The following is a 54,380-nucleotide window of genomic DNA, read 5'->3' on the forward strand; positions in this document are numbered from 1 at the left end:
AAAGGAAAGCAATGCCGATCACGCCGGCATTTTGCCTGGCCCATGCGCGGCGGGGATTCTTCGAGCTGGCTGACATCGCGAAAGCCGCCCGGGAAGGCAAGGGCAAGCCGGCCTCCCCGATCGCGCTGGAGGCGGTCAGGCGTCTTGACGCCCTGTTCGAGATCGAGCGCGCCATCAACGGCCGTAGTGCCGACGAGCGGCGTGCCGTGCGCCAGGAGCGGAGCAAGCCGCTGCTCGACGACATGTACGACTGGCTGCTCCGCGAGCGAGAAAGCCTCTCGCGCTCCGCCGAGGTCCTGAAGCCCATGAACTACATGCTCAAGCGCTGGGACGACTTCGTCCGCTTCCTCGACGATGGCAGGATCTGCTTGACCAACAATTGCGCTGAGCGTGCATTGAGAGGCATTGCCCTGGGAAGGCGCAATTGGACCTTCGCCGGCAGCCAACGTGGCGCCGACCGTGCCGCTATCATGCTGACGATGATCACGACCTGCCGCCTCAACGACATCGATCCCAAGGCCTGGCTCGCCGACGTCCTCGCCCGGGTCGCCGATCTTCCTACGTCGCGGCTGCACGAACTGCTGCCCTGGGAATGGAAGCTCCTGCACCAAGCCGGCAAGTCCGCCGATCAGCAAGCCGCCTGACCTTCACGCAACGCCATCGTAGAACTCGCCGTACTCGCGCGCATGCGTCAATCAGGCGGCCTTCGTCGTCTTTCAATTACCCACATTTCCAGCAGCTGCGATTTCGGCGCCAAGTTCGATATCTGTGAGTCTCGAGAGGCCGCGCCAGATGACAACATTTCCAGGCGGCGGATCGCCCGCCCTGGCCAGGTAGCCACCCAATCGTGCAAGTTTGGTAAGATAAAATGCAAGGGTTCCAGGACGACATCGTCGATGGCTCGCGCCGCTGATGAGTCGATCGAGCAATGCGATCTCGGTGTCCGTCAATGCGAGCTTCGGTGACGCGTCTGGGGCGATGCGATTGAGCATGGTGAGCCAGAGGACGCGCCAACTGAGAATGCAGAAGACCGCCATTAGATTGGCAAGTCGCTCCGCGGTCCGGAGTTTTGAATCTTCGGCCTTGCAGCCCGATTTCAGGATCTTGTGGAACACCTCGATTTTCCACCGCATGGCGTACCAGTTAATCTTCTCGATTGCTTCGGAGCGACTGCGGACGGCTAGGTCTGTGATGAGCTTCCACTCAATCGGTTTACGGCCCTTTGGCGTACCGCGCTCGGTCGCATGGATTATCGTCAGGTCGAGGGCTGGATAATGTTTCTGCTTGCCGATGGGAGGCAAAACCGCGATCCGCTTGAACTTGATTTCCAGCGCGACCTTCGTCGTCTCACCCTTGTCGTTGCGCACGTCGATGTAATGCAAGCCTTTGACGCTGGTCTCTTCCATCTCGGTTGCAATCGTATGACCGCCATCGCCTGCCAGCCGATCGACGCAGGCGCGGACAAGGAAGTGAGCGCCAAGCTCCTGCGTCAGGCAATACAATTCGTAGATGTCGCTTTCGCGGTCACCAATATGAATGCAACGCTCCGGTTGTCCGAGCCGCTCGATTGATTGCCTGAGATTGTCGAGCCAGCGAACGCTTTCCTTCTTCTCAATCGGAACGCGGGTCGGGTTAATCTTCTTCTTGAGCTGCGCCGTGCCTTTGAACTTTTTCCGTGTCCAGAACTTCACCGCCGCCAATCCCAGCGGCAGGCCCTCGACAGTCACGGCGAGACTGGAATGCATCAGCATTCCGCAGACCGTGTGATGGCGCCAACGGCCGTCCTTGTCCCGGCCGCTGTTGACGCTCTTGGTCAGGCCAATAGCGCTCGTGTTCGCGCGCTGGTAGGAGAATTCCGTCGTGTCCTGAATAAGGAGGATCGGGCCTCTACAATCATCGTAACGCGCGCGCGTGGCGGCGAAGTGACCGCTGAGGATGTCGGCCTCCTCCACGCGCTCGTTGGCGAAGAAGCGGTAGGCCGCCTTCGTGTTCGCCCAGTCCTGGCACGCGAACGGTATGCTCCCGCCCATGCCGTCACCAATTTGCTTCAACAGCTCGCTAAATCGTTGACCGAGACGGGCATCCTTGAACGCTGTCCTGTCGATCTCGCGCTCCGTCCAATGTTCGACGGCACTTTCATCACCATCATCCGGGCCGGCCGAGCAACGACACGCCGTTCCGCTTGAACACATCAAGGCACCTCGCCGTCGCGATTCAGGTGCCCGACAATGAATCACAAGCGATTCATCCGATTCAAGATTTTTCGATCAGGGCTATCGCCATCGAATCAAGCATTTGTGGGTAATTGAAAGCTTCGTCGTATGCGTACGGCTCATTCGCCACATCGCGGAATGATCCGTGCGAGCAGCGGCTTTCAAAGGCGCGAATTGCCGATATCGGGACATTCGACAGCATTCCATAAGTGAGCCAGAATCGATCAGTGACAACTGTGCGTTTGTCGGCTGCGCGCCCGCGGGGCATTTTTAGCCTTGCCAAGGAAAAATAATTTGCGGAAGGAACTGATGCTGCTCAGCGGCAAGACAGCGTTCATCTCGGGTGCGGCCTCACCGCGCGGCATCGGGCTTGCCACGGCGCGCCGGTTCGCTAGCGAGGGCGCGCGAGTTGCCATTCTCGATATAGATGCCGCAGAGGCCGCGGGTGCAGCGACCGCTCTGGGTGCAGAGCATATTGGGGTGTCGTGCGATGTCGCCGACAAGTCATCATGCGAACGGGCGGTCGCTCGCGTAATCGAAGCATTCGGCGGCATCAATATCCTGATCAATAAGGCCGGCATCACCCAGCCGGAAGCTTCTCGACCAGCGGCTCGAATGCCATCACCTGTGTCGAACGACCGTCGTCATGCTGATTGTTGACGTCGACAATGCCGCCCAGATTGTCGAGCTTGCAATGGCCCGCCGACTGGATGGCCTTCCCAGACCGAGCCTTCGCCCAGCTCGCCGTCGGAGAACAACGTGTACACCCGCGCGTCGGATTTCTTGCGCTTGAGCCCGAGGCCCATGCCGACGGCCATGCCGAGCCCAAGTCCGAGCGAGCCGCCCGACATCTCCATTCCAGGCGTGTAGGAGGCCATGCCCGACATCGGCAGGGGGCCCTCGTCGCTGCCGTAGGTTTCGAGTTCTTGCTCGGGGACAATCCTCGCCTCGATCAAAGCCGCGTAGAGCGCAATGGCATAGTGACTATTGGAGAGCAGGAAGCGATCGCGCTCTTCCCATGACGGATCTTCCGCCCGGTACCGCATCGCAACGCGGTGACGCACGGAGCAACCGACAAACCCATCGTCGTTCACGCCGAGACGCGAAGGGATCGTTCGAACTCTGGGTCGCCAGTGCGGGTGAGGCGATTCCGGAAACGGTGATGGATAAGTTGTTCGAACCTTTCTTCCGCGGCAAAGCTCGTGCGAGCAAGCAGGGGCTTGGACTGGGACTCTACATCGCCTCTCAGATCGCAAAGGCCCATGGGGGCGCTTTGACCGTCGCATCGAACTCCGCTGGAACCCGCTTCACCTTCTCTATGCCTCTTGCGTAGCCTGCCAGCACTGGCCGTGCCCCGCCGGCGGCACGTCCTCAATCCATCACCGAGACGCGATACTGCGATTATCCTTCGATGACGTGCCCCAAAGCCCTTAGCGGACGGACGCGATCGCTGACGATCTTCAGGATGGCCAGCATTGGAACGGCCAGGATCGCGCCGGGCACCCCCCACATCCAGAACCAGAACACCAGCGACAGGATGATCAGCACGGGATTCAGGGTGAAGCGTCGCGCAAGAAGCATGGGAGTCAGGGTCTCGCCCTCGGCGAGGTGGATGCAGAAGTAAAGAATCGCGGGCAGCAAGGCCCACCACAAGCTGTCGAAACTCAACATTCCGGCGAGCAGGAAGATGACGGTTCCCAACAACGGCCCCAGAATTGGAACGTAGTTGAGCAGGAAAGCAGCGGCTCCCCACAACAAGGGATCTCCAAGCCCGCAGAGGTACATCGCAGCCGCCGTCGCAATTCCCACCGCAGCATTCATGGCCGTGATCGTGAGCAGATAGGCCGATATGTCCGCTTCGATCTGCTGGAAGATATCCACGGCCTGCCTCTTGTCGCCAAAATTCGGCAGCACCTCGACGATGCGTCGTAGAAAAATGTCGCCTGCGACCAAGAGGAAATAGAGCACCAGAACTGTCGTGAACAAGCCGTCGAGCACGGCGCGCGTTCCGGCAAAGAGCACGCCGGTCAGACCGAGATTACGGCGAACCGAAACGGTGGGCTCCTTGGTTCCGGGAGAATCCGCGACGTGCTCAGCCTGCTGGACAGCCTTTTGCAGCGCTTCAATCGGGCGCTTCAGGACGACCAGATGAGTTTCCAGGCGCGGTAAGCCCTCCGGCAATTTCCCCGCCCACGTCGCGGCGGGTAATGACAGGGCCGCCACAAAGCCGACGAGCGCTCCGACGACGAGCAAAATCGCCAGGAGTGCCCCGACGGCGCGGGGTAGGCCGATACGTTCGAGCAGATCCACGGCAGGTTGCAGAATGAGCTGCAACACGAAGGCGAGCACCACGGGCAGTATGATCGGGCTTGCCACGTATACCGCAGCCAGTACGGCCAGTGTCAGCAGGCTACCGAGAAAGAACGTCTGCGGACTGGACGGCAGCGGCATCTCGACATTGTCGACCGCCTGCGTTGGCAAGGCCCCCGATTCCGACGTGTCGGCGTCCTGCCCTGGCGACGAGGGGGCCTCCTGCGGCAACATCGAAAGCGAAACCAAGGGTTCCTCCATCCGCCACGCAAATCTGTCCTGCCGGAGCCCGGACCCAGCCAGGTATCCCTGCGCGGTCATGGCGGCGGTACGCGCCACCGCATACGACGGACTAGTGCAGGGTCTCGGCAGCGGCTTCGTCGATAGCCGCCATCAGATCTCGCGTGGCAGACTGTTGGATCATATGCCCGGCTCCACGAATGCGGTGCAGCTTGCTCTGCTTGACCTCGTCGTGCAGCCTGGCCGATTGCTCATCGATATCGATCAGACGATCATCCTCGCCCGCGAGTATGATCGTCGGCATGTCGAGTTCGCCGTAGGTCTTCGAAGAAGCAAATGCAGCGGGAACCATCAACGTCGATTCCGCCGCACTGGCGCGGAGCTGTGATGGCCGGACGGCCATTTCCTTCGGAAAGCCGGCGAATTTTCCGGGGACTGGTTGCGGGCCGAACACCTTGCGCAACATTGCCGGCCACATCAATCGACCCAGGATCGGTGAGACCGTGTAGCTGATGATATCGCCAAGCGCGGGTGTAGCGGATAAAGATGAGGCCACTGCGTCGGCTCGCGCGGTCGGAAAATAGTATCCCGATGCCAGCACCAGCGCTTCGACGAAGGAAGGATGCCTTATCGCCAGCGCAACCGCGACCGACGTCCCCCACGAATGCCCGAGTACGATGGCTCGCTGAACGCCCAGCCCATCAAATGCCTTCCTGAACAGGTCCGCCTGTGCCTCCGGCGTCCAAACCACGTTTCGCGGCCGCAGGCTATGCCCAAATCCCGGTCGGTCGAAGACGATGACCCGGTAATTCTCGGCTGCCAGATCGATCAGGCCGCTCGACTCGAAATCCTGGATCATGCTGCCATTGCCGTGGAAGAGAACCAGCGGCCGGCCATTGCCGCGCTCCACATAGTGCAGCCGAACCCCGTCGACGTCGATGAACCGACCCTGTGGCGGGTTATCACGCTGCGCTTTCTCGGCAAGATGCCGGTTCGCGATCGCCGTCGCCGCCACAAGGGTAGCGGCCCCAGCAAAGGTGGCGATGGCGGGATATCGCCTGAAGGCGGCCAGACAGTCGGACAGGAATGCGGAAGAACGTGTTTGCGAAAAAGCCATGTGCAACACCTCAAGTGGTCTGCACGACGCCTCACGCCAATGAGAAATGTTGCAGGTGATGCTCAACGGGGACGAGCGAGCTTTCGTTCCACGCGGTAAATCGCAGCTTTGGGAACATAGAGACCTCGGTCCCGTTCAACATTGTTACTCTTCCCAAGGAGTGACTGATCCAATGACTAACAACAAGAACTCGAATGAGAAGCAGCCCGGCGAGAACCCCGATGGCAAGTACCACTTCAATCCCGGAAATATGGCAGGGAAAACGCCGGAGGATGCGGAGCAGAGCGACAAAAATCGCGGCACTCCGCATGATCACAAGGAAGAGCCCGCCGGTTAGAACTTGTCGATGAGGCCGCCGCTTGGCGGTCTCGCTTTCTCTCGCTGTGGCCGGTGAAGGGCACGGCCGCTGTGATGTTGCCCAGACTCTTACTGATGACCGTTCTATGCAAACAGAGACATCCATGGAGCCGGAACGAAAAGCCCCGGCCACGAGCGCCGGGCCGATCAGAAGCATGAGTCCAAGTCGGGCAATAAAGAACAGAGTACGCGTAGACAGCTCTGGCTGTCCAAAAAGGAACAGAATGCGGTCCGCTGGCACTCGCCGCCCAACTGTGGGAATATATAGCTAGGGTCATACAGGTCTGAGCATCGCAGGGCGTCCGATCCAGCCGATTTGTGGAAGGCTTCGTCTAGGGTGACGTCGTGCGGCAATGAGTCCATCCAGATTGCCCGAATGGTCTCCACGCAGGCTGATTGAGCAATTTGGTACAGCGTCTATCGATCGACATGCTTGGCTTCCTCCTCGATCCTCCAAGTCAAAGGCGACACCATGGACATCGCCCAGGAGACAAAGGCGACCGCGCGCTCCGTGCGGGCAATGGCCCCTTGACTTCAGCTGGGGCGGCTGGGTAACCGGTGGGTCCGCAGAGACTCTCGCTGCAAACCGCGCTGCGACCGCCGTCATCGCAACTCTCACACCCATCTGCGTTGAAAAGTTTCGACAGGCCGCTGATGCCTCGGCGACCCTGACCGAAATGATGAAGGCGACCTATGTATCGGAACAAGGCAAGTTCGTCGAAAGGGAAGGTTGGCCGCGAAAAAGCGGCGGAGCAACGCGGATACACTTGTCTCGAAGGAGGAGTTTCGCAGCCGTTCGACTCGAAGAAAAGCCCTGATAGCGCCCCCGCGGAAGCCAACTCATTTCCGCAACTCGTTGAATCGGAGAGACAAGGTGCAGATCGAGATCCTGCGCAAGCGGCTCAAGCTGACGGATGAGCGGTTTACCAGCGTCCTTCGCAAACTGGGCATTTCGATCTCGGCTATCGCCAAGGAAGCCTCTACTTTGAAGCAACGAACATCAGCCCATGAAGATCGTACTTGTCTTGCGATGCAATTGAGTGTTGTGTCGATAGTCCGGCCGATTGTCCCAGTAGCTCAATTGCGACAGATGCTTCCAGACTCGTCGGCGTATCGCCAACGATATAGCGCCCGGGCAACCGGATCACGCGGCGCGAACATGGCTGGGTTACTGACTGCCGGCCGGTCATCACTCATTGAACACCAGCCGTCCGCCTTAATGCAGATCTCGACTCGAGCGTCCCTTTGCGCTCGATACGGGTTATTTGTCCCTCCGTTGTGAGCTTCCGTCCATTTTGCCGCATCGGAGGCCGTTAACTTGTCTGCATCATTCTCGCACTGCTTTGCGATCTGAATCAGACGGTCGCGGGGAAAAGCATAGTATCTCACGGCATGGGGTATCAGCGCGAGCGCAATGGCTGCTACCAACGTGAGCTTGATCAATCTCAGCAAATGGCGCCCCAACCGGCAAACAAAACAGTAGAAGAATGCTCGACAGGCTTCACCTCGGGGCCGCACGCTGCGCTGAGGTATTTCACCGCCTCACAGGCTCAGTCGGTTTCGCGGTATCCCATGGGCGTTTGCCGGACGCGTCACGATCCCATGGGCGCGCAACCGATGCTGATTTCTCTTCCAATACATCTTTAGCGCGTGCGGCCTTGATCTGGTCGCGAATTGACATTTCTGTTGCAGCAGGCGCTTGCTCGGCCGCTCGAACATTGGCACTGGATGACAAGAAGAGGATCGCGCCGACCACCAAGATCTTTTCCATCAATGCCGATAGCACGATCACCCGTTGTTGTCCGATCTATCTTCGACCCCAGCGCGGAGCTAACAACAACGATCGCCTTCCACGCAACGCAGTCGACGCAGTGATAGTCAGCCGAAGGCTGCCGTGCAGCTTACGCAGGTGTGCCAGGCTAGACAGCGGACTTTGAGATCCTCGTGCAGGCCGTCGGACCAGCAACCATTTTCTGCCACATCTCTTGTCCTCCATCCCCGATCGAGGCTGCACAAGGGGCATCGGTCGCTGGCACATGGAACTCCCGTCTGTCTCCGGAGTGCGTCATGACCCGGTACTATTTCGATCTCGTCGACGATGACGGCCTGTTCCTTGACGAGGAAGGTCTGGAACTTGCTGACTTTCAGGCGGCGCAGGTCGAGGCGGCGAAGTCATTGGCCGACATGGCACGGGATGCGACGTATGGATCTGGCAGTTCTTCAAGGCGCCATATGGCAATTGCGGTACGGGACGACGCCGGTCCCGTGATGCATGTGGGGTTCGAATTTGGCGACGGAGGGCGGCAACAGTGACAGGGCCTATGGGTGCCGGCGTTGCTCCTCGATCCACCTTCGAGCATCCATGAGGTGGCCCCTCGTCGCGCCGCAATAGCGGTCAAGCGTCCGCCTCACGCTTGACTGCGCCGCCTACCTCTTTTTTGCCGACCCGAAATCCGGCTGCCAGGCCACCTCTTTCCGGCTGGGCTGTGCTGCGATCACCTTGGCTTTTTCCTTCTTCGGCTTCTTGGCTTCGCGATTGCCGCGTTGCTGTCCCTTGGCCATGACGTCCATCTCCTGTTGGGATTCAAGTTCTTTCAGTTCGTCCGACTGCAGGATGCGCCCGCGAGGCGTGCAGACGCGGACATCCATGTAACCGTCGCGCAGCAGCTTTCGCGCGAGCCGCAGTGCAACGATCGCGCTGCCACGGCCGAGATTGGCGCTGCCATATTCGTTGGTCCCCATGACCAGGTAAGGCACGCGCGTTGCCTTAGCCATTGAGGATGGCCGCAGCACACACCAGAAGCAAAAGGAATAACGGAACGATCATCGGCGGGACCATCCATTCCGAGGCGCGAAAACGCGACATCGAGCGCTCCTGCAACTCTGTCGGCGGGAGCGCACGTGACCCTCAGTCACCGGTCGATGCCGTTGAGAAGTGCGGTGATGCGACAACCCTACGCCTGCGAGGCGCCAATAGCGAGCGCTAAAACGCAGTTCGGGCAAGGCTGCACTGCGACGTCAGCGCGCGGCAATGGCGAATGTGCTGGCTATTGCTCAATGACGGGCGCATGGTCGTCGCTGTCGGTCGGTTGGGGCCCCTCTTGCAGAAAGGCAGGCGTGCATGACCATCCGCTCACGGCGAGAGACCGTCACGTTCAGACATCCGTTCCGAATCCGCGGCATCGAGCGGCTGCTGCCCGCCGGCGCCTACGAGATCATCACTGATGAAGAAACGATCGAGGGTCTCACCTTCTCGGCCTATCGCCGCATCGCGACGATGATTATGGTGCCGGCGGAAGGCGTTCGCGACTCAATGGAGATGCTCTCGATCGGCTCAGTCGATCTCGCCAATGCGCAGGCTGCGGATGCGAGCGCCGCGCATGACTGACCATCCCGTAGATCTCGACAAGCATCGCGGCATGGCTGCGCAGAAGGCTACCGATCTGCGCCGCGCGCTGGTAGACGTCGAGGCCCATGTGAGGGAATTGCGTGAGCGGGAGGCCGAACTTGAACACTGCATGATGACGGTGCCCGCCGCTTCCTGGCCGGAGGCTGCGGTCAAGGCGCGGCACCTGCTCAACCTCTATGCCGCGAGCCTGCCCGCCGAGGATACGAGGCACCGGGCGCTGGTCGCGTCGTTGCTCGACGACTTCGTCCGGCTCTCGGGCGAGGACTGACGGCAGAGCAACTCTCCGCACACGCGATCATGCCAGCAACGGTCACTTAAAGGAGGAAGCCATGACGCTCACGAGCGGTCGCTACATCGGCCACGAATATGACCGGATGATCGTGCTGTTCTCGATGCAGGACGGCGGTAAGGAAATTCCCTGCGCGATCGCGACCACCGCGATGGACTATCTTGAGCGCGGCCCGCAGGTCCGCCCCGAGCAGCGCGAAGCCCAATTCGTCCGCCTACGCGACCGCATCGAGGCCCGCGCGGCCAGCAAGTATCGAGCGACGGAACTTGAAGGAGATCCTCGGGGTATCGTGCTGCGCGGCATCGATTTCAGAACCTAACAACTTGCCATGTCGTGATCTGGGAAACGCTTAGGCGAATTCTTCACAAGTTGGCCCCGGCGCCCGATAACTCGCCCAGCAGAGACGGACAGGCCGATGCTCAAGACAACGTCAATGCGTTCTGGACGTCGCAAGGAACCCGTAGGCGACTGAAGGCCAGTTAACGATCAATAGTTTTTCTTGAACGATCGACGCGGACGGCCCTGAACTCCGATGGTCCCTCGATCAAACGCTGCCTTCGCATCGCTTGATCATCGCCCTTCGCAGAATTGTCCGCCCTCTCGTCTATAACTTTGCCAGCCAGGTGAGCGGCACGCGCGCGTTGGGTCAGAATGCGATGATCACTCGTGCCCGTCTTCGTCATCTCGATCCCCTGGATTACAGACCGCGACTGAAATCTGGCAGCTACGCACCCCCGCTTTTGCTGCGTCGAACTCGGCGCAACCACCATGGCAATTAATCTATGGCAATAACGTTCCTCTACGCGCATTCCCGTTACGCGCGCTCCTTGCCGGCGATCTGCGGCAAGGGAGGCTTGCGCTCGGGAAGCTTCTTTTTCGGGGGCGCCGGCAGCAAACCTTCCCTGATGGCCTGCTTCCGAGCGAGCTTACGGGCCCGGCGAATAGCCTCGGATTTTTCGCGCGTCTTTCTTTCGGAAGGCTTTTCGTATGAGCGCCGCTGCTTCATTTCGCGAAAGACACCCTCGCGTTGCATCTTCTTCTTCAGAACACGAAGGGCCTGGTCGACATTGTTGTCGCGAACAAGTACCTGCAATTGACATTCCTCGCTGGGCTGCGAATGCGCAAGTCCTGCATGCAGCCAATTGCGCAGGAGTCTCGTGGCGATTGCGATGATGGGAGTGACGGCGTCTTCTTCCGCCGGCCTCGAACAAGCCGGTCTATGCGTCACGGCAATCAAGTTCGGTAGAGCAACGTGACCACTGTCAGCCGCGCTGTCAATGGATAGAGCCGTTCCCACACGTCGTTTGGAGCCCTCGATCGTAAAGGAACGTTCGCCCACACGCGCTCGTGTAGCGGCGCTCTCGGAAACAATTTTGAGTGTTGCCTTGCAAAAAGCCGAAAATGATATATATTAAAGAAATTCGATTAGCCGCTGTGCCTTGTTGAGGGCTCCTTTTCCAAAGACATCGACGAAGTTGAAGTAATCGCGTGCTCGTCACGCGATGCGCCGCGCGCTTTGGAGAATGAAAATGACGACAGGTACTGTTAAGTGGTTCAACGGCCAAAAAGGCTTTGGATTTATCGAGCCGACCGACGGCAGCAATGATGTGTTCGTTCACATCAGCGCGGTCGAACGGGCTGGCCTTGCGGGTCTCGCCGAGGGCCAAAAGGTTAACTTTGAGGCCAAGACCGACAAGATGCGCGGCAAAGTGAGCGCCGAAAACCTCTCGCTGGCTTGATTTGTCGATGCCGCTTAACGGATGTACTGAAACGGCAGGCTGCCCGCTCGATCTTCGGATGGAGCGGGTTTTGTTTTTCATAATGCGGGTTGAGGATGATCGCCAGGAAATCGGCAGAGCCGTCGCCCGAAGGCATCGCGCGCTCGAACCGCAAGCGATTGGCTGCTGAAGACGGCGCGCGGGCATTGGCTGACGCGGAACGGCAGGCCATCGAGGTGCGAAAGAACATGGCGCGCCTCCGCGAGCTGCGTGAGGCCAAGGAAGTTGCCGACATCGCGTTTCGGGCATCGCTGCCTGCGCCCGCACCGACGAAGCGCAAAAACAGGTCGGCGCGATAGTCGAACTCGCGATCGCACGGCATCATCGTGAAACCGAATTGCACGGGCTGGGTGGATGCCTAGAGTCAAAGCAGACGGCGGGGGAACGATCACTTTCATGCTTGCGCTTGGCGCAGCACGGCAGATGTGCAGGCTTACAACGACGTTTCAGACCGACAAGCAGGCCTTCAGTTATCTTCACAAATATCGAAAAGAATTCGAGCATATAGCCCGTGCGCGGCTCGCCTCCGGCGAGCTCGAAAACGGAATCGTCGTGCTCTCGATGCTCTAAATCGAGAGCGACGATTATGCCCGGGAGTCTTTCGGCTTGGCTTCACGCGCCAATCGGGCCGCCTTCAGACGCTCGTGATTATCGTGCAGGGATTGCTGATCTTTCGCGTAATCGGTCATTGGTTTTTCTGTTCGCACCAATTTGAACGCGTTGTTCGCCTCCCGCAGATGCCGGGCAGCCTTCGCTTCGTTTTTCATCATTTTGATCTCCAGGAATTGGATCAGCGCCGGTCTGGGGCTCGGATATTCGCCATGACAGCCCAAGCGATATTTGCCAGGAGCAGCGTGAACGCTCCGCTTTGCGCCAGATCTTCCGCGAGGTCTCAGCGCGTTGTCGAACAACGGCAAGCGGACGCTGCCTATAGTTATCAACGCTTTCGCGGGACGCATGTTCCGAGGGGCGAGCCGAAGCCCACGCCGCCGCTCGTCTGCCAGACGTTCAGCTAAAATCGCAACCAGTGTGGCGCCGCTCACGAGCTAAGCGCTTCCACCAGAACTCAGGTTAGCACATCATCGGCGCTGTGTGCGCGTTTCCTTGCCGATTCCTGAAGGCGGTAATCGCCATATGCACCAAGTGCAGTTTGCCCTCGACTGCGGGTGAAATGTCGAACGGGTACGCGTCGGCAAGACCAAGTGAGCGGTTGAGGCGGTTGATCGTTAGAGCGAGCGGGGTCCACAACTCAAGGAGCGCACTGAAATCGCTTTCCAGATATGGGTCATTCAGCGTGTGCTTTCCGCGCGCGTCCAACGACAACGGAAGTCCTGCCAGGGAATCCAGGGTCGAGACGATGTGCAGGAAGTGAGCGAAAGTCTCTGCCCAATCCTCCCAGGGATGAGACGTCGCATACATGCTAATGTGACTCGCCGGATCGCAAGACCAATCCTGACGGGCATAATAATAGGCAAGCGCTGCCTGGTAGTTCTCTGTCTCGTCGCCAAACACCAGCCGAAACGGCGCTCGAAAACCCGCTTCGTGGATCAGGGCATTCCAGTAAAAGTGCCCTATCTCGTGTCGAAAGTGACCAAGCAGGGTGCGATAGGGTTCGCGAAAGGAAACACGCCTGATCTCGCGTTGTACGTCATCGGCCTCCGCAAGGTTGAGCGTTATCAGGCCGGATTCGTGACCGGTCAGGACCGGCCCATGCTCGTCCGAGAGAATCTCGAATGCCAGGCGAAATCCACCCGCGAACGCGATCGGCACGCGAAGCCGTCTCAGGTCGTAGATCAGCCTGCGCTTGGCTTCCTCCACGCGCTTCCAAAGGGCTACGTTACGGGGATTCTGTGTGGCGGGAATGACATGGGTCAGGGAGCAGGACATGCAGTAGGAAGTCGTGGAACCCGCGCACCAGTTGCAACCGATGATATTCCGATTGACGCATTCAAGGGCACTTTCCGCACCGATCATCGCCATATTCTCGGGATCGAAGATCAACGGCTGCATGCAGCCGTTGCATTTGGAGAGCTCGAAGGCCGATAGTTGCCCGCAATGAGGACATTTGAAATCTCTCATGATGGCGCACGACCATTGAGGGTGTCGATCAACGCACGTTGCTTCTTCAACGCGCGCTTCCTCAGAATATCAGCATCAACCTCGCTCACGGTTCGACGCGCGCCATGGTAAGAGGCCTTCTCAGATACAGGCCGCACCCCCCAGTCTGGCGTGGGTTGAATGGACATGGGCGTGACTCCGGATCGCATTTTCATCTTCAACAAAGCCTTCAGTTTGAAACGGGTTCCGGTCAGGCGCTGGGCGGATGTTCTCCACTCAATCGAGCATACGGCTGGCGGTCGGGACAGCGATGACATACTGTTCACACCCGAGCGCTCGCAGCCTTCATCGGCGACGATGCCCAAATGGGGTTCGTAACGATCGCAATCATCTCTTTGGAGCTACTTCCATGAAGATCCGCGTCGGCTTCGAGATGATCTACGACTTTCCGCAACCGACCCCTCTTATCGCAGTTGTCGGCACTCACTTCACACGGGCATCCGACATTGTCCTGCCCGATCATCTTGTCAGCGAGCCGTCGGTGCCGATCACGCCCTACCGCGACGGTTTCGGGAATTGGTGCAGTCGTCTTGTCGCGCCAGCCGGCCGCATGCGCCTCTCAGCGGACGGCACAGTCCGAGACAGCGGTCTACCCGACGTGATCGTACCATCGGCCCAACAGCACGCAGTGGAAGATCTTCCGTCGGACACCATCGTATATTTGCTCGGCAGTCGGTATGTCGAGACTGACCGACTTACCGACGTGGCGTGGAAGTTGTTCGAGAAGACCGCGCCCGGTTGGGCACGGGTCAAGGCGATCTGCGACTTCGTGCATAACCACATCGCTTTCGGCTACGAGCACGCCCGCCCGACCAAGACCGCCTGGGAAGTGTTCAACGAAGGCAAAGGCGTTTGCCGGGACTATGCACATCTGGCTATTGCGTTCTGCCGCTGTATGAACATTCCTGCGCGCTACTGCACCGGCTATCTCGGTGACATCGGCATGGCGCCTCCATATGCCGCCGGCGATTTCGCGGGCTGGTGCGAAGCCTATATCGGTGGTCGCTGGTACACGTTCGATCCACGTAACAACATTCCGCGGATTGGTCGCGTCCTGATCGCGCAGGGCCGCGATGCCGCCGACGTTCCGATCACCCAGACATTCGGACCCAACACGTTGCTAAGTTTCAAGGTTTGGGCCGACGAACTCACCGGCTGATCGCAAAAGGGCTGCAATGCGACGGTCCATATCGAATCCCCGGAACCGCGAAAGACAGAACTATTGCCCGGCCTTATTCGCTTCGAAGGTCAACGCGGCTTGAAATACGTGCCCGGCTTCCGTTCGAACCTCGATAGCAACGTCCGGCCGGTTATCCTCACCGGCCAAATCGCGGGCCAGTCCCGACAATGTGTGAGCCGCCTCCATCTCAGCCTCACGTTGCGTTGAAAACTCTATTCCGTCTTCGTCCGGGTACAGTTCCCGATCGTCTCTGATATCGAAGAAATATCGGATCATCATGAGCGCCTGTTGGAAAGATGTCTGCGCCAGCGCGAGAGGTCCGCAAGCCGATCCAGGATTCGAATTACATTGGCGGCTGAAGTCCCGGAGAACTGAGCCACCTGTTCACCTCCAGGGCAACATCGATCTGCCGGGCCTTCTGAAGTAGTTCGGCGCGCCGGACGCAAACAGGCATCTCTTGAGCCTGCTGGCGCAAATTGATCGCCTCTTGAGTGAGACGGTATTCGAATGTCGAAGATTGAGACTCGCTACGAACCTGCACGGCTTTCTCCCTTGAATGGGCGGGAGCGCGACAGGCGTTCTCATCACCGATGGTTGCCTCGGGTGGGGCGGTGACGACCTTGATATATGTGCTCGAAGGCGCTCCGACCAGACATGATTGAAGAAATGTTTTTGGACAGCTCACGCTAGTCGAGTGCTCCAACTGGAGCCGGAGACCCAGTCGAGATGGAGGCGTCTGTTCTCACGGGCAGCCTCAATGTTTCGTGCTCTCGCTTCGATAGACGATCGACACGCAGAAAAGCCGTTCAGTCATCGAGCGCACTTCAACCGCCAAATCTGGACGACTGCCTTTGAACACGGACTCTCTGGCGATCCCCGTCAGCGTTTGCATCGCTTCAACTTCAGCAGCCTTCTGATTGGGCAGTCGTAGTCCTTCCTCGTCGGCGAAAAACTCGCGGCCACTCTGGATGTCAAAGAAATAGCGTTCCATAAGAGCACTCCACTTCCGTGCAGGCGGGAGCGCTCTCGGTCTCTCAGTCACCGACGCCTACGGGACAAGCCTCGGCCGGTGATCGGAAGACAATACGCCAGCTCTAACATGGTTGCCAGAGATTCCGGGGCCAGCCGGGTCTAAGCAGCGGCAACTTGGACAGGCTGCCTCCGTAAGCGCCTCAGAATCGAATTCGAGCCATCGGGCATCGACCACGATCACCTGACTTGGTCAATGGATCGTTCCGACGACAAGACTATCAGACCGGTAGCTGTAATTCCGGCGAATGCGCCCATTCATCCAGGTGGCAGGCGACATCGGCCTGATGGGCCTTCTTGATCAGCGCATCCCTTTCTGGTCCCGGCGGGAGCTTGGCGGCCTGGTCAAGAACTTCTTTGGACCACGCTGTTAGTCGCTCCTGCAACGTGAGTTGTTGTTTGAAACGACGTCGCTTCTGCATGGCGTTCATCTCCAAGTTGATGGCGACAACCATCGATCTGCTCCGGGCAAAGCCGCGGGCTCACGGTGAACATAACGCTCAAAACAGACAGGTTCAAACCATAACAAAGATCAATGTGACCGAAAAAATCTGGCGCAGGCCACACAGCAGCTCGCCGTTCTAATGCCAGATTCGGCTGGCCGACAGGCCGAGACAGAGAGCTTCTCGGTGTCTTGAGCTACTTACTCAATCTACTATATCTGCCCCCAGGAGCGTCCTAAGTCGTTGCAGGCATGCTGAACTCAAAAATTGTCTCTTTGCCGCTCGAGACGACCTTAAGCGTCCCGTCATGGGCTCGCGCAATCTCGGATGCGATGTAGAGGCCGAGACCTAAACCTTGCTGGCTGGGACGGTCGCCGCGGGTGTAAGGCAGAAACAGGCTTTGCATCGCCTTGTCCGAGATCGGCGTACCGTAGTTTGTCACCCTGAGGGTAAATCTTCCATCGCTCGTCCTTGCCGAAACAATGATTGGCTTGTCGATGTCGCCATAGGTGACCGCATTCCCGAGTAAATTGGAGAACAATTGGCTGATCTTGATGCGATCGCATCGAACCGGCTCGTTTAGGGCAATATCGGTCTCGATGTTAAGGCTTGGCCACGCCAGACGCATTTCGTTGATGACGTGTTCGATCACGGGGGTCAGTGGCTCGTTTGCGTCGGGCCTGATCGTCAATCCGCCGCCGAGGCGGCCGCGGGCAAAATCCATGATGTTGTCCACCAGACCCGCCATTCGCATCACGGATTTCTGGATTGATGCGACGATGTCGGGCGCTCGCTCGCTATTCGCATTCTTGAGGAGAACACGCATGCCGCCGGCTATTGATGCCAGCGGATTGCGGAGGTCGTGTCCCAGCACGCCGATAAATTGCTCGCGCAGCTCCGACGTCTTCCGTTCGTCAAGAAGATCGGCTCGGGTGCTTTTCAGGTCCGCTTCGGCAGACTGCCGCCCCACCTCACTGGCCAGCAGGCTTTCTGATCTCTTGGCAAGGTCGGCCTGGGATTGCTCGAAGCGCTCGTTGAGATCCAAATGCGCAGCGATCAATTCCCCAAAAAGCCGCAAGCTTTCGACGATCTCAGGTCGATTTAACTCACGCGGTCGCGGATCGATCGCGCAGAGCGTGCCCCAGATGTCTCCGTTCGCACGCTTGATCGGAGCTGAGATGTAGCTCCTGAAGCCATACATGCGTGGCGTCGGGTGATTGCAAAATCTGGAATCCGTCTCGACGTCATCGATGACAACCAGTTCGCCGTGGCCGCGAATTTCATTGCAGATCGTCGTTTCGACGTGAAGCTCGCTCCCTTCCACGAGGCCGAAATCTATGCTGTCGCGAACAGCACAGCACAACCAGCGATCGCTGGTCACCCTGGCGACCGCTACGAAGCCCATGCCCGTTAAGCGGGTTACGGCATCCAAAATTTTCGGAACAGCATTGATTTGCTGAACGGCGGTGATTTCGCCGCTAAGTTCGGTTATCATTGAACTATACTCAGGGGAGCATCTGGATTCCTGACCCAACTCTGGAAGAGATAGAATGTTCTCGGAACAACGCGAGGCGGGAGCCGTTGCGTGTTGACCTCTAGAGTAAAGTACCCCTATTCGGTGGCTCACAAATTTGTTGTTTTGATAGTCGAGGACGAGTTCCTCATTCGTCTGAACGCGGCTGAGATGGTACGCGAGCTGGGCTACGAGGTCGTAGAGGCCGCCGATGCGGATCACGCAATCGAGCTCCTGGAGAACACCGCCGATATAGCGATCGTATTTACCGATATCCAGATGCCCGGCTCGATGGATGGCCTGGGACTTCTAGCCACCGTTCGCGACCGTTGGCCTCCGATCGCACTGCTGGTCACTTCGGGCCAGGTAGAACCTGCCGTCGAGGATCTTCCCGCCGGAGCCCGCTTCCTGGCCAAGCCCTATGTGCAGAGGCAGCTCGGCCAGCATCTCCATGCTCTCACCGGATGATGGCCAGCCGCCCGTCCCCTGTGTTTTGATTTCGATGCGGGCCTGCGAAGGTTTGGAAAATGGTCAATCATGCAGTGTGCTTAAAGCGTCTATCTGGGTCAGAAGGACAGCTTACACTCTTGCCTTGGCGGGAGTTCCCAATGCCTGGCGAAATTGGCTTCCGCATAGGCGTGATCGTACTCGGGACTATCCCGGTCGTGTTGGTGATCGCCGCCGTTTTTTGGAAGTGAACCGCCCGATCCGGAGACGCAATCGACTGCCAATCTACTTTCGGCAGCAATGGACCAAGATTGATCTGGCTCGGTGGTAAGAAGACTGCTATAGCATTGGTATCACCGCGCGCTTAGTGGCTGTTATCGGTGACTGAGAGCTTTGCGCTCCCGCCTCAACCCAGTGAAGGCGGTAAGATGTCAAAATCCGACAAATTCGAAATCCGTGAGTGGCTTGTGCCGCCGCTATTGGTGCCGGTCTTCCTCGCACTGCTGATCGCGGTTGTGGCTATTCTGTAGCTGCAAGCGGTTCAGCAACCATGCGTTCAAAATGCAAATCGAATGCCTGGAGCAAGTTTGGGCCAATGGGAGCCGATAATGGCAAACACCGCAATCATCAGGGATGCCTACGGCGTTCCGGCAATTTTCGTTGGCTCGAAAACAGGCCGGGACGATGCGCCTTTTGTTTTCGTGAGCGTCGGGGGTGAGGAGCGCCGGATGCGCTGCTCTGAGTGGGATGCTCTTCCAATCTGGACCGGCCAGCGTCCTTCTTGGGTCAACAAAGGTGGATCATGACGGGACCTTCGGTGTGAGCAGAACTCGATCCGGTATGCGGACGGCGGCGCTCCTGCTCGCGTCGGGATTAAGCACATCTGCGTTAGCCGCTTCCGTAGCGGAACCGAATTGCAGCGCGATCGAGAGCACCAGTGCCCGGCTCTCCTGTTACGATGCGGCGTTTCCGCCAAAGGCCAAGAAGCCCGCCGAAACCGATAGTGCCCCATCGTCAGGGTACAAGGACCCATTCGTTGCGGAAGAGGCTCGAACCGCCGCAAAGCTGAAGAACATTTGCCGCGGTTGCTGAGCTTCGCCGACCGAGCGGGCGTATCCGATCATGTACGCTCCTATTTGAGGGTTCAATTTGATGACGAACGAGGATGCAAGAGGTCGTCGGACGGGCCGCCAACGAAGGCGAGCCCTTCGTTTGGCGGGTGCGGTGTTGGATGACAGGGCCGACAGCTCCGCGAGCTCGCAGGAGCACCAGATGCGCAAGCAGCGTCTTCTCGACGGGCCCGCGGAGTTTCGGGAAGTTCGAGTCGATCGTTCAGAGAAGACTTCAAGCGACGCTGATTGATCAGCGTTTCTCGCTGCCTACGTGGGTCGTGTCCCGAGGAGTGGTGTAGCTGATCAGCAAAGCCGCCCGGACGCGCGCCCTCACATAGCGCCGTAGCGGTCGGGCGGCTTTGCGGGTGGTCACCGATGGTTCGTCGGTAAGGTTGGGATTGCGACAGCCAACCTGATTCGAGGATCCACCGATGACCGACGACATGATGAACCTCCGCACGCTCGTAGAGAAGACCCCTGATGCCGATCTGCTCCGCGAGATGATCGGCTTTGCCGCCCAGCGCCTGATGGAGCTGGAGGTCGAAGGCCAGACCGGGGCGGCCTACGGGGAGAAGACCCCCGAGCGTCTGGCGCAGCGCAACGGCTACCGCGACCGGGTCTGGGAGACCCGGGCCGGCGCAGTCGAGCTGCGGATTCCCAAGCTGCGCAAGGGCTCCTACTTCCCAGGCTTCCTGGAGCCGCGCCGGATGGCCGAGAAGGCGCTCACCGCCGTGGTGCAGGAAGCCTATGTGCAGGGCGTCTCGACCCGATCGGTGGACGATTTGGTGCAGGCGATGGGGATGAGCGGCATCTCGAAGAGCCAGGTGAGCCGGCTGTGCGCCGAGATCGACGACAAGGTAAAGGCGTTCCTCGGCCGCCCGATCGAGGGCGACTGGCCGTATCTGTGGATCGACGCCACCTACGTGAAGGTGCGCCAGAATGGGCGGATCGTCTCGGTCGCGGTGATCATCGCGGTCGGCGTCAACAGCGACGGCCGGCGCGAGGTACTCGGCATGGACGTCGGCCCGTCCGAGGCCGAGACGTTCTGGACGGCGTTCCTGCGCAAGCTCGCCCGCCGCGGCCTGCGCGGCGTCAAGCTGGTCGTCTCCGACGCACATGAGGGCATCAAGGCGACGGTGGCCAAGGTGCTCAACGCCTCCTGGCAGCGCTGCCGCGTCCACTTCATGCGCAACGCTCTCGCCCATGCCGGCAAGAGCGGCCGGCGCGTCGTCTCCGCCTTCATCGCCACCGCGTTTGCCCAGGACGATGCCGAGGCCGCAAAGACGCAGTGGCGCAAGGTCGCCGACCAGCTCCGCCCCAAGCTGCCGAAGTTGGCCGGCTTCCTGGACGAGGCCGAGACGGACGTGCTCGCCTACATGACGTTCCCGCCGCAGCATCGCGCCAAGCTGCACTCGACCAATCCGATCGAGCGGCTCAACGGCGAGATTAAGCGGCGCACCGAGGTCGTCGGCATCTTCCCCAACGAGGACGCCATCGTCCGCCTCATCGGCGCGATCCTGCTCGAGCAGAACGACGAATGGGCGGTCCAGCGTGCCCGTTACATGACACTGGAAACAATCGCCCCGTTGAGCGATGATCCAACCGTCAGCCTCCCGGCTATCGCCAGCTGACCGATCCGGCACCCGCCGGCGAACGCGGTGACCCTCCGCCAGCTACACCACGACGCGGGACACGATCGCCTACGTGTTGTTTCGTCGCGGAGCGATGACGGTGCATGGAACATCAGGGTATTGAGTATACGGTGGTTCAAACGATCAATCCAGCTGGCTGGAAATGGTCGTTTGAGCGAGCCGGTCGGTCATCGAAAACAGGCATCGGCTTCAATCGAGCAGAGGCTATCATCGCAGCTCAACGTGCCATCATCCCATGGCTCAGGGAAAAGCAGCTTCGATCAAATACGCTCGGTCTGCGACCTACCGATTCTTGAATTATCTTTGACCTCGGGCGTTGCCACTCGATGCCGATGAACCTTAGGGCGACACGTCGGGACTAACCTTTGTCGGGATTTTACCCTCACCCTCCCGAGGCTGGTGATCCGCCGCCTGCGCTTTATTTAAGCGGGCGGCGTTTTTTGTTCCCTTTGTCCCAAGCGATGACTCTCTGACAGATGTTTGGGTTTGCTATCGGCGCATCGCCATATATTGCGCTGCCGACGCGCCTCCATCGGCACAAGGCTGACGTCGCTCGTATCATCGTCGTTCAAGGTCGGCGACCGATCCGTTTCAAGCCACGGTCCGCGATCGACGAAGGATTCGTGCTCATTCGTAAGCCATTCGTCGTGCAGGAGCTCGCCGGGACATTTCGCAACTCTCTTGGGCAGCAGGCAACCAGCCGCGAACGCGTACGCGAACAAGGATGATCGCCTCCCCGGCCGAGGAAGCGTTGCTTTTGCTCTCGCTGCCTGCTCCTGGGATTATTTAGTCGTTAACATCATCCAGAGGCGCACTTAGTGCCAGTCAGTTCCGGATTGGGAATATCTCGGCGCACCATCGGGGAACCACACAACTTTTCCGGGAGCCACCTTGGCTATTTCGATCGCGTCGCAGGCGCGACTCTGCGGGTGGCCTTTTTCGCGGACCGCCCTACTTGTTGCATGGGCAGCAATGGCCCGCTGTTGCAGTATTGCTAAAGGCTCTTGCTCCAGCCTTGTGTTGGAGCTTTGATGACATACCCTCGAGACGACTGCGTCCAGGACGCGAGCAAGCACTAAGCCCCCCAAGCTGAAGCTTGGGCCTTACACTCCGAACGAACGCCGAATGTGACGGAGCATGGCGAGAACGCCCTCCGTGTAGAAACTGTAATTGTAATATTTATCTGCGGCCATTGCCAATGCGAGTGCAAAGACCGCAGTAAAAATGCGCTTGCTCATAATAACAAGGATGATGACACGGGGAAACTACGATTTGGCTAATCAGACCTTCGTCGGTTTTTCCCGAATCTTAGGCTGGCGGTACTTAAGTAATTCCATAAGAAAAAGGGCCCGCGCGGAGCCCTTGCTCTTCACCACTTCTGGCGGCCATACCAGTCGTCGACTTCCTTCTTCGCCTGGTCTTTGGCGTAGCCGTAACGCTGTTGCAGGCGACCTTCCAACTGGTCTTGTTTACCTGCAATGACGTCAAGATCATCGTCAGTGAGCTTGCCCCACTGCTCTTTGACCTTGCCCTTCATTTCCTTCCAGTTACCCTCAACACGATTCCAATCCATTTGCTACCTCCCTCGGGTGTATCGGCTAGCAACCAAATGGGGCTGTGTTCGTTCCCGGCTTCGCCATGTGGTCGAGGAGTCTACAAGGCCGGGGCGCGGTAATTGCGAAGACCCTGAGGACGTGGAGATTTGGGCGACGGCTCGCTGAAGCTGCAAAATGACTGCAGACGGCCAAGCGCGACAACCCAGGCGCCGAGCGGGAGGAGAGGACGGGACGCCGGGGCCGCGAGCGCGCCAATTCGAATACATCTAGCGCACCAACCGCCCAACAGGACGAGCGCTGCCGTCGTTCCTAAGGCTAACAATAGGCCTTTAGATCGACTGTGCACTTTGGTACTTAGGAACATCGCTCTAGCGCGAGGTGATTCGGTGCTTGAGATGGTATTGATCATGACGGGCATCGGTACCGCGACGATGGCAATCATAGTCGCAGGTTTAGAGTGGCAAGCGCTCTTCGACTATTGGCGCTCGCGCGGCAAACACTCGTAATTTTACGAACGAAGTCGACAGCGGCCGACTTGGACGGCCTGCATGTTTTGCAGTCAATCTTGGGCCAAGTCACGTGACGTTGGTGAGCTTTTAAGCGCAGATCAGTCAGCCGAATCCTATTCCGAGCCGTATCTCGATGGCCGCAATCCGAAACCGCAATCCCGCTGTGGCTGTCCATCCCGCGCGTTCTCGCGTGCCGGCGAGGCCGTTTTTGGACCTGCAGTTCACAGGAAGCCGCGGCCTCGGTCTGAACGGAGCTGCAAGATACGCAAGCGGCCACATGCTGCCGCCCGTACCAGGCGAAGCTGCCTCGAAACCGTGGCGAAACCGTTTTGCCCAGCCTGCGAAGACCAGTTGCAACAGAACGGGTGCGTCCTAAGCCAGCCAACCAACGAGGGGCCTAGCCATGTCAAAGCTGCTGGACCTGCTTTATCACGAATATACCCGTTCTCGCGTGGCAGAAATGGAAGTCGCCAACGGCTTTGGTGAGGTCCGGAAAATGGCAAACTACCGCCGCAGTGAGGACATCGCCAAATCCATTGGCGAGGCGCTTCGATCCGAGGAACAGTCGCCGCGGCAGCGTTTAGCTGCAGGCCCTAGCCGAGCCTAAGGCCATGGCAGATGGCTTCCGCCATTGCCCGGAGCTGGGGACTTTATCTGTTCGTCCAATTGATAGCGCTATCCCGCTTGGTCCAGCGCCCTAGCACAACGGTGCTCGGGGTGGTGGCCTTATCGGATTAGTTCTTCCGCTCGGAAGACCAGGGAAAGTTCAGATACTGATCTCGAGTATCAAAGCAGATGTTCCCGTACATCTTGAGGTAGCTGTCCCGGCGCTTCGGGTCGTTGTAGACGGCGGCCGGGTCCGCGATGTCTGACTGGTACTGTGCGAGATTTTGCAAGGTCAGAGCCTTTGGCAAGATGTCCATGGCCTGTGGGATGCTCTTGCCATCGAGCCAATCGGCGGCGTGTTGCCCCATCGCGTAACCGAAGATGGGGCTGGCTAGGCTAACGCTGGCCTTGTAAGGACCACCGCGTTTGATTTCCGCAACCGCTGCAGGCTCGCCATCAATTCCTCCGAAGAATTGATCGTCCCGGACTCTACCTGCTTCCCGCATCGCAGCTAAAGCCCCCAAGACAACCGTATCTGCGCCAAGCACGACATCTACGTCGGAATTGGCGAGGAGAATCGTCCGCATCATGGAAGCGCCGCCCGCTTCATCGACGGTAAGCGGCGAAATGTCGGCAACGATGGTGACGCCCGGCAGTGAGCGCACCGTATCTCGCATCGCAGTGAATCGTGGAGCGAGGAACTGCAAGCTGTCGTGAGTGAGCAACACTACCTTGGCGCGGCCGTTCAGCCTGGCCTTAATATAGCTCGCGGCTTCGTCGGCCAGGACCTTTCCGGTCAGGTATTGCGGGGCGTTGAGGATCGTCGTCGCAGGTGGAGGCACGACCGTCCCGACATAAGCCCCGGTCCAGATCACCTGCTGGAGCGCGGGCGCGAGTGTGAGCGGGTTGACCGGCGATGCGACCAGCGCCCCGACCTTGGCCTCGCGCAATGCGGCAATCTGCTGATTCATCCGCCGGGCATCGTTGCCGGCCTGGGCCAGCTGATAATCCATCCCTCGATCCCTGGCGGCCTGTTCGAGGCCTTGCGCGACCCCTTGCATGAACTTCCGCTCGTTGTCCTGCGCAAACGCAAGCACCCGGGTGAGGTCTGCAGGCTTTGTGCAGCGCGGCGCATTCGGGTCGTAGGCCGGCAAGATGACGGGTTTGGTGATGCCGGGCGCGCCCTGCTGTGCCTGGACGGCATGAAGCACAGACAACATCGCGCCGAGCAACAGAATGAGGAGGCACCGCATCGTCAGCTTTCCGTCCCCGCGGCGAAGGCCAGCCGCGCCACAGTCCCTCTGCCGCTCGCGATGTATTCGACGTCAGCGCCAAGGGAGCGCGCCATCGCGTTGACGATCCGCGATCCGAGCCCGGTGCCTTTGGCCGGACCCTCGGCTCGCCCGACCCCGTCATCCTCTACCGACAATTCAGCCTTGCCGTCGGTCAGCTTGCGCAGGCGTACGCGCACCTCGCCCGGCTCTTCCGGATAAGCGTACTTGAACGCATTGGTCACCCATTCAGTGACAATGACGCCAACATTGATTGTCCAATCAGTTTTGAGCACAAGCGGCTCCAGATCATACTTCAAAGAGGCGACGTGGCCCTGGCCGCGCATGGACGTCTCGACATTTTCCAGGACACTCGACAAGTACTCCTGAAGGTCTACAAAACGCGCATCCGTGCCAGTGTAGAGCCGTCTGTGAACCGACGCCACGGCAAGGATCCGTGTCTCGGTCTCCTTCAGTGCCTCCTTCGAAGCGCGATCCGTAATCAGGTTGGATTGCAGGCGAACAAGGGAGGCGACCAAGGAAAGGCTGTTGGAGACCCGATGGTTTACCTCTGCCACCAACAGCTCAGCGCGGTCGCGGGCCTCCGCAAGTTGCGCAGTTCGCTGCGTCACACGATCCTCAAGGTTCAGGTTAAGAGCGTTCAACTCGTTCCTTGCTCTCGACACCTCCCAGGCATAACGAAAAACCATGGTCGTGGTCGCCCCAACGACCAGAATGATGATTAGTCCGCCGATCGTCGTTACAAGACGGAGCATTAGGGCATTCCGTCGCTGCTCCAGCTGTAGCGCTTCCTGGGTATCATCGGATTGGCGAATAATACTCGAGAGGAATAGGTTTGCTTCATCCATCAATGCCTTGCCGCGATTGCTGCGGAAGCCTTCCTTGGCCTGTTCGTCGTCCAGTACTGCCTTTTGTGCGACACTCTTGTCCATTTCGGCAAGCTTCTCCGAAATGACTCGGGACAGGCGATCGAGCATCGCAGTGTTCTGCTGGGAGCGAGGCAGTGACTCCTTTAGGACTTCGAAGTGTGCCAAGGCTTGCGCTTTGGCTGCGTCGAAGGGCGCCAAGTATATTTCGTTGCCGTCCACCAGATAGCCGCGTTGACTTGACTCCGCGATCTGCAATGCATTTCGCACCTCCACTGCGGAAACTCGCAGGGCCCGCGAGCGACTGCTATGCTCGAAAAAGGTGTTGGCCTTTTCGCCTAGCCAGACGGTTGAACCGATAATCCCCAGAAGAGTCAGGAATCCGATCGCAAGCAGGACAATGCTTGAATTGATCACAAATCGGCTAGAGATCGGCATAGGGCTCGGAGTTCGGAGGAAAGCTTGACTCTACACGAGTTTTTCGTTCTGACCTGTGTTATTCAGCACTCACAGATCATCAGACTTCGATAATTAAATACCTATTTGCCATCAGGGGCTTAGTCGGCAGGATGTCGCGGCCGCGCTTGGCAAGCTCTGCGATTACGTTCATTTCGAATGAGAGGGTCGTCTTCGACGATCAGCAGCGATCGACAAGCCCTAAATCCACTAGCGCCTCGGTGGACCACTCGGCTCATGCGTGTATGCGACGAGCGTCCAGCATCGATCTCAGTCGCGACGACAGCTCTGGCGGCGAGATAGGCTTTTGAATTAGAACGACTCCCGGTTCGAGGCGGCCTTGATGGACAATGGCGTCTCTCGCGTATCCTGTCATGAACAGGACCCGCAGCGCAGGTCGATCGGCAAGTGCGCGTTCAGCCAACTGCCGACCGTTCATGCCTGGCATCACAACGTCCGTCAGAAGCAGATCTATTTTTTGAGCGCGGTCGCCGATGAACTCCAGAGCCTTTTCAGCATGCTCCGCCACCAGGACCGAGTAGCCCATGTCTCCAAGCAGCTCGGAAAGATGGTCGCGGACACCGCGATCATCTTCGGCGATAAGGATCGTCTCGCCGCGGCCCCTCAGAACTTCGCGGCCAGGATCCTCCAACAGAACTGGTTTTGTGGCTTTGGAGCGCGGCAGATACAGCTGGACCGTCGTACCCTTTCCGACCGTGCTGTCGATGACGACGTGCCCCGCAGACTGCCTGATGAACCCGTAAACTTGGCTGAGACCGAGACCGCTCCCTGCTCCGGGAGCCTTTGTTGTGAAGAACGGTTCGAAGACGCGGTCGAGCACCTCGGGCTTCATACCCATTCCTTCATCGCCAACCGAGATGACGACGTACTCGCCGGGAGCGAGGTTTTCCACGTTAGCACAGAAGTCAGAGTCGAGAGTAGCGTTGTTTGCCTCGATGGTGAGCCGACCTCCCTTCGGCATCGCATCGCGAGCGTTAATGGCAAGATTGATGATCGCAGCCTCCAACTCAACCGGATCGATGTCTGTTATCCAGAGATCGGGAGCCCGAAACGTGTCAATCTGGATTTTCTCGCCCAAGGATCTGATTAACAGACTGGCGACCTGAGTTATGACCTGGCTTACGTCAATGGGCTTCGGGTCGAGCGGCTGTCGTCGCGAGAAGGCGAGGAGACGGCGAACGAGCTGCGCGGCCCTTTCGGCGCCGGTGAGCGCGTTGCGCACCTGTTGTTGCGTTTTTTCGTCGTGTGGCGTGCGGCGGAGGACCGCTTCAAGGTTGCCCATGACGATCGAGAGTAGATTGTTGAAGTCATGTGCGATTCCCCCCGTGAGGTGACCGATCGCCTCCAGCTTTTGCGATTGGCGAACGACGGCCTCCGCGCTTTCGCGCCTGCGAACCTCCGCATAGAACTGTTTGGTCCGCTGTAACGCGAGGTATTCAAGCCACAGGATCAGGCCGAGCGTTGGCGCGCCGAAGGCAAGTTGAAGAAGAAGCCACTGGCTCCATTCGCGCCAGATCGACATCTCTTCCAGGCTGGAGGTGACGTATATCGGCAGATGCGCAAGGTGCCGCACCTCAAAGCGCCTCTTCAGTCCGTCCACGGCCGAAAGGGTGGTGTACTTCGCTGTCCGTCCTTGCGCTGCCGTGGCCCGGCGGAAACCCGTGTTCTCCGACAAGACGATCCCGGGAGCGGTCGGCACTGGATAACGCGCGAGAACAACTCCGTCCTCCCGAATGATGGCATGGCTGGCGGGCGCGTCGCCGCTAAGAGCAGCGAAAAACTTCTCGAAAGCGGTTGGCGGTACGACGACTGCGCTGACGCCGGCGACGGTTCCCGTCTCGTCATGCCATTTCTTGCTGACCGAGAAGAACGACGGTCCGCCGATCTTTGGAATCAGAATCTTGCCGATGAACGTTCCGGTCTTGGGATCCTGTTGCGCTACGAAGTAGTCGCGGTCAGAGTTGTTTAAATCGGGTGCCGGAAACACCGACGATGTGACCAATGGTCTACCAGACCGGTCAAACAGCCAGATAGCCCGCAGATCCGGCGCCTTACCGATCATTTCCTCCAGCCGTTCATGCAGGGGCCGCTGATCGGCCTTTAGGCTTTCGCTACTCTGTCGACGGGTGATTCCTTCGACGCTCGCGAAAAGAATTTCGATCTCTTCAAAGACCTTGTTCGTGTGCTCTACAGCAATATCAAGCGAGCGACTGATCCGCTCGTTGGCGGAAGTCGACACAAACCTATAATGCTCCAGGCTCGCGACGCTAAGGACGAAGAGCGCGCCCAAAATGGTAGCTGCCATAACCATAGTGAAGGTCGCTGCAGCCGACCTAGGAGCCTCGGTTTCTTGTTTGGCACTCACCGGGCGCAACAAGCCAGGGGCGAGCGGAAATTTCCCGCTTTCCGGATCGTTGAAAATTGAGCGCCCATAGGTCTTCCCCGGTAGCGAAACTTAATTCTCGGGAACTCTGTTGGTTCCATTGTTGCGGACTGAACCCCCTTACGAGCAGCGACTAGAGGGCCTCAACTCCAGCGAGCACAAAGATACTTGCGAGAGCGAGGGAGGCACCGCTCTTGCATTCTTGATCGGCTTCCCCGCCGCGGCGCCTGACAACGCGTTCGGCCCGTCCACGGTTAGAGACTTGGCCCGCACGATTGCGAGCAAGCCGTTCGAGCCGCCGGACGAGAAACTGCCGGGCGGGCTGAAGCACCTGGACTACGATCAGTACCGTTCGATCCGATTCTTGCCTGAGCGTGCGCTCTGGCGCGGCAAGAATCTTCCGTTCGAGGCGCAGTTCTTCCATCGCGGCTTCTTCTACAAGAACAGAGTGTCCATTTTCGAGGTCGCGGACGGAAAGGCCTCCGAGCTCCGGCGGAATGCACGATCGGCAGTCCTACCTTGGCAGACGCTCAGAGCGACTTCTTCAACTTCTTCGTCCATGCGACGCCGAATGCTCTCGATCAATCGTGCACGATGTTCGGCATCGTCGGACAGAATGAGCATCGTATGCTCCGACTACTGGGTTGCTCGAATCAGAGTTCCAATCCTCAGGCTTGGCAGCGCGGGACGCCGCGTAAGTCCCTTCACGATGCAGCATTTTCTTCCAACGAAGTACACTTGAAACAGAGAAATGCTTTGTTAGGCGGCCCCGGGCTGGTTCATAATCCACGTAGATTTTTTTCACCGGGACCATTTTGAAAATCCGAGGCCGTGGCAACCTCTGCCGCGGCCTCATTCCTTCATCGGTCTGAAAGAAATCCCGTCAACCTGGGAGTGGCGGGAGCCGGGTGGCATTGTAAACCGCTGGCAACTGGGTATAGCAAAGCTTAGCTTCATTGTTGGATTCGCCAAGCCAGAACATTTTTGCAGGACGGCGCCGCAGGATAGCGAAGCCAGAGACGTGGTCTGCTGACACCACGCTTTCCGCCAGCGGAGACTAACCAGAGAGAGGGGAAGCGATCCCGAAGAGCCACCAGTGAGCGTTGTTCTCGTCGAGGACGATCCTCTGATACAGGAATTCGTCGCAGATGCCCTGCGCGAGGCCGGCTATCATGTGATCCATGCGACCACGGGAGAGGAAGCGCTCGCCTGGTAAGAATGCCGCGTCGCGGATGTGCTGATCCCCGACGTGAGGCTACCCGGACAGATCGATGGATGGCAGATCGCGGAACGCTATCGGGAGCAGTGTCCAATTTGCCGGTCATCTACGCGACTGGCTTCTCACCCGTCCCGCCACGTCCCGTCTCCGGCAGCCGCATTGTTCAGAAAACCTTTTGTCCGGAAGAGATCGTTCGATTAGTGGAGGAGCTCGGTCAGGCCAAGGCGACGTCCTCGGCTTAGCCGTGCATGTCGCTTTCACCGTTTCTTGCAGGCGATGCGCGCAGATCAAATTTCCCTGCGCAGGAACGAAGGCGTAAGTGCCAAGTTTTCTCGATGCCCCTACCCCAGGGGCGAACCCCGTACTGGCCCCAGCTCACGCCCCCCTAGCCCCCAGAGCTGGGGCCTTTATCTCTGGATCTGGGAGCACTGAGGAAAATCGCTCGCGGAGCGCTACTCGACGGCCGCGGCAGCAGGGGAGTCCTGGCTGCCCAGCAACTTCAGCGCCGTCTCGATCTTGGCCAGCAACGCCTGGATTTCGGCGCGCTCGTTCGGGCCCGGATCGTCGTCGAGACGCGCGAGCAGCTGCTCCTTCTGATTCAGGAGCTTCGCAACAGCAGACAATCTCTCTTCTCCGCGAAAGCGATCGTGACGTCGAAGGGGCCGCCCGGAGAGCGGCCCTTCCGGGAGTTACCAGCTTCGGGTGCCGAAACTGAAACCGATGCTCGGCCCGCCGCCGTAGTAGCCGTAGCCGCGGTCGTAGTAGCCGGGTCCGCCGTAGTAGCCGTAGCTTCGGTGGACGACGTAGCCGTCGTCGCCGTCGTAGTAGCGCTGGACGTAGCGCGGGCCACGGGTCCGGTAGCAGCGGCCGTACTCGTCACAGACGAGGCGGACCTGCTCGAAACCGCCAAGCTCCGCCGATGCGATGGCCGCAGGCGCGAGCGGTGCGGCATTCGCGGACGCCGCCATCAGGGTCGCCGTAAGCGCTCCTAGCACGATGGTCTTCATGGTTCTTCTCCTTCAGCTGCTAGATCAATCGATCTCCTCGATGACGCGACGTTCACGAGGTTCGACGATGTAGGTGCGGCTGTCGCGGTTAATGTACCGGTACTCGCGAAGCGTCGGAGCATCCCGATAGACCTCCTCCGGGAAGGCCTCGATCTCCAAGCCCTCCGGCACGCGCTCCCCGGTTCGGATCTCGGTCCGGACGCTGCTGCCGGTTGTCACCTGCTTCTCGCGTTCGACCGGGCGCGCCTTGGCGTGCTTGCGGATCACCTCACGGTCGCGATCGCTGAAGCTGACCTTGCGCTGCTCCGTGCGCGCCGGGGCCGAGGCCGTTGAGCGACCGGAGTACGGCAGGACGGTCACGATCTTGTAGGTCGAGGGCTCGACGATCACGATTTCGTCCTTCACCAGGACGAAGTCGTAGCCGCGGTATTGCGGCACGATCTCGACGACCTCGGCCGGCAGCGGCTGCAGGCGGACGTCCCGCGGGACGACGGTGCCCACAGATAGCGAGAAGTTCACGTTGGTCAACGGCTGCACGTTGAGGTGCGAGACCGATGCGCTGATACGGGTCCGCTGCTGATCGTTGATGTTCACGGACGCGTTCACGTTGGTGTTCGACGAACGATCGGCCGTGTTCTGTTGGTTGGTCGGCTGCTGGGCCGTATTGGTCGAACCGCTACCCGTCGGCGACTGCGCCTGGTTAGTTCCTGAGGCGGGCGGGTTGGAGCTCTGCGTCTGGCTGTTGGTGCTCGACGGCGAATTGGTCTGAGCCTGGTTGGACGGCGTCGTGGACTGGTTCGACGGCTGATTGGACTGGGCCTGGTTGGTCGAATTGCTGGAGGCGGGTGCCTGCGTGGTGTTGGTGCCGGTCCCGGAATTGGAAGGCTGGCTACCGGCGGTCTGGCCCGTCGACGATGGAGACTGCGTCTGAGCCGAGTTGGCCGAGGGATTGGTCTGAGCCGAGCCCGACGAAGTCGAGGGTGTCGAAGTCGAAGAGGACGGCGTCGACGTGGAGTCCTTCTGTTGCTGCGTCGCGGACGGAGTGGAGCTCGACGTGCTCGGAGAAGACTGCGCGAACGCCGACGTGGCGATGGCGATCGCAGCGGTCGTAGCCAAGAATAAACGCTTGTTCATCTGAAACCTCCCAAATGTGGACGCCGATCAACCCTCGTGGATGCCTTCGGTTCCGAATCGGGAAAACCCGGCAATTCGGAACGATCGCGGCTTGCGATTTCCCTGAGGACCGGACATGCTGCTTCGCGGCACCGCACGCGTTAATCAAGATGGCGTCGCCGGCGATACGCGCCCGATCGTGATCGAAAGCGGCGGCTCCTACACGATTCCCCTGACATCGTGGTCCGTGTATCTACTTTCGCGTCATGTTCGAACTGCTACGACTCACCAACACAAAGCGCTGGGGCGGCCGATGAAACGACTAAAGAACTCCCTGGCGGAGGCCGGCAATCCGACCTGTCCGAATTGCCGTGTAGACATGAGATGGTTTCGGCCCGAACTCGTTCGGGACACTCCCTCGACGATGATCGCGCACCTCTTCGTCTGTCCCAATTGCAAGCGCGCCCAACGACAGGACACGGAGTTCGCGCCGGTGGTGGTGCCGCCAGACAAGCTGGCCAGTTCGCGATTTCAGGTAGTCGTTAGGGGTAAGCAGGCTATCTAAACGCCCCCGTTCGGAAGCGCGCTGCGTTCGGGAATAAGTGGAACTTCGGTCGAACCCCCTTGTTAGCAGTGACTTGCAAACTGCTTGAGGAGGACATCATGAAGAAACTGATCGTGTGCGGCGCTCTCGCCGCTTTCGCCCTTGGCACCCAGGCCGCGAGCGCCGCGGAGTTCTACATCGTGCGCGACGCGACCACGAAGAAGTGCACGGTCGTCGACAGCAAGCCGACCACGACCACCACCACGATCGTGGGCGACGGCGTGTACAAAACCAAGGTCGAGGCGGAATCCGCCGTGAAGACCACGAAGGTCTGCACCGAGCAGTAACCGAGGGGCCGCGAGGTCCTTCCGATAGAAATCGAGGAATGGAGTAGAACGTCATGCCCGTCATCTTGTTGTGGGCCGTGCCCGCAGTCATCTTCGTCGGCGGCGCCGGATACTTTCTGGTTCACATGCACTGAACCGATTGACGTACGGAGCGGCCCGTCCCGGAAAACCCCGGCGGGCCGTTTTCTTTGGGTGGACGCGTCTACCTTTTTAGCCCTCGACCACGAAGCGCAGCGCCATGACGATGGCGGCGGAAGCGAGACAGGAGATCGCGAGCAAAGTCCAGTAGGGCCTGGTGCTTCCGCGAGCTACCCGAACAACGAACGTCTTGAGCCGCGTCAGCATCCCTCTCTAGGAAGCCGGTCGAGATACGCTATTCCGAAGCTCGCGAGTTCTTCGGTATCGCTTCGTCGCTCTTCCCATCTCCTCCGCAGATGACGCTGCAGCAGGCAACGCCGGTCATCTCGCGCATCGATGTCGGGGTGACGCGACCGGTACACCGTCCATGCGGTCTCTGCGGCCGTCTTCAAAATTCCGTCGTCGAACATCTTCGCGCTCCGGCCGCAGGCATTTCCATCCGACGCAAACTCGACGCACACGCGAAAGTTTCCAGTTTTTCCCGATCGGTCCGCGGGGAGTGTCAAGCCTTCGTCCTTGCTCTCGCACGTGCCGCCCGTCGCCGCTGCAGGCGCCTGTTTCGGGCGACCCTCGTCCAGGCTAGAAGCCTTGGAGTGACCTTCCTCGGATGCGGGGATTGCGGCGGAAGCGCCTAGCTGCGGTTGGGCCTCGACAGGCCTTGCTTCCATGAAGTCGAGCACGGCGCGTCCCTTGTCGGTGATCCGCCATCCGCCGTTCAAACGCTCGACGAGTCCCTGCGAGAAAAGGTCGAGATCGGGGACGCGCACGGCAAGGCGCTTGGTCCTGTCCGCCCACTCGCGGCCGCTGGTGGCCAGGATGGCCATGTCCCGCTTGAGATCCGCCATGACGGCGAACCCGTCGGGATAGCTGACGAGGATCTTGAGCACCGTGACCTGGAAGTTCACACCCGGTGTCCTGCCTTGTCGAATGCCGCAGCCACAGCAACTATTGCCTAGTTTTCCCGTTAGCGGACGGGGCGTGCAATGAGAAAGGAATTCCGATGAAGAAGATTGCAATGTCCGCGCTCATGGTCGGCGCCCTTGGTCTGGCTTCGGTGGCCACGACGTCTCCCGCCGAAGCTCGCTGGCGGGGCGGGGGCTCATAGGCGTTAAGGTAGCGCAAGCATGGATTGATACTGACGTTTTCGGGGAGGCTCGCGCAGGTGCCGGCCAAGCGCTCGTTTACTGCGGCGCAAACGGCGGATGGTTGGTTGTGGAATGATTGCTTGCAGCAAGGATGCAACGAGTTGTTGCAAGATGCGCCAACCGCCAGGTGTCGTCAGGCGGCCTGCGTCCAGTCGGGAGAGTCCTCGAAGTCGCGGACAAGCGGCTCGAGCAGCAGGATAATCAAGAGGTGAGCCAGCAGGTAGGGCTTGGCCGAACGCTGATCAGTTCCAGGCGGTGTCTTGAGACCAATCAGGCTTTTCAGGCGCTTGAAGCCAAGTTCGATCCGCCATCGCAATCGATAGAGTGCAAGCACATCCTTGGCGGAGAACTCGTCCCGTGCGAGCGACGTGACCAGAATGACCCAATCCGCGGCTTCCAGAGTTCCTTTGGAGATGATGCGGTTTTCGTCTTGTGCGTCTCGCCGGGCTTTCCGACGCGAAGCCGCGGCCGCACCGGTGGGCTTCTTGACCGCAACCAGACGCATAGCCAGAGGCGCACCGTCCTTGCGTTTGATCCAAATCCTCCGATCGATCAGTCCACGCGCCTTTGCCGCACGCAATTGAGCCATCAGATCGAACGGAAGGCCTTGGGCATCAAGCCAGCGCGCGTTCCTCCAGCCTGCTCGGATCAGAACGTCTGCACCGGCCGCGCGGACAGCCGCGATGCGGTCAGGTTGCAGATAAGCGCGGTCAGCAATGCGGATCTCGTTCTTGACTACCGGTATCCGGTCAAACGTTTCGCCCTCTTGCTGATCCGTTAGCTCGAAGTGACCAAAGCGCTCACATGGCAGATCAAATGCACTATGAAGCCGCCAAAGCTCACTGCCCCTGCGGGCAGTCGGCCCGGCCTGAGGTACTGTCGTCGCATCGACGATCCGGATCAGGCGGCCTCGGCTCGCCTTCGGGGCTGCCGCAGCGAGCAAGCTCTCCACCAGCACTGCAAACCAATCGCCACATTGACGCAGGCGATAGAACAACGCCACACTGCTGAGGTCCGCAAGGCCAACAGAAGCCGCCCACGCGGCTGTCGATCTCAATCCTCTTTCCCCTAGACAATAGGCCAGCATCAGCCGAAGCAACGCCACCGCGTCTGGAATTTGGCGCCGCCGCACGAAAGCCTTCCTCTGGCGCGCACTCATCTCAAGCTGCTCAGCCCCACCCAGCTGCGCAACCACTCTCGTCCAGTCCTCGTTCAGAAGCGATTCGTCTGCCATGCCCCTTGGAATCACGTGTGATTCCAACACTCAAGAATAAACTTAACGCCTATGGGGCGGGGGCTGGGGCCCGGGCATCGCCGGCGGCCTGGTCGCAGGTGCCGTCATTGGCGGGCTTGCGTCTTCGGCGTACGGCTGGGGCCCAGGCTACGGATATTACGGCGGTCCCGGCTACTACGGTGCCGGCTATTACGGCGCCCCGTACGCCTTCGACTACGGGTACGACGAACCTTATCGCTGGGGCGGCGGCTACGCGAGCACCTACTACAGCGCTCCTGTCTCCTACGGCTACCGCTATCGGCGCGTCGTGCGACCCGCCTACGCCTATTATGGTGGATCCTATCCGGTGGTTCGGCATCGCTGGCATCGTCACCACTGGTAGATCTGTCGGTCCGACGCGTAAGAGGCCGCGCTCCGGAAGGCGCGGCCTTATTGTTTTTACTCACCACCACTCGGCCGGCGATGGGCCGTGCCGCTCGAAAGCAAGCTGCCGCTCGGGTACTCTTTGCGACAGTTTAGCCGCGCGCTTGGGGTGCGGACGGCGCGCTGCGGAGACGCGGGTCGGCTGATCTATCTTCGACGCCGGAAGAGGCGCTGCGGGCACGGCGGCCATGGCTTCTCGCACATCCTGCTGCGACCGTTCAGCCGCCGGATCGGCCTGCGCGACGGCTGGAAGGTCGGACCGCGGCTGCGTATCGAAGACGATCTTGTCGGGAAGTCTTCTCGCCGAGGCGATCCGGATGATGGTTCTGTCCGGGTCGTTCGCCGCCGCGCGTTCGACGGGAGCCGGCAGGTATCTGTCGGCGGCGAAGAGCAACGCCAGCAGCAGCGCGCCGACGAAGACGAAGTATCGGATGATGGGCATAGACGGCCGCTCGCGGGGAAGGAATCAACACTCGGCGGGCGCCGGATTGACGTCGGGGCGGGCCGCCGTTCGGCGACTCGCCCCGAAAGAACTCAGTCGATTTCCTGAACGACCGTGCGGGTCGACGGGTCGACCAGCATCACACGTTCGCCCGAGTAGACGTAGCGATACCGGGTGAGCGAGGGACCCCAATCGGCGGGCACGGCCTCGAGCTCCACCTCGCGCGGCACTGGCTGGCCGACGACGATCCTCTCGCGGGTCTCCACCGGGCGGATCTTGTGTTCGGTCACGTAGGTGCGGATCTTCGTGCGGTATTCGGGCTCGATCTGGACCGTGGCGGTGTGACCCGTGCCGGTCGTGGTGACGACCGTAGACTGTGCCATCGCGCCCGTCGAGATCAGCGCGGCAACCGCGCACGTCAGCATCAGCTTCTTCATGAATGCCTCCCTCTCCGCAACATGCGGCATGCGAAAACACGCGGATGGTGGCAAGGTTCCGCCTTTATGACATGTCCATTGCCTATTTTTCCCGGCGTATGCATTTGCCCGCAGCGTCGGCATATGCGGCAGCGGTGGGAAGAAGGAGCCATCCGGATGTTTCAGCAAGTTGCGCTCTTCGAGCGCTTCGCTCGTTTTCCGTTGGGGCGATACCGAACCAATGGCGCGTGCCCGGCGTTCCTGTCGCGTGAATCGAGGATCGTCGGTGCGGGATAAAACAAAATCGGTGGTGCGGGTGCTGGTCGTCGACGACCATCCTGTCGTCGTGACGGGATGCCGTGCACTGTTCGCATCGGACCGTTCCGTCGAAATCGAGGAGGCCTTCGACGCGAAGACGGGTCATCAGGCGTACCTGCAGCAGCATCCGGACGTGACCGTCGTAGACCTCAGGCTTCCGGACTTGACGGGCTTCGAACTGACGCGCCGGATCCGCAAGGACGATCCCGCCGCGCGGATCGTTCTGCTCAGCGTGAGCGACGACCCGGCCTTCGTGGCGCGCGCCGTCGAGATGGGCATCCAAGGATACGTGTCGAAGAGCGACGATCCCAAGCTCCTGGCCGAGGCGATACGGAAGGTTGCAGCGGGCGGGCGCTTCGTCTCGCCTCGCCTGGCCGAAGCGACGACCTTCGCCGGCGCCGAGATCAAAGCCAGCCCGTTGACACGGATGAGCGCACGCGAGCTCGAGATACTCAGGCTGCTGGGAAGGGGTGACCGGATAGCGGAAGTGGCGTCCGAACTCGGAATCTCCTACAAGACCGTCGCGAACGTGACTTCCGCGCTCAAGGCCAAGCTGGGCGCCAAAAGCCACTCGGACCTTGTCAGAGTGGCGGTCGAGATCGACCTGCACTGACCGCGCAATAAACAGCGGTCCCTTCGCGCAACCTCCACGCCTTGCTGCACGGCGCTCAGCGCGTTCCAACATCGGAACATTTGCCTTTTATCCCGTTGGATGGATCCGATATGAAACGAGGAGTTCGGACATGAAGAAGAATCTTGCAATCGGATGTCTGCTGGCCGCGGCGACGGCGACCGGGGCCTTCGCCGCCACCACCGTGCTGACCGCGGCGCCGACGGAAAGCTGGACTGTGACGAACTACTACAAGCAGGCCGTGTACGATCCGAAGGAGAGCAAGATCGGCGACATCGACGATGTCCTCGTCGACAAAACGGGCAAGATCACCGGGCTCGTCGTCGGGGTCGGCGGATTCCTGGGCGCGGGTGAGAAGGACGTTATCGTGCCGTTCACCGCGGTCAAGACCGCCAAGAAGAACGACAAGTGGTGGCTGACGCTTGACGAAACCAAGGACGCCCTGAAGAGCGCCCCGGGCTTCAAGTACGATCGGGCCAGCACCACCTGGGTGCCGGAAAAGAAGTAACTGAACCATTACGGAGGGCGAACGCGGGCGAGGCGTTCGCTCTCCGATCCAGGCGCGAAATTTCGGTCCGTGCCTCGCCCGGTCGCCGATTCAATCCCTGAGAGGCAGCATCTGGATATGACCGAGGCAATCAGGGAAGCTCGGCAGGAAAATAAAAGCGGCGCGTGAACCGATCCCAGCGCCACTCGTTTGGTGGCGGAGGTTCTGCCGATGACCCCGTCTGACCCCGCCCAGATCGCGCACAACGGACGTCAACGAAGGCTGCTGGTGGTGCTGGCGCTGGGATTCATCGTCTTCGCTGCTGCCGCCGCCGCTCTCTACTATATCTTGCAGCCCGAGACCCTTCGGATCGCGGTCGGCCCCGCGGGGAGTGACGACCAACAGGTGGTGGAGGCGATGGCCGAGGCCTTCGCCGATGAGAGCAGGTCGGTCAGGCTATCCCCCATCACGACCGAAGGCGCGGCCGAGTCGCTCGCTCTGCTGGGCGCCGGCAAGGCCGAACTCGCGGTCGGTCGCGGCGACCTGAGCATGCCGTCAGACGCGCAGATGTTGGCCGTGCTGCGGAAGAACTACGTCGTCCTGTGGACGCCATCCGGACGGCCGGGCAAGGAATCCCGGAAGAAGCCGAAGGGGACGATCGGAGAGATCGCCGATCTCGCTGGCCACAAGGTCGGCATCATCGGAAGGACCGGCGCCAATCTGGCGCTCCTGCGCACCGTTCTGGTCGGCTCGGGCGTGGATCCGGACAAGGTGACGACGGTCCAATTCGGGACCGACCAGATCGAGAAGCTCGCGCAGGATACCACGCTCGACGCCTATCTCGCGGTCGGTCTGCTCGACAGCAGGATCACTGCCGACGCAATCGCCGCGACCTCGCGATCGCGCGGAGCCCCGAAGTTTCTTCCGGTCGATGCATCCGAGGCCATCGCCCTGAGGCAACCGCGATACGAAGCCGAGGAATTCCTGGAAGCGTCTTCAACGCTAATCCGGCCTGGCCGGAGGACAAATTCGACACCATTAGCGTCAGCCATCTCATCGTCGCCAGGCGGGGGCTGTCGGAGGCCAAAGCCGCGGCCTTCTATCGCCAGCTGTTTGCGGTCCGCGACTCGATCACGCGACGCGTCGCCGGCGCCGCGCACATCACCAAGCCCGACACGGAAAAGGAAACGGGCCGTCGACAGTGACCGGCTTGCGATCCAGGGACCGCTGGTGGAGGTATTCGGGGTCCCTCAAGTGGATGCGCGAATCGATTGCGTGCAGGAATGACTTGAGCGGCAGGCCATTTTCCCCGACGATCACCGGCGCCATCCAGAGCAAAAGTGGCAACGAAACGGCATAGGCGCTCGCGGCCATCGCAACGCCGCACAAGGTCGGGACGCCGTACTTCTGATAGAGCTCGCGGCGCTCCACCGTGCCGTCGTCCCGCCTTTGCGTCTGCCAGCCAGCATCGCGCCCGGCCAGGATCTCGACGACCGCGATCGACTGAAAGATCATCATCACCGGCGCCATCAACGCCGACAGGACGATCTCTGCGAGCACGCCAGCCGAGGTTCGCAACGCTCCGCCGAATTGGCGTCGCTCCGAGCGCCGTATCCAGACAAGGAGCAGGCTGAGCAGCTTCGGCAACAGAAGCAGTCCCATCGTGGCGACGAACACCCAAGTGGCGAGCACCGGATCCTGAGCCGGCCAGGTCGGAAATAGCGAGAAACCCTTGGGAAAATACTCCGGGCGCACGAAGCGGGCCTGCAGCGAGATCAGCATCCCCAGCAGCAGGAACAGCAGCCACAGCGGTGCCGTCAGATAGGCCCCGATGCCTACCATGAAATGCAGGCGGGACAGCCAATGGAGACCGCGTGCAGGCACCACAGCGAGATGCTGAAGATTGCCCTGGCACCAGCGCCGGTCGCGCGCGGCGAAATCAAGCAGCGAAGGCGGCACCTCTTCGTAGCTTCCGCCGAGCATTGGCAGCATGTAGATGCCCCACCCGGCGCGCCGCATCAGCGCGGCCTCGACGAAATCGTGGCTGAGGATGTGCCCGCCGAACGGCTTGGGCCCCTGCAGCTGCGGCAGCGCCGCCGCTTCGGCGAACGCCTTCACCCGGATGATCGCGTTGTGGCCCCAGTAATTGCCCTCGGAGCCGTGCCACCAGGCGACGCCGGCGGCGATCATCGGTCCGTATAACCGTCCCGCGAATTGCTGAACGCGGCTGAACAGACTTCGCGCATTGACGATCAGGGGAAGCGACTGGACGAGCCCGGCCGTGGGGTTGGTCTCGATCGCATGGACCAATCGGACGATTGTCTGCCCGCTCATGAGACTGTCTGCGTCGAGCACGATCATGAAGTCGTAGACGGCGCCGAACCGCGTGATCCACTCCGAGATGTTGCCGGCTTTGCGCGCCGTGTTGTCGGCGCGGTGACGATAGTACAGCCCCGATATGCCGACGGCCTGTCGCAATGCCAGCAGCGCCTTTTCTTCTGCGACCCAGATGTCCGGATCGGTGCTGTCGCTCAGAACGTACCAGTCGAACAGCCCTCCATGGGCCGTCGCTTCCAACGACTCGATGATCGCGCGCAGCCGGGCCGTCAATCGGTGGGGGTCTTCGTTGTAGGTGGGCAGCAGCATGGCGGTACGGCTTGCGATCGCAGGCAGCTCCGCGTCCGGCGCGAAGGCGCCCGAACGATGAGCCAGCAGCACGAAGAAGCCGGCCAGCGCGGATGCGAACGAAAAGGCGACCCAAGCCAGCAGGACCAGGAAGAGCGCCAGCACCATGGCTTCGAGGACGGTGACGCCCCCGACCTCCAGCACGCGATACATCTCATAGCCGCCGGCACCCGTGAGCGCCGCCGTCGCGAGCAGGATGAGGCCGCGTCGCCAGGCCATCGCGGGTGCAGCCGGCGCGGGAACGCGATCGGGTACCCCTTTCTTTCCTAGGTCGCCGGGAGCCATCGGGAGGGGCGACTCGCGCGGCAGCAAGCGCTGCGTCGCGAGATCGCCGGCAACCGGGCGGGGCGCCGCTTTCAGGGTGCCCATCGGTAGACCCAGACTTCCGACAACGGCTTGTCGCCTTCGGTCAGAAACGCCCGCAGCTCGATCGGCTCTCCCTTCACCTGGCACTGGAAGTTCAACCGCCAACCGCCGGTGTAGGGATTGGGCTGCGTGACGATGTTCTTCACCTCGGACTTCTCTGCCGTCACGACGCCTTTGACGCCTACCGGATCGATGCCCTTCAGGTTGTCGCCGACCAGATCGAGGACGAAGAGGCGGGCGTCCTCACCCCTCGCGCCGATACCGCTTCGCGTGAAACGGGCCAGCGAATGCGGCTTCGGGCTATCCGGCCCCCAATGCAGCCGATAAGTGTAGATGTGTTCACCTTTGGCCTGCAGCGGATTCTTCGGCCGCCAAAATGCAGCGATGTTGTCGTGAACCTCCTCCTTCGTCGGGATCTCGAAGAGCGTGACACCGCCTTCGCCCCAATCACCGATCGGCTCCATCCAGAGACTGGGACGTTTCTCGAAGCTGGACTCGATGTCCTGGTAGGCGAAGAAGTTTCTCTCCCGCTGCATCAAGCCGAAGCCCCGCGGATTGAGATCCTGGAACGTGCTGATCTGGAGGTCTCGCGGATTGCTCAGCGGCCGCCAGAGGCTTTCGCCCTTCCCGTTGAAGATCGCAAGGCCGTCGGAATCGTGGACTGAGGGGCGGAAATCGTCGATGTCGTTGCGGTCGTTCGGACCGAAGAAGAACATGCTGGTCATGGGCGCTAGCCCGGCCCGCGGCATCTCGACGCGCGGGTAGACCGACATTTCGACGTCGAAGACCGTCGTTTCCCCGGGCCGCGCCGTGAACCGGTAGCTCGCCGCGCAGCTCTTGCTGTCGAGCAGGGCATGGATCACCAGCGATGTCGCACCGGGCGCCGGCCGCTCGAGCCAGAACGCCTTGAACAGAGGAAATTCCTCCCCCTTGGCTTCGCCGGTATCGATCGAGAGTCCTCGGGCGGAAAGCCCATATGTCTGTCCCTTGGCCACCGCGCGGAAATAGCTCGCGCCGAGGAAGACGCAGACCTCGTCGTAATAGTCGGGACGGTTCATGGGCGCGTGGATGCGAAAGCCGGCGAACCCGAGATCGACGTCATCAAACGCCGGGACCTTCTCGCCGAAGGAGAAGTCCGCCTTGCGGTACTTGAGCTCGGAGGCCTTTCCGTCCGCGACCTCGAAAATGGACACTCTGTTCTTGTAGAAGAAGCCGCGATGGAAGAACTGCGCCTCGAACGGAAGATTCTTGCCGCGCCAGAGCGCACGCTCGGGCAAAAATCGGATCGAACGGTACTGATCGTAGTCCAGGTCCTTCAACCCGCCGGGCAGTTTCTCGTCCGGCGCCTCGAACGGCCTGGTTGCCAGCGCGCGAGCCAGATCCCTGACAGTGGACGGGCCGAACGTGTCGTCCGACGCAGCGGCGAAGCCGTTGCGCGAGGCGAGCAGCAGCGCCGGCAGCATTGCCGACCCTCGAACAAGCTGGCGTCGGTTCACGTGCACTCCTCGCTACTGCTGCCGCGGGCCATGAAACGGCCACCGCGCCTGCGAGTTCCACGGCCTTAATATCGCTGGCAAAGGCGCCTGCCACGGCCACGATGAAGTTTTGCGTCTTGGAGGGGAGCCCCCGAGCCTGCAGGCCCGCAAACCTGAGAAAGAAAAAGCCGCTCTGCGGCGGCTAGTTGCAGGTCTTCCTTCTTGTATCTATTTTTTGAGGGCGTCAGCGGCGTCTCGTACGGCGTCCTTCACGTCTCCCGCAGCATTATGGGCGGCCCCTTTGGCTTTATCCATCTTGCCTTCAGCTTGCAGGTCCTTGTCTCCTGTGAGTTTGCCAGCCCCCTCCTTGATCGCGCCTTTGGCCTTGTCGGCGGCGCCTTTCACATGTTCGCGGTCCATGATCCTTCCCTTTCTTGTCCGGAAAACGAGCACAACCGAATCGACGCTTGGTAGTTCCTTCTAGGAGACGCTAGCCCGCTCTTTAGACGGCGGGTCCTGGATGGAAAAACAGCCTGTTAGCGGGCAACGTCGACCGCGCCTTCCCAGGAACGCTAGCTGGCGAACAGCCGCTTGAAGTCTTGTCCCGCCATGGCGCTGTGCTGGTCCGCGAAAAAAGACATCAGCGCGAGGTTGGTTGACGATGAACGCAGGCACCGACGAACCCGGGACACCGCTGTCGACCTCTTTGGGACGACAACCGGTGACGTGAACCTATTGTATAGAGAAGGTGCCGCTGGAGCCCGTTGCACTTAGAGCGCCCTTCAATTCGGCCCAGGTGTCTGCTGTCACGGCCGGACAGTGGCGGCGTCGAACTGGATGGAACCATCTTTCAGTCAGCGCGTTGAGGGCGGGTTCTTTTGCCTGATTTGGGGGTAGTATGAAGGTATCAGTAGTTTCAACCGATTTGCAGGATAGCGCGGCTGCGGGCGAGTACTTGGCGGCTGAAGTGCAAAAGGCATTAGAAAAGCCGCCGGGAGCTTTGGTTGTTTTTGCAGCCCCCCAGCATGATCATCAGGCCATGCTTTCGTCCATTAGGAGCAGGTTGCCGGACACGATCGTTGTGGGCGCTTCGTCTGCAGGTGAGTTTACCAATGTAACGAGCGGTCAAGGCTTAGCTTGCGCGATGGGTTTGGTTGGAGACGACGTCATCTTTTCAAGCAGTTTCGGCCGTAACCTCTCGCGGGACGCAGCTAAAGCTGCTCAAGAGATAGTTTCGGGCTTCATAGACACACCGCCCAGCCGCTTTCCGTTTCGATCAGCTCTGGTAATGGCTGACGCGTTAGCCGGACACGCCGATATCTTGGTGGATCAACTGACATTAGCTACGGCGGGACAATATCAGTTTTTTGGCGGCGGCGCCGGAGACAACGCGCAGTTCCAGAAGACCACCGTCTTTTGTGGTGAAGACGTTTTGTCGGACGCAGCCGTCGCCCTGGAAATTCTTTCTTCGAAGCCCGTGGGAGTTGGGGTTAGTCACGGTTGGACTGCTGCTTCAAAGGCGTATCGCGTAACGGCAAGTGAAGGAATGCGAGTGATCAGCCTGAATGGCTTTCCTGCCATTGAAGCGTTCGAAGATCACGCGGAACAACTCGGGCAAACCTTGGATCGCGAAAATCCTTTACCCTTCTTTCTGCATAATATCATTGGAATAGAAGCGGGGCCCGACCATAGGTTGCGGGTGCCTCTCGCCGTCGATGCAGACGGTGCAGTTGTATGCGCCGCTGAGGTTCCGAGGGGGTCCGTTCTAAGGATCATGAGGACTAGTACGGCATCTGCTGTCTCTGCTGCGAAAGATGCTGCAGATGCTGCCTTGGCTGCGCTAGGCGGCTCTCCCGCCGGTGCCCTTTTCTTTGATTGCGTTGCTACGAGGCTGCGAATGGGAGACGAGTTCGCCTCAGAGCTTTCCAGCCTGCAAGATAGATTTTCCGACGTTCCGCTTACGGGCTGCAACACTCACGGTCAGATCGCGCGAGCGGAAGGCCAGTTCAGTGGGTTTCACAACTGCACCGCGGTCGTCTGCGTATTTCCCGAGTAAATCAGTTGAACGATGGAGCCCAGCGGCTAAGCGAGTTTGCCAATCCTGAAGCTAGGCCGGAAGCCTCGGCTCGATTGGCTAGGGATATGGGAGGCGAAGCGTTTATCGTCTTCTTAAAAGATGAAGAAACGGGAAGTTTTACGCCCGCTCAAGGGTTCAATCAGCGTCTGCCTGGTGGGCCGTCTTGGCGAGCATTTCTGAAGCAGGCCTCGCGCAGCTCCGAGTTTGCCGGGGAGGTGGCGTTTCCTGATCCCGATACGCTCATTCCTGCCGTCTCGCATTCGGCCCATGGGGCTATCTTTGTCTTTGTGGGGCAACATTTGCGCGTCCGGTGGGGCGACCTCGAACCGGCATTGCCGTTGTTGATCGAACTACTGAAGAGCGAAGCAAGGGTTCAAATAGCGCTGGCCCGCGAACGCTCCGCCCAGGAGGTCGCGATTCACGCCACTAATCTCGCCAAAGCGCTGGATGGCGCGCGCAAAGATGTATCCGCCGCGTCTCTGAGACTGCAGCAGCTAAATGCCACCCTTGAGCAGCGTGTCGCGGAAGAAGTCGCGCGTCGGAATGAGGCGGAAGCTGCGCTACACCAGGCCCAGAAGCTCGAGGCTATCGGACAACTTACTGGCGGGGTTGCTCACGACTTCAATAACCTGCTCACGGTCATAATGGGAGGCCTCGAGACGATTGGACGGCAGATAGGAGGCATGTCCGATGTGGCACAGTTTGCCCGCGTCATGCGCGCCCAGGCAATGGCGCATCACGCAGCTCAGCGAGCGGCGACGCTTACCGCGAGATTGCTCGCATTTTCGCGCCGCCAACCGCTCGATCCGAAGTCGATCAATGTCGATCACTTGCTGGCCGGCATGAGGGAGCTACTTGATAGCACACTCGGAGAGCGGATCCGGGTGGAGGTTGTAGGTAACGCCGGATTGTGGAGCGCCTTCGCTGACGCTTCGGAACTGGAGCATGCGATTTTGAATCTCGCGGTCAATGCCAGAGATGCAATGCCAGAAGGAGGGCGGCTAACAATCGAAACTGGAAATACTTGGTTGGACGACGATTATGTTGCTGCGCTGCCAGAGCCTGTCCCTCCCGGCCAATACGTTTTGGTGGCGGTCACGGACACTGGAATCGGAATGGATAGGGCCACGGTTGACCGAGTATTCGAGCCATTTTTCACGACGAAGGAGGTCGGAAAAGGGACCGGACTAGGGTTGAGTCAAGTTTACGGCTTCGTTCGACAAACGGGAGGGCATATCAGGATTTACAGCGAACCGGGCCAGGGCACGGCAGTCAAAATCTACCTTCCTCGATCCCAGACAGACGCCGATCAGCAGGTAACCCGTCTCCCGCCGGCCGCAACGATGCTAGGTGGCAACGAGGCGATCCTAGTCGTCGAAGACCATGACGACTTGCGCGCCTATTCATGCGGAGTTCTCCGCGACCTCGGATACCAGGTGTTTGAAGCGGCCGATGCGAAATCGGCTATAGCTTTTCTCGAAACCTCTCGGCCGCTCGATCTTCTTTTTACCGATGTTGTACTGCCAGACAGGCTCCACGGGAAAAACGTCGCCGATCACGCCCGCAGGCTGCACCCTAAGATCAAGATCCTGTTCACGACAGGTTACACACGCAATGCGATAGTCCACGACGGGCGTCTCGACGCGGGCGTTAATTTGTTGAGCAAACCGTTTACATTTCGCGCATTGGCTGAGAAGGTCCGGAAGATCCTCGACGAGAGGTGACGAATTCCTAAGCACGAGTAAAACTAACACTGCGACGAGCCGCGGCATGGCTCTTTAGGTGAAGATGCACCGAAGCCGCCTCGATAAGGGGATGCGTCTTGTTCCGAAACCGTTTAGCTTCGCCGACTGAGGGCAACGGTTCGTGACCGATTGGACAATTAAGCACATTGGAGAAGGGCAGATGCACCCCACAGTCGAGGACCTCGAGCTCTTAAAGCGGATCTATGCCGGCGGCCAATCGGTGCATGCAGATAGCAACGTTGATCATCGCCCCTACGAAAGGCTTCAGGATCTTGGTTGGGTTGCAAGCACGACACTTTCGTTGCCGGACGTCGTTTACAAGTTGACGGGATCAGGTGTGAAACGAGCGCAGCAGGAGCTGCATTCCGAGCAGCTGCGCACTCGTGAGCAGCGCCAAGCATTCTGACTCGGAACGAACTCCGACTTCGCTTCGGAGCCGCCCGGACCTTCAGAGCGCGCCCGACCACTGTTTTCCCGGCGGCCTGCCGCATGGGCCTCAAGGGCCCTGCCGTCGCTACCCACACGCTGGCGGCAGCGCGAGCGTCAGCCTCAATGCCATCCTTCTGCCAGATCGTCGCCGAGGCGATCGATCTTCCCCTCAATGACGATCTCGAAATCTGTGGCGCCAACGATTTGAAGACCGCGGTAAGGGCGATCACGCGTGATACGGGCTCCGGCATCACGCCAGCCGAGATCGGTCAGATCCTTCAAGCCATTCTTCCGGGGGCCCGGTGAGGGCTTCGGCCTTGAGCCGGCAACGACGTTGTTGTTAGTCTGCTCCTTGCCCGATCCTTCCTCGGACGGAGCAGACTCTTAATCCGGTCGCACGATCTTGCGCAGTAAGCAGAAGGCGTCCCCTTCATCTGGCCGAGCTCCCGTACTATCCGAACGATCTCCTCCGGATGGAAGGGCTTCGTCACGATACGGCTGCCGGGGACGGGGTGGGGTTAACGTCCCAAGCTTTGTGGACGGGCCCGTTGCCGGATGGCCAAGAAGGCGCAGGTAGGAAGTCTATCTGGAGGGCGTCTTGACCCGTTTCGTGGATGAGCTAGTGCAAGGTCAGTTGAAATCCACTCTAACATCGCCTCGGGTGCCGTCGGCCGGTTCATTCCGCTATTGAATGTATAGTGCTGGCGCAGCCGGCGGTGCCGCCCCTCGCATCCGATGATAAGCGAAACAACAGACTATCGTACCTCGAGATCAGATCAGAACCCAAGCCAAACAGCCTTAGAGAATCACATTGATATTTGTTGCCCGACAATTCGCCCGGGTTGTCCAGCGCGAAACTCCTCACCAGCGCGAGGTCGCCACCTGATTGTCATTGCACAACCCCCACATCGGATCCGGGGTGCCGTCCTGGCTTCTGTGGCAAGACCAGAATAAGGACAACGATCGCGGCGAGGATCACTCCAGATGCCAAAGGGCGACTCAGCGCCAGGCCGCCATGGCTCGTCGGTTTGTCCAAAAGGTCTCCGACCGTCGCGCCGAGCGGTCGCGTGAATATGAAAGCCGTCCAGAACAGGAACACGCGTGAGACTGCAGTCCAATAGTACAAGGCTGTGAGCAGGGCGAGTCCTATACAGAACACGAGCGCGCCTCCGTCATATCCCAATCCGGTGCTGTCCGCCGTCCAGTCTCCAAGTGCCGTGCCTAGGGTCTGCGAGAACGTAATTGTGACCCAATAGAAGACTTCCACTTTCGGCGTTGCGACCGTCTGTACGTTTATCGAGCCGAGAGTGAAGTACCAGGCCGCGAGCGAGCATAAAACGCAAGCCAACAAGATCGACGAGCCGCCTGTATAGCCGATGCCCAATGATCGATCGAAAAAATCGGCCATTGCCGTGCCTACCGTCGTGGAGGCCACGATGGCCAACCAATAGACCCAGGGATTGAACCTTTTGATCCCGATTTGGGCAATCAGGGACGCGACGAACATCGCAAGGAATATGGCGGTGCCGATCAAGTAGCCCCCATTGTGAGCATTTTGGTCCGCGTGAAGCCAGGTCATCGTCACCGAGTCGCCGCCCGTCTCCCCGAGCGTCGTGGCAAGAATCTTGATCACCCAGAAGCCGAGCGTCAGCTCCGGGACTTTGCTTAGGATCTCGCTTTTATTTTGCATTGTGTTCCTCGCAGACGTTCACGCGGTTTGAGTGTCTCCCACCTAGCTCCTTGCGCATAACGAGGAGGAGGCACGCGAAGGTCGCTTGGCGCGCTTCGCCGATCGCTTGGCTAGCGCGGCACTCAGGGCTCTGGATCCGCATCGTTGCTCGCATGAGGTCGACTTCCTGAAAAGTTCAATGTCGCAGATCACGGGCGACGGACCCGTGGCCGGATCAGGATTTTCCGATCGAGTCCATGACGGACAGGAGGTCAGCAATCGTCTGCTTGCATTTGCTTGCATCCGGCGTAGCTGCGCGCAGCGCATCGAGTGCACGATCGATCGCTTTGTCCACCGCATGCCAGTCGGCCGCTGCTCGCGGCTTCAAGGCGGCTTCGGCCTCATCCCACCGCTCTTCGAGATCCCTGATGCGGTTCTTGGCTGCAACCAGGTCGCCCTTGTCAATCAGCGCGGAAACCTCGGCAACGATGGTGCGGAACGGCGTGAGGTCGCCGAGCTTTGAGCTCGCGGCTTCGGCACGCGGAAAAAAGGAGACCGTCCCGTTTGAGTGCATCGGGGCGCCGATGCCCCACGTGAGTAGGGCGACCACCGCTGCCACAAGAACTCGTTTCATGCATCATCTCCTCATGGTTCGCCCGCGCATGACACACCTGGGGCATTCGGGTGTAGGTTTCTCAGACTACTCCGCCGGGTCGGTGCTTTCAGTCCGGTCACCTTCGAACGTTACCCAGGCGACCAGCGCGACGATCACCGTCAGGAAGGCGAGGCTAGTGTGGATCGTCCCGAGGCCGACGCCACCGTAGTGGCGAGACTGCGACAGCAAGTCGCCGAGCGAAGCGCCAAGGGGCCGCGTCAAAATGTAGGCGAGCCAGAAGGTCAGGACCGGATTGATGCCGAGCGAATAGAAAACGGCGACGAAGGCGATCAGCACACCAAACACCATGACACCCAGCTGGAAGCCGAGGCCGAGTGCTTCCGTCGCGAAATCTCCGGCGGCGGTGCCAAGCGCAAAGGTGAAGAGAATGGCGGCCCAGTAAAACAGCTCGCGGCGTGTGGTCACGATGGTGCGGATCGAGAGCGTGCGCTCGAGGCCGTACCAGATCGCGAAGGTTGCAGCGAGGGCAACGGCGAACGCCGCCGTGCTCACGTACAGGCTGATCTCGAGCCTGTCGCTCATGAAATCGGTGATCTGGGTTCCGACTATGCTGACCAGAACCACGGTGAGCCAGTAGATCCAGGGGACATAGCGGCGCGCACGCAACTGCAGGATCAGCGCGACCATCAGCAGGGAAGCCATGCACGCCATCGTCAAGTTGGCGCCGAGGCCGACATGCACCGCAAGATAATCGGCACCGGTCTCGCCGACAGTGGTTGAGAGGATCTTGATGGTCCAGAAGATGAGCGTGATCTCAGGAACCTTGTTCAACATCGGCGGCAATTGCCAAGTCGTGGACACGTGGTTCTCCTCCGAAACAAGTTGCCCTCAAGGCGACGCCCGAGCTTGATCATGGTGGACTTAGGCGCGCCTTAGGACAGGATTGTTCTGCACCGCAGAATTAGTTTTTTTGCCAAGACAGGCCGAAGCGCGACGCCGCCCTAAGTCTGCGCTAAGTCTGGAGCAGAAGAATGGGGCAGGTCTGCCCGCGTGAGGGCAGGTCTGCCCGGGTGAGGAAAGCATCATGCGGGTTTTGCTGATCGAGGACGACAGGATGATCGGCGCGGCGATGCAGCAGGCGCTCAAGGACGCTGCCTATGCGGTCGATTGGGTCACCGATGGAGAGATGGCACTCCACGCGGCAGAGACCGAATCTTACGAATTGGCCCTGCTCGATCTTGGACTACCGAGGGCTGACGGCCGCGAGGTGCTTCGGCGCCTGCGTGCGCTGGGCCGCAGGCTCCCCGTGATCATCGTGACCGCGCGGGATGGCGTCGATGACCGGATCGACGGGCTCGATCTCGGCGCGGACGACTATCTGGTGAAGCCATTTGAGATTCGCGAACTGCTGGCGCGGATGCGCGCCGTGCTCCGCCGCGAGGGCAGCGGCTCCCCACCGCATCTCGGCAATGGAAAGCTCAGTCTCGACCCGGGGACGCGAGAAGCGTCGTTTCTCGGCGAGGGCGCACAGCTCACGGCGCGCGAGTTCGCGCTGCTGCAGGCGCTACTCGCGCGTCCTGGCACTGTCCTGTCGCGCAGCGAGCTCGAACGACAGATTTACGGCTGGAATGAAGAGGTCGAGAGCAATGCCGTTGAGTACCTGATCCACACTATCCGCAAGAAGCTTGGAGCTACCGCGATTCGCAACGTGCGGGGTGTGGGGTGGATGGTGGACGGCGCGTCATGATCAAGTCGCTGCGCGGACGTCTCTTCGTCGGGCTGACCGCAATGATCCTGCTGACCGGAGCAATCGGCGCCATGTTCGCCTACAACTGGGCGTTCGGCGAGGCTATCGAACTGCAGGACTCGATCCTGATCCAGCTCGCAAGCTTGGCGCAAAACGCCAGCTTCAGCGGCGGCCAGCCTCTTCACGGCGTCGACGAAGACACTGAGGTTTGGCTTATCGAGTTGGGAAAGACACCGCGGGGTTCGGGAGATGATCGCCAGCTCTTCACCCTGCAGGAAGGTCTTCAGGTCGCGACGTGGAAGAATCAACCGGTCCGGGTGTTGCTGAAGACGCGATCCGACGGCAGCCGTTTCGCCGTTGCGCAGCTGACGGCGGTCCGGGACGAAACCGCGCGCGGCGTCGCCCTTCGCACGCTGCTTCCGATCGCCGCGCTGATTCCATGCCTGATGGTGGTCACGGCGCTTGTCGTCGCGCACTCGCTGCGGCCGACGGCCCGGCTGGCCCGTGATCTCGATGCAAGACGTGCCGATGACATGACCCCATTGCCGCTTTTGGGTACACCGAGCGAGCTGCAGCCATTCATCGCCTCAATCAATGCACTGCTTAAGCGAATGCGGCTCTTGATGGATCAGCAGCGGCGCTTCCTCGCCGATGCAGCGCATGAACTGCGCACGCCGATCACCGCGCTCAGCCTGCAGGCGGAAAACCTTGATTCAGTCGCGCTTTCAAAGGTTGCGCGAGAGCGCGCCGCCGTGCTCAAGCAGGGTATGCACCGCACCAAACATCTCCTGGAGCAATTGCTTGCGCTGGCGCGGCATGAGGCAACCCCCTCCGGCCCGGCCGAAATGCCTCTTGCGTCATTGGACCGTGTGGCAAAGGAGGTCGCGGCTGATCTAGTGGCTGAGGCGACTGATCGAGGCATCCATCTCGGCTTCGCACTTGTCGAACCTGTCATGGTGCACAGCGAGGCAGCGATGCTCGCGGCGATCCTCCGCAATTTGCTTGAGAACGCGATTCGCTTCACGCCCCGAGATGGAACAGTAGATGTTGGTGTTTATCGAGAGAACGACATAGGGATCCTGCAAGTCGAGGATACCGGCCCCGGCATCGCATCGGCCGACATGGATCAAATCTTCGAGCCATTCTTCCGCGGCTCCCGTCCAGAGGAAGAAGGAACCGGTCTTGGCCTGTCTATCGTGAAGCGTATTGTCGATAACCTGGGCGGCGAAATTGCGCTCGAGAACATCGCGGGCGCCGGCCGGTCGGGGCTCCGTGCCACGGTTCGGCTGCCGGTTGCTGGCGATTCGGATTCTGTCGGGAGCGAAGAGGTGGAGAAGCCGAAGGGCTCGGAACGGACGCACTCCTAAGTCGCGGCTAAGGTGATCGGAGTAGTGATCTGGCTGCTCGACCACCTAAAACAGGCCATAGCACCGACTTCGAGCAGGGCGTTTGCATTGACGCTATCGTTCCCGCCCGAAGAATTGTGGTTCTCGTCGAGCGGCGAGAGGGCGCGGGGTGCGCCGGGCCCATGACAGACTAACCAGGCGGCGCACTCTTTTTCTCTCGGAGCTCCCTAATGGTCCGGGCGATCTCCTCCGGATGGAAAGGCTTTTGTACGATGCGGCCGCCGGAGACGGGCCGCGGCGTGACGGGTGAGAATCCGGTCGCGTAGATGACAGGCAGTTCTGGATCCTGCTCACGGTAGCGCTCCGCCACCTGCCACCCATCGACCTCACCTGGCAGCCTGATGTCAGTGACCAGCACATCCGCAACGCGGCGGTTGCACCAAGCCAAGGCCTCCTCGCCGGTGCTCACGTGGATCACGTGATAACCTTCCTCACGCAGTGCCTCGACGACGAACTCGCGGATTAGGGGGTCGTCCTCGACGAGAAGTATGCTCACTTTTGGTCCATGAGAGATGGTATGCTTCGGCAATCGAACGACATAACTTCATGGTCGTTCCGGCAAGTTGGAAACGAGGCGCTGAAACCGTAATAGCTGGCGGAGAGCTTTGGTTGCGAGCGTCGCGATTCGTTCATTCCCCAGTGCATAAGGCCTATTTGCGCTTTTCGACTTGCGATCCTCGCGCGCACTGGGGACGCCGCCGCTCGTCATCTTCTGAGGGTGATCGGTCAAGGCGCGATCGTGGCCCACCTTGAGGCAAAATTGTCGTTCCTAAGGCTGGAATGTTGCGCGTTCCTGGAACCTTGGTGAGAGGTGCACATTATTGCGCCAGATGACGTGTAGGGCGTCATCCCAAGGAGAACATTCATGATCGACACCGTTGTCGTTGCCCCGGGGGATTCGCCGGGCTCAGCCCTTTCGGGCGTGTCATGGCCAGCCATCGTGGCCGGGGCGATCGCCGCGTGCGCTATAACACTGCTTCTGCTTGCCTTTGGCACCGGCCTTGGCCTCAGTATGGTTTCGCCTTGGTATGGCGTCGGTGTCTCGGCCACGACCTTCAAGATCACGACGGGCTTGTACCTCATCGTCATCGCCATGATCGCTTCCTCGATCGGCGGTTATCTTGCCGGTCGTCTTCGCTCCAGTTGGTCCGGCGTACATGCGGACGAGGTGTATTTCCGTGACACCGCTCATGGTTTCGTGGCATGGGCTTTGGCCTCGGTTCTGGGTGCCGCCTTGCTCGCAGCGCCGGCCACGAGCTTTCTCGGTAGCACGGCTGCTGGTGTGACCCAAGGAGCGACCGCTGGCGCGAACCAGAATGCCGGTCCGATGGACGGCTACGTCGATACGCTTCTTCGCGCCGATCCTGCGGCGCAAGCGTCCGCTACTAATCCGGCTGACAGCCGCGGCGAAATCAGCCGTTTGTTCACCCGTAGTTTTCGCAACGGGGCTGAACTGAAGGGGCCGGATCGCGACTATGTGGTCAAGGTCGTGGCTGCCCGGACGGGGCTGGGCCAGCCCGATGCCGAGAAGCGCGTTAACGACGTCATCATGCAAGTCAAGGCCGATGCGGACACTGCGCGGAAGGCAACGGCCTCGCTCGCTTTCTGGCTCACAGCGTCGCTGTTACTGGGCGCTTTTTGCGCCAGCCTTGCAGCCACAGAAGGCGGCGGCCTTCGTGACGGCACTTGGAAACGTCGTACTTGAATCTGCGAAAGGAAAACACATGCCCATTCTTCTTTGGCTCGTCGGAATCCCGATCCCCCTGATCATCCTGATCATGCTCCTGCGCTAGAGCAGCGCGGTA

The 54,380-nt window shown here is 60.0% G+C and carries 58 protein-coding genes and 5 pseudogenes; 29 read left to right on the forward strand and 34 right to left on the reverse strand.

The window, feature by feature from the left end:
* A partial coding sequence (gene tnpC / locus IC50_RS04710; RefSeq protein ID WP_035701250.1) for an IS66 family transposase occupies positions 1-644 on the forward strand: 644 nt, incomplete at its 5' end.
* A 72-nt stretch (positions 645-716) separates the two neighbouring features.
* Here tnpC and IC50_RS04715 read toward each other — a convergent pair.
* Positions 717-2,192 carry an IS4 family transposase gene (locus IC50_RS04715; protein ID WP_081492349.1) on the reverse strand — a complete coding sequence of 492 codons (1,476 nt, stop codon included), beginning with the start codon at positions 2,190-2,192 and terminating at the stop codon, positions 717-719.
* A gap of 330 nt (positions 2,193-2,522) precedes the next feature.
* On the opposite strand from IC50_RS04715, the pseudogene IC50_RS38810 reads away from it, so the two are divergent.
* Positions 2,523-2,804, forward strand: a pseudogene (locus IC50_RS38810) (SDR family oxidoreductase); the annotation flags it as partial.
* On the opposite strand, the pseudogene IC50_RS04720 reads toward IC50_RS38810, so the two are convergent.
* Positions 2,800-3,325: pseudogene (locus tag IC50_RS04720) on the reverse strand (transketolase); the annotation flags it as partial. The pseudogenes IC50_RS38810 and IC50_RS04720 overlap by 5 nt on opposite strands.
* Before the next feature lie 50 nt (positions 3,326-3,375).
* On the opposite strand from IC50_RS04720, the gene IC50_RS42945 reads away from it, so the two are divergent.
* A complete protein-coding gene (locus tag IC50_RS42945) occupies positions 3,376-3,546 on the forward strand; it encodes a sensor histidine kinase (protein ID WP_244429538.1) in 171 nt (56 codons plus the stop codon).
* Between the two features lie 68 nt (positions 3,547-3,614).
* On the opposite strand, the gene IC50_RS04725 is transcribed toward IC50_RS42945, so the two are convergent.
* Both IC50_RS04725 and IC50_RS04730 read right to left on the reverse strand, forming a co-directional pair.
* Positions 3,615-4,757: an AI-2E family transporter gene (locus tag IC50_RS04725; protein ID WP_440588135.1), complete on the reverse strand. Its 1,143-nt coding sequence runs from the start codon at positions 4,755-4,757 to the stop codon at positions 3,615-3,617.
* Between the two features lie 118 nt (positions 4,758-4,875).
* Positions 4,876-5,880, reverse strand: a complete 1,005-nt coding sequence (locus IC50_RS04730; protein ID WP_035701255.1) for an alpha/beta fold hydrolase — start codon at positions 5,878-5,880, stop codon at positions 4,876-4,878.
* A gap of 172 nt (positions 5,881-6,052) precedes the next feature.
* Between IC50_RS04730 and IC50_RS42340 the strand changes: the two genes are divergently transcribed.
* Together IC50_RS42340 and IC50_RS41080 are read left to right on the forward strand one after the other, a co-directional pair.
* Positions 6,053-6,217: a hypothetical protein gene (locus tag IC50_RS42340; RefSeq protein WP_167381024.1), complete on the forward strand. Its 165-nt coding sequence runs from the start codon at positions 6,053-6,055 to the stop codon at positions 6,215-6,217.
* Between the two features lie 894 nt (positions 6,218-7,111).
* Complete coding sequence (locus tag IC50_RS41080; RefSeq protein ID WP_157460852.1) at positions 7,112-7,519, forward strand: hypothetical protein; 408 nt, start codon at positions 7,112-7,114, stop codon at positions 7,517-7,519.
* 252 nt (positions 7,520-7,771) lie between these two features.
* On the opposite strand, the gene IC50_RS41085 is transcribed toward IC50_RS41080, so the two are convergent.
* Positions 7,772-8,029, reverse strand: coding sequence for a hypothetical protein (locus IC50_RS41085; protein ID WP_157460854.1), 258 nt, complete (start codon positions 8,027-8,029; stop codon positions 7,772-7,774).
* Between the two features lie 275 nt (positions 8,030-8,304).
* Between IC50_RS41085 and IC50_RS04740 the strand changes: the two genes are divergently transcribed.
* Positions 8,305-8,550: a DUF6894 family protein gene (locus tag IC50_RS04740; protein WP_035701094.1), complete on the forward strand. Its 246-nt coding sequence runs from the start codon at positions 8,305-8,307 to the stop codon at positions 8,548-8,550.
* Positions 8,551-8,664: 114 nt separating this feature from the next.
* Here IC50_RS04740 and IC50_RS42345 read toward each other — a convergent pair whose 3' ends face one another.
* A complete protein-coding gene (locus IC50_RS42345) occupies positions 8,665-9,012 on the reverse strand; it encodes a hypothetical protein (protein ID WP_081492350.1) in 348 nt (115 codons plus the stop codon).
* Between the two features lie 346 nt (positions 9,013-9,358).
* Here IC50_RS42345 and IC50_RS04750 point away from each other — a divergent pair, with 346 nt between their 5' ends.
* The 3 genes from IC50_RS04750 to IC50_RS04760 all read left to right on the forward strand — a co-directional run bounded on the left by IC50_RS04750 (position 9,359) and on the right by IC50_RS04760 (position 10,254).
* Positions 9,359-9,625: a hypothetical protein gene (locus tag IC50_RS04750; protein ID WP_035701096.1), complete on the forward strand. Its 267-nt coding sequence runs from the start codon at positions 9,359-9,361 to the stop codon at positions 9,623-9,625.
* Positions 9,618-9,914, forward strand: coding sequence for a hypothetical protein (locus IC50_RS04755; protein ID WP_035701097.1), 297 nt, complete (start codon positions 9,618-9,620; stop codon positions 9,912-9,914). Before IC50_RS04750 ends, IC50_RS04755 begins: the two co-directional genes overlap by 8 nt.
* Before the next feature lie 61 nt (positions 9,915-9,975).
* Entirely contained in the window at positions 9,976-10,254 is a 279-nt protein-coding gene (locus IC50_RS04760; RefSeq protein WP_035701100.1) for a DUF1488 domain-containing protein, read from the forward strand.
* A 495-nt stretch (positions 10,255-10,749) separates the two neighbouring features.
* Here IC50_RS04760 and rpsU read toward each other — a convergent pair whose 3' ends face one another.
* Positions 10,750-11,028, reverse strand: coding sequence for a 30S ribosomal protein S21 (gene rpsU / locus IC50_RS04770; RefSeq protein WP_014491574.1), 279 nt, complete (start codon positions 11,026-11,028; stop codon positions 10,750-10,752).
* A 436-nt stretch (positions 11,029-11,464) separates the two neighbouring features.
* Here rpsU and IC50_RS04775 point away from each other — a divergent pair, with 436 nt between their 5' ends.
* From IC50_RS04775 to IC50_RS04785, 3 genes are all read left to right on the forward strand, one after another.
* Positions 11,465-11,674, forward strand: a complete 210-nt coding sequence (locus IC50_RS04775; RefSeq protein WP_035701260.1) for a cold-shock protein — start codon at positions 11,465-11,467, stop codon at positions 11,672-11,674.
* A gap of 95 nt (positions 11,675-11,769) precedes the next feature.
* The gene (locus tag IC50_RS04780) at positions 11,770-12,012 is read left to right on the forward strand and encodes a hypothetical protein (protein ID WP_014491576.1); all 243 of its coding nucleotides are present in this window, start codon (positions 11,770-11,772) and stop codon (positions 12,010-12,012) included.
* 55 nt (positions 12,013-12,067) lie between these two features.
* Positions 12,068-12,283 carry a hypothetical protein gene (locus IC50_RS04785; RefSeq protein ID WP_014491577.1) on the forward strand — a complete coding sequence of 72 codons (216 nt, stop codon included), beginning with the start codon at positions 12,068-12,070 and terminating at the stop codon, positions 12,281-12,283.
* Between the two features lie 14 nt (positions 12,284-12,297).
* Here the strand turns inward: IC50_RS04785 and IC50_RS04790 are convergent, their stop codons facing one another.
* From IC50_RS04790 to IC50_RS41090, 3 genes are all read right to left on the reverse strand, one after another.
* On the reverse strand, positions 12,298-12,480 hold the full coding sequence (locus tag IC50_RS04790) for a hypothetical protein (RefSeq protein WP_014491578.1): 183 nt from the start codon (positions 12,478-12,480) through the stop codon (positions 12,298-12,300).
* A 304-nt stretch (positions 12,481-12,784) separates the two neighbouring features.
* Positions 12,785-13,792, reverse strand: a complete 1,008-nt coding sequence (locus tag IC50_RS04795; protein WP_035701102.1) for a putative zinc-binding metallopeptidase — start codon at positions 13,790-13,792, stop codon at positions 12,785-12,787.
* Complete coding sequence (locus IC50_RS41090; protein ID WP_157460856.1) at positions 13,789-14,136, reverse strand: hypothetical protein; 348 nt, start codon at positions 14,134-14,136, stop codon at positions 13,789-13,791. The genes IC50_RS04795 and IC50_RS41090 overlap by 4 nt, the downstream gene beginning before the upstream one ends.
* Before the next feature lie 44 nt (positions 14,137-14,180).
* Here IC50_RS41090 and IC50_RS04805 point away from each other — a divergent pair, with 44 nt between their 5' ends.
* Complete coding sequence (locus IC50_RS04805; RefSeq protein ID WP_035701104.1) at positions 14,181-14,990, forward strand: transglutaminase-like domain-containing protein; 810 nt, start codon at positions 14,181-14,183, stop codon at positions 14,988-14,990.
* 60 nt (positions 14,991-15,050) lie between these two features.
* Here the strand turns inward: IC50_RS04805 and IC50_RS04810 are convergent, their stop codons facing one another.
* The 4 genes from IC50_RS04810 to IC50_RS04825 all read right to left on the reverse strand — a co-directional run bounded on the left by IC50_RS04810 (position 15,051) and on the right by IC50_RS04825 (position 17,978).
* Positions 15,051-15,290 carry a DUF6894 family protein gene (locus IC50_RS04810; RefSeq protein ID WP_081492351.1) on the reverse strand — a complete coding sequence of 80 codons (240 nt, stop codon included), beginning with the start codon at positions 15,288-15,290 and terminating at the stop codon, positions 15,051-15,053.
* Between the two features lie 475 nt (positions 15,291-15,765).
* Positions 15,766-16,002, reverse strand: coding sequence for a DUF6894 family protein (locus tag IC50_RS04815; protein WP_014491583.1), 237 nt, complete (start codon positions 16,000-16,002; stop codon positions 15,766-15,768).
* Between the two features lie 259 nt (positions 16,003-16,261).
* Positions 16,262-16,495, reverse strand: a complete 234-nt coding sequence (locus IC50_RS04820) for a hypothetical protein (RefSeq protein ID WP_347369230.1) — start codon at positions 16,493-16,495, stop codon at positions 16,262-16,264.
* A 223-nt stretch (positions 16,496-16,718) separates the two neighbouring features.
* Positions 16,719-17,978 (reverse strand): GAF domain-containing sensor histidine kinase, encoded by a 1,260-nt coding sequence (locus IC50_RS04825; RefSeq protein ID WP_028160170.1) that lies wholly within the window; start codon positions 17,976-17,978, stop codon positions 16,719-16,721.
* Between the two features lie 90 nt (positions 17,979-18,068).
* Between IC50_RS04825 and IC50_RS04830 the strand changes: the two genes are divergently transcribed.
* The 3 genes from IC50_RS04830 to IC50_RS04835 all read left to right on the forward strand — a co-directional run bounded on the left by IC50_RS04830 (position 18,069) and on the right by IC50_RS04835 (position 21,186).
* Positions 18,069-18,464 carry a response regulator gene (locus IC50_RS04830; RefSeq protein WP_081492352.1) on the forward strand — a complete coding sequence of 132 codons (396 nt, stop codon included), beginning with the start codon at positions 18,069-18,071 and terminating at the stop codon, positions 18,462-18,464.
* A 587-nt stretch (positions 18,465-19,051) separates the two neighbouring features.
* Positions 19,052-19,249, forward strand: coding sequence for a hypothetical protein (locus IC50_RS38825; protein ID WP_080669694.1), 198 nt, complete (start codon positions 19,052-19,054; stop codon positions 19,247-19,249).
* Positions 19,250-19,986: 737 nt separating this feature from the next.
* Positions 19,987-21,186, forward strand: a complete 1,200-nt coding sequence (locus tag IC50_RS04835; protein WP_035701106.1) for an IS256 family transposase — start codon at positions 19,987-19,989, stop codon at positions 21,184-21,186.
* A 1,390-nt stretch (positions 21,187-22,576) separates the two neighbouring features.
* On the opposite strand, the gene IC50_RS04840 is transcribed toward IC50_RS04835, so the two are convergent.
* Positions 22,577-22,780: a CsbD family protein gene (locus IC50_RS04840; protein WP_035701108.1), complete on the reverse strand. Its 204-nt coding sequence runs from the start codon at positions 22,778-22,780 to the stop codon at positions 22,577-22,579.
* An 895-nt stretch (positions 22,781-23,675) separates the two neighbouring features.
* Here IC50_RS04840 and IC50_RS41095 point away from each other — a divergent pair.
* Positions 23,676-23,879: a hypothetical protein gene (locus IC50_RS41095; RefSeq protein ID WP_157460858.1), complete on the forward strand. Its 204-nt coding sequence runs from the start codon at positions 23,676-23,678 to the stop codon at positions 23,877-23,879.
* Between the two features lie 127 nt (positions 23,880-24,006).
* Here the strand turns inward: IC50_RS41095 and IC50_RS04845 are convergent, their stop codons facing one another.
* From IC50_RS04845 to IC50_RS04855, 3 genes are all read right to left on the reverse strand, one after another.
* The gene (locus IC50_RS04845) at positions 24,007-25,131 is read right to left on the reverse strand and encodes a sugar ABC transporter substrate-binding protein (protein ID WP_035701114.1); all 1,125 of its coding nucleotides are present in this window, start codon (positions 25,129-25,131) and stop codon (positions 24,007-24,009) included.
* 2 nt (positions 25,132-25,133) lie between these two features.
* Positions 25,134-26,474 carry a sensor histidine kinase gene (locus IC50_RS38345; RefSeq protein WP_050990894.1) on the reverse strand — a complete coding sequence of 447 codons (1,341 nt, stop codon included), beginning with the start codon at positions 26,472-26,474 and terminating at the stop codon, positions 25,134-25,136.
* A 253-nt stretch (positions 26,475-26,727) separates the two neighbouring features.
* Positions 26,728-28,818, reverse strand: coding sequence for a hybrid sensor histidine kinase/response regulator (locus IC50_RS04855; RefSeq protein WP_035701271.1), 2,091 nt, complete (start codon positions 28,816-28,818; stop codon positions 26,728-26,730).
* A gap of 280 nt (positions 28,819-29,098) precedes the next feature.
* Between IC50_RS04855 and IC50_RS40065 the strand changes: the two are divergent.
* Positions 29,099-29,389 (forward strand): annotated as a pseudogene (locus IC50_RS40065) (glucan biosynthesis protein); the annotation flags it as partial.
* Between the two features lie 1,178 nt (positions 29,390-30,567).
* Here IC50_RS40065 and IC50_RS42350 read toward each other — a convergent pair.
* The 3 genes from IC50_RS42350 to IC50_RS04875 all read right to left on the reverse strand — a co-directional run bounded on the left by IC50_RS42350 (position 30,568) and on the right by IC50_RS04875 (position 32,256).
* A complete protein-coding gene (locus IC50_RS42350; protein ID WP_193374085.1) occupies positions 30,568-30,738 on the reverse strand; it encodes a hypothetical protein in 171 nt (56 codons plus the stop codon).
* A gap of 66 nt (positions 30,739-30,804) precedes the next feature.
* The gene (locus IC50_RS04870; RefSeq protein WP_035701117.1) at positions 30,805-31,122 is read right to left on the reverse strand and encodes a hypothetical protein; all 318 of its coding nucleotides are present in this window, start codon (positions 31,120-31,122) and stop codon (positions 30,805-30,807) included.
* Positions 31,123-31,146: 24 nt separating this feature from the next.
* Entirely contained in the window at positions 31,147-32,256 is a 1,110-nt protein-coding gene (locus IC50_RS04875) for a DUF1236 domain-containing protein (protein WP_050990896.1), read from the reverse strand.
* Between the two features lie 115 nt (positions 32,257-32,371).
* Between IC50_RS04875 and IC50_RS42950 the strand changes: the two genes are divergently transcribed.
* Together IC50_RS42950 and IC50_RS04885 are read left to right on the forward strand one after the other, a co-directional pair.
* Positions 32,372-32,800: a hypothetical protein gene (locus IC50_RS42950; protein ID WP_244429540.1), complete on the forward strand. Its 429-nt coding sequence runs from the start codon at positions 32,372-32,374 to the stop codon at positions 32,798-32,800.
* Between the two features lie 98 nt (positions 32,801-32,898).
* The gene (locus IC50_RS04885; protein WP_035701277.1) at positions 32,899-33,126 is read left to right on the forward strand and encodes a hypothetical protein; all 228 of its coding nucleotides are present in this window, start codon (positions 32,899-32,901) and stop codon (positions 33,124-33,126) included.
* Between the two features lie 210 nt (positions 33,127-33,336).
* Here the strand turns inward: IC50_RS04885 and IC50_RS43665 are convergent, their stop codons facing one another.
* The 5 genes and pseudogenes from IC50_RS43665 to IC50_RS04905 all read right to left on the reverse strand — a co-directional run bounded on the left by IC50_RS43665 (position 33,337) and on the right by IC50_RS04905 (position 36,945).
* Complete coding sequence (locus tag IC50_RS43665; RefSeq protein WP_277996242.1) at positions 33,337-33,471, reverse strand: hypothetical protein; 135 nt, start codon at positions 33,469-33,471, stop codon at positions 33,337-33,339.
* A 439-nt stretch (positions 33,472-33,910) separates the two neighbouring features.
* A pseudogene (locus IC50_RS44000) lies at positions 33,911-34,169 on the reverse strand (hypothetical protein); the annotation flags it as partial.
* Positions 34,170-34,542: 373 nt separating this feature from the next.
* Positions 34,543-35,643, reverse strand: a complete 1,101-nt coding sequence (locus IC50_RS04895) for an IS4 family transposase (RefSeq protein ID WP_035701120.1) — start codon at positions 35,641-35,643, stop codon at positions 34,543-34,545.
* A gap of 442 nt (positions 35,644-36,085) precedes the next feature.
* Positions 36,086-36,508, reverse strand: coding sequence for a hypothetical protein (locus tag IC50_RS04900; protein WP_035701122.1), 423 nt, complete (start codon positions 36,506-36,508; stop codon positions 36,086-36,088).
* A gap of 92 nt (positions 36,509-36,600) precedes the next feature.
* On the reverse strand, positions 36,601-36,945 hold the full coding sequence (locus IC50_RS04905; RefSeq protein WP_035701282.1) for a DUF1236 domain-containing protein: 345 nt from the start codon (positions 36,943-36,945) through the stop codon (positions 36,601-36,603).
* Positions 36,946-37,234: 289 nt separating this feature from the next.
* Between IC50_RS04905 and IC50_RS04910 the strand changes: the two genes are divergently transcribed.
* The 3 genes and pseudogenes from IC50_RS04910 to IC50_RS04920 form a co-directional block, all read left to right on the forward strand.
* Positions 37,235-37,855 carry a response regulator transcription factor gene (locus tag IC50_RS04910; RefSeq protein ID WP_035701285.1) on the forward strand — a complete coding sequence of 207 codons (621 nt, stop codon included), beginning with the start codon at positions 37,235-37,237 and terminating at the stop codon, positions 37,853-37,855.
* Positions 37,856-37,985: 130 nt separating this feature from the next.
* Positions 37,986-38,381 (forward strand): PRC-barrel domain-containing protein, encoded by a 396-nt coding sequence (locus tag IC50_RS04915; RefSeq protein WP_035701125.1) that lies wholly within the window; start codon positions 37,986-37,988, stop codon positions 38,379-38,381.
* A gap of 210 nt (positions 38,382-38,591) precedes the next feature.
* A pseudogene (locus IC50_RS04920) lies at positions 38,592-39,550 on the forward strand (ABC transporter substrate-binding protein); the annotation flags it as partial.
* Here the strand turns inward: IC50_RS04920 and mdoH are convergent.
* The 3 genes from mdoH to IC50_RS04935 all read right to left on the reverse strand — a co-directional run bounded on the left by mdoH (position 39,522) and on the right by IC50_RS04935 (position 43,306).
* Entirely contained in the window at positions 39,522-41,414 is a 1,893-nt protein-coding gene (gene mdoH / locus IC50_RS04925; protein ID WP_081492355.1) for a glucans biosynthesis glucosyltransferase MdoH, read from the reverse strand. The pseudogene IC50_RS04920 and the gene mdoH overlap by 29 nt on opposite strands.
* Positions 41,402-42,907 (reverse strand): glucan biosynthesis protein G, encoded by a 1,506-nt coding sequence (locus tag IC50_RS04930; RefSeq protein WP_035701127.1) that lies wholly within the window; start codon positions 42,905-42,907, stop codon positions 41,402-41,404. Before IC50_RS04930 ends, mdoH begins: the two co-directional genes overlap by 13 nt.
* Before the next feature lie 207 nt (positions 42,908-43,114).
* Positions 43,115-43,306, reverse strand: coding sequence for a CsbD family protein (locus tag IC50_RS04935; RefSeq protein ID WP_035701129.1), 192 nt, complete (start codon positions 43,304-43,306; stop codon positions 43,115-43,117).
* A 478-nt stretch (positions 43,307-43,784) separates the two neighbouring features.
* On the opposite strand from IC50_RS04935, the gene IC50_RS04940 reads away from it, so the two are divergent.
* The 3 genes from IC50_RS04940 (at position 43,785) to IC50_RS04950 (ending at position 47,114) form a co-directional block, all read left to right on the forward strand.
* Positions 43,785-44,942: an FIST signal transduction protein gene (locus tag IC50_RS04940; protein WP_035701132.1), complete on the forward strand. Its 1,158-nt coding sequence runs from the start codon at positions 43,785-43,787 to the stop codon at positions 44,940-44,942.
* Positions 44,943-44,947: 5 nt separating this feature from the next.
* A complete protein-coding gene (locus tag IC50_RS41105; protein ID WP_157460862.1) occupies positions 44,948-46,687 on the forward strand; it encodes an ATP-binding protein in 1,740 nt (579 codons plus the stop codon).
* A gap of 181 nt (positions 46,688-46,868) precedes the next feature.
* Positions 46,869-47,114, forward strand: a complete 246-nt coding sequence (locus IC50_RS04950; protein WP_035701134.1) for a hypothetical protein — start codon at positions 46,869-46,871, stop codon at positions 47,112-47,114.
* 143 nt (positions 47,115-47,257) lie between these two features.
* On the opposite strand, the gene IC50_RS41110 is transcribed toward IC50_RS04950, so the two are convergent.
* The 4 genes from IC50_RS41110 to IC50_RS04970 form a co-directional block, all read right to left on the reverse strand.
* The gene (locus IC50_RS41110) at positions 47,258-47,419 is read right to left on the reverse strand and encodes a hypothetical protein (protein ID WP_157460864.1); all 162 of its coding nucleotides are present in this window, start codon (positions 47,417-47,419) and stop codon (positions 47,258-47,260) included.
* A gap of 607 nt (positions 47,420-48,026) precedes the next feature.
* Positions 48,027-48,827 carry a COG4705 family protein gene (locus IC50_RS04960; protein WP_035701140.1) on the reverse strand — a complete coding sequence of 267 codons (801 nt, stop codon included), beginning with the start codon at positions 48,825-48,827 and terminating at the stop codon, positions 48,027-48,029.
* A gap of 214 nt (positions 48,828-49,041) precedes the next feature.
* On the reverse strand, positions 49,042-49,440 hold the full coding sequence (locus IC50_RS04965; protein ID WP_035701143.1) for a hypothetical protein: 399 nt from the start codon (positions 49,438-49,440) through the stop codon (positions 49,042-49,044).
* A gap of 66 nt (positions 49,441-49,506) precedes the next feature.
* Complete coding sequence (locus IC50_RS04970) at positions 49,507-50,256, reverse strand: COG4705 family protein (RefSeq protein WP_035701144.1); 750 nt, start codon at positions 50,254-50,256, stop codon at positions 49,507-49,509.
* A 250-nt stretch (positions 50,257-50,506) separates the two neighbouring features.
* Here IC50_RS04970 and IC50_RS04975 point away from each other — a divergent pair, with 250 nt between their 5' ends.
* Positions 50,507-51,169: a response regulator transcription factor gene (locus tag IC50_RS04975; RefSeq protein ID WP_035701146.1), complete on the forward strand. Its 663-nt coding sequence runs from the start codon at positions 50,507-50,509 to the stop codon at positions 51,167-51,169.
* Positions 51,166-52,536: a sensor histidine kinase gene (locus IC50_RS04980; RefSeq protein ID WP_063826449.1), complete on the forward strand. Its 1,371-nt coding sequence runs from the start codon at positions 51,166-51,168 to the stop codon at positions 52,534-52,536. The genes IC50_RS04975 and IC50_RS04980 overlap by 4 nt, the downstream gene beginning before the upstream one ends.
* Positions 52,537-52,705: 169 nt before the next feature.
* On the opposite strand, the gene IC50_RS04985 is transcribed toward IC50_RS04980, so the two are convergent.
* Complete coding sequence (locus IC50_RS04985; RefSeq protein ID WP_050990898.1) at positions 52,706-53,071, reverse strand: response regulator transcription factor; 366 nt, start codon at positions 53,069-53,071, stop codon at positions 52,706-52,708.
* 369 nt (positions 53,072-53,440) lie between these two features.
* Here IC50_RS04985 and IC50_RS04990 point away from each other — a divergent pair, with 369 nt between their 5' ends.
* Positions 53,441-54,280 carry a hypothetical protein gene (locus IC50_RS04990; RefSeq protein WP_035701148.1) on the forward strand — a complete coding sequence of 280 codons (840 nt, stop codon included), beginning with the start codon at positions 53,441-53,443 and terminating at the stop codon, positions 54,278-54,280.
* Positions 54,281-54,380 lie beyond the last annotated feature (100 nt).

Source organism: Bradyrhizobium genomosp. I (2014), from assembly GCF_000261685.1.
GTDB lineage: Bacteria > Pseudomonadota > Alphaproteobacteria > Rhizobiales > Xanthobacteraceae > Bradyrhizobium.

What these genes read in the sequence shown, in the direction of transcription:
- IC50_RS43665 (WP_277996242.1), bottom strand. Translation starts at nt 33,471, where the DNA reads ATGCTGACGCGGCTCAAGACGTTCGTTGTTCGGGTAGCTCGCGGAAGC.
- mdoH (WP_081492355.1), bottom strand. Translation starts at nt 41,414, where the DNA reads ATGGGCACCCTGAAAGCGGCGCCCCGCCCGGTTGCCGGCGATCTCGCG.
- IC50_RS04730 (WP_035701255.1), bottom strand. Translation starts at nt 5,880, where the DNA reads ATGGCTTTTTCGCAAACACGTTCTTCCGCATTCCTGTCCGACTGTCTG.
- IC50_RS04940 (WP_035701132.1), top strand. Translation starts at nt 43,785, where the DNA reads ATGAAGGTATCAGTAGTTTCAACCGATTTGCAGGATAGCGCGGCTGCG.
- IC50_RS04820 (WP_347369230.1), bottom strand. Translation starts at nt 16,495, where the DNA reads ATGGTTGTCGCCATCAACTTGGAGATGAACGCCATGCAGAAGCGACGT.
- IC50_RS04990 (WP_035701148.1), top strand. Translation starts at nt 53,441, where the DNA reads ATGATCGACACCGTTGTCGTTGCCCCGGGGGATTCGCCGGGCTCAGCC.
- IC50_RS04810 (WP_081492351.1), bottom strand. Translation starts at nt 15,290, where the DNA reads ATGATGATCCGATATTTCTTCGATATCAGAGACGATCGGGAACTGTAC.
- IC50_RS04965 (WP_035701143.1), bottom strand. Translation starts at nt 49,440, where the DNA reads ATGAAACGAGTTCTTGTGGCAGCGGTGGTCGCCCTACTCACGTGGGGC.
- IC50_RS42950 (WP_244429540.1), top strand. Translation starts at nt 32,372, where the DNA reads ATGCTGCTTCGCGGCACCGCACGCGTTAATCAAGATGGCGTCGCCGGC.
- IC50_RS04805 (WP_035701104.1), top strand. Translation starts at nt 14,181, where the DNA reads ATGAAGATCCGCGTCGGCTTCGAGATGATCTACGACTTTCCGCAACCG.
- IC50_RS04780 (WP_014491576.1), top strand. Translation starts at nt 11,770, where the DNA reads ATGATCGCCAGGAAATCGGCAGAGCCGTCGCCCGAAGGCATCGCGCGC.
- IC50_RS04895 (WP_035701120.1), bottom strand. Translation starts at nt 35,643, where the DNA reads ATGGCAGACGAATCGCTTCTGAACGAGGACTGGACGAGAGTGGTTGCG.
- IC50_RS04840 (WP_035701108.1), bottom strand. Translation starts at nt 22,780, where the DNA reads ATGGATTGGAATCGTGTTGAGGGTAACTGGAAGGAAATGAAGGGCAAG.
- IC50_RS38345 (WP_050990894.1), bottom strand. Translation starts at nt 26,474, where the DNA reads ATGCCGATCTCTAGCCGATTTGTGATCAATTCAAGCATTGTCCTGCTT.
- IC50_RS04870 (WP_035701117.1), bottom strand. Translation starts at nt 31,122, where the DNA reads ATGAAGACCATCGTGCTAGGAGCGCTTACGGCGACCCTGATGGCGGCG.
- IC50_RS04855 (WP_035701271.1), bottom strand. Translation starts at nt 28,818, where the DNA reads ATGGCAGCTACCATTTTGGGCGCGCTCTTCGTCCTTAGCGTCGCGAGC.
- IC50_RS42345 (WP_081492350.1), bottom strand. Translation starts at nt 9,012, where the DNA reads ATGGCTAAGGCAACGCGCGTGCCTTACCTGGTCATGGGGACCAACGAA.
- IC50_RS04970 (WP_035701144.1), bottom strand. Translation starts at nt 50,256, where the DNA reads ATGTTGAACAAGGTTCCTGAGATCACGCTCATCTTCTGGACCATCAAG.
- IC50_RS04815 (WP_014491583.1), bottom strand. Translation starts at nt 16,002, where the DNA reads ATGGAACGCTATTTCTTTGACATCCAGAGTGGCCGCGAGTTTTTCGCC.
- IC50_RS42945 (WP_244429538.1), top strand. Translation starts at nt 3,376, where the DNA reads ATGGATAAGTTGTTCGAACCTTTCTTCCGCGGCAAAGCTCGTGCGAGC.
- IC50_RS04775 (WP_035701260.1), top strand. Translation starts at nt 11,465, where the DNA reads ATGACGACAGGTACTGTTAAGTGGTTCAACGGCCAAAAAGGCTTTGGA.
- IC50_RS04725 (WP_440588135.1), bottom strand. Translation starts at nt 4,757, where the DNA reads ATGTTGCCGCAGGAGGCCCCCTCGTCGCCAGGGCAGGACGCCGACACG.
- IC50_RS04935 (WP_035701129.1), bottom strand. Translation starts at nt 43,306, where the DNA reads ATGGACCGCGAACATGTGAAAGGCGCCGCCGACAAGGCCAAAGGCGCG.
- IC50_RS04885 (WP_035701277.1), top strand. Translation starts at nt 32,899, where the DNA reads ATGAAGAAACTGATCGTGTGCGGCGCTCTCGCCGCTTTCGCCCTTGGC.
- IC50_RS04980 (WP_063826449.1), top strand. Translation starts at nt 51,166, where the DNA reads ATGATCAAGTCGCTGCGCGGACGTCTCTTCGTCGGGCTGACCGCAATG.
- IC50_RS04915 (WP_035701125.1), top strand. Translation starts at nt 37,986, where the DNA reads ATGAAGAAGAATCTTGCAATCGGATGTCTGCTGGCCGCGGCGACGGCG.
- IC50_RS04900 (WP_035701122.1), bottom strand. Translation starts at nt 36,508, where the DNA reads ATGCCCATCATCCGATACTTCGTCTTCGTCGGCGCGCTGCTGCTGGCG.
- IC50_RS04740 (WP_035701094.1), top strand. Translation starts at nt 8,305, where the DNA reads ATGACCCGGTACTATTTCGATCTCGTCGACGATGACGGCCTGTTCCTT.
- IC50_RS04750 (WP_035701096.1), top strand. Translation starts at nt 9,359, where the DNA reads ATGACCATCCGCTCACGGCGAGAGACCGTCACGTTCAGACATCCGTTC.
- IC50_RS04835 (WP_035701106.1), top strand. Translation starts at nt 19,987, where the DNA reads ATGACCGACGACATGATGAACCTCCGCACGCTCGTAGAGAAGACCCCT.
- IC50_RS04975 (WP_035701146.1), top strand. Translation starts at nt 50,507, where the DNA reads ATGCGGGTTTTGCTGATCGAGGACGACAGGATGATCGGCGCGGCGATG.
- IC50_RS04875 (WP_050990896.1), bottom strand. Translation starts at nt 32,256, where the DNA reads ATGAACAAGCGTTTATTCTTGGCTACGACCGCTGCGATCGCCATCGCC.
- IC50_RS42340 (WP_167381024.1), top strand. Translation starts at nt 6,053, where the DNA reads ATGACTAACAACAAGAACTCGAATGAGAAGCAGCCCGGCGAGAACCCC.
- IC50_RS04825 (WP_028160170.1), bottom strand. Translation starts at nt 17,978, where the DNA reads ATGATAACCGAACTTAGCGGCGAAATCACCGCCGTTCAGCAAATCAAT.
- IC50_RS41095 (WP_157460858.1), top strand. Translation starts at nt 23,676, where the DNA reads ATGTCAAAGCTGCTGGACCTGCTTTATCACGAATATACCCGTTCTCGC.
- IC50_RS04845 (WP_035701114.1), bottom strand. Translation starts at nt 25,131, where the DNA reads ATGCGGTGCCTCCTCATTCTGTTGCTCGGCGCGATGTTGTCTGTGCTT.
- IC50_RS38825 (WP_080669694.1), top strand. Translation starts at nt 19,052, where the DNA reads ATGGCAAACACCGCAATCATCAGGGATGCCTACGGCGTTCCGGCAATT.
- IC50_RS04950 (WP_035701134.1), top strand. Translation starts at nt 46,869, where the DNA reads ATGCACCCCACAGTCGAGGACCTCGAGCTCTTAAAGCGGATCTATGCC.
- IC50_RS04760 (WP_035701100.1), top strand. Translation starts at nt 9,976, where the DNA reads ATGACGCTCACGAGCGGTCGCTACATCGGCCACGAATATGACCGGATG.
- IC50_RS04755 (WP_035701097.1), top strand. Translation starts at nt 9,618, where the DNA reads ATGACTGACCATCCCGTAGATCTCGACAAGCATCGCGGCATGGCTGCG.
- IC50_RS04795 (WP_035701102.1), bottom strand. Translation starts at nt 13,792, where the DNA reads ATGAGAGATTTCAAATGTCCTCATTGCGGGCAACTATCGGCCTTCGAG.
- IC50_RS04715 (WP_081492349.1), bottom strand. Translation starts at nt 2,192, where the DNA reads ATGTGTTCAAGCGGAACGGCGTGTCGTTGCTCGGCCGGCCCGGATGAT.
- IC50_RS04960 (WP_035701140.1), bottom strand. Translation starts at nt 48,827, where the DNA reads ATGCAAAATAAAAGCGAGATCCTAAGCAAAGTCCCGGAGCTGACGCTC.
- IC50_RS04785 (WP_014491577.1), top strand. Translation starts at nt 12,068, where the DNA reads ATGCCTAGAGTCAAAGCAGACGGCGGGGGAACGATCACTTTCATGCTT.
- IC50_RS04905 (WP_035701282.1), bottom strand. Translation starts at nt 36,945, where the DNA reads ATGAAGAAGCTGATGCTGACGTGCGCGGTTGCCGCGCTGATCTCGACG.
- IC50_RS04790 (WP_014491578.1), bottom strand. Translation starts at nt 12,480, where the DNA reads ATGAAAAACGAAGCGAAGGCTGCCCGGCATCTGCGGGAGGCGAACAAC.